This is a genomic window from Mycobacterium lehmannii, assembly GCF_002245535.1.
Classification (GTDB): Bacteria; Actinomycetota; Actinomycetes; order Mycobacteriales; family Mycobacteriaceae; genus Mycobacterium; species Mycobacterium lehmannii.
Genome location: NZ_NKCN01000008.1, coordinates 57,672 through 114,268 on the forward strand (window position 1 = coordinate 57,672; position 56,597 = coordinate 114,268).

At 65.5% G+C, this 56,597-nt stretch carries 59 protein-coding genes and 1 pseudogene (2 of these 60 cut by a window edge); 18 read left to right on the top strand and 42 right to left on the bottom strand.

The window, feature by feature from the left end:
* The 4 genes in view from CEX87_RS11195 to CEX87_RS11210 are tightly spaced (at most 45 nt apart) and all read right to left on the bottom strand, a layout consistent with a single transcriptional unit that may run on beyond the window.
* Positions 1-737, bottom strand: partial view of a succinate dehydrogenase/fumarate reductase iron-sulfur subunit gene (locus CEX87_RS11195; protein WP_064399959.1) — the 5' portion only. It extends 16 nt beyond the left edge of the window; 737 of the gene's 753 nt are visible here — the first part of the coding sequence; its start codon is at positions 735-737; its stop codon lies beyond the left edge, outside the window.
* Positions 734-2,650: a fumarate reductase/succinate dehydrogenase flavoprotein subunit gene (locus tag CEX87_RS11200; RefSeq protein ID WP_064399958.1), complete on the bottom strand. Its 1,917-nt coding sequence runs from the start codon at positions 2,648-2,650 to the stop codon at positions 734-736. Before CEX87_RS11200 ends, CEX87_RS11195 begins: the two co-directional genes overlap by 4 nt.
* A gap of 33 nt (positions 2,651-2,683) precedes the next feature.
* A complete protein-coding gene (locus CEX87_RS11205; RefSeq protein WP_064399957.1) occupies positions 2,684-3,523 on the bottom strand; it encodes a hypothetical protein in 840 nt (279 codons plus the stop codon).
* Positions 3,524-3,568: 45 nt separating this feature from the next.
* Complete coding sequence (locus CEX87_RS11210; RefSeq protein ID WP_064399956.1) at positions 3,569-3,862, bottom strand: hypothetical protein; 294 nt, start codon at positions 3,860-3,862, stop codon at positions 3,569-3,571.
* 112 nt (positions 3,863-3,974) lie between these two features.
* Between CEX87_RS11210 and CEX87_RS11215 the strand changes: the two genes are divergently transcribed.
* Together CEX87_RS11215 and CEX87_RS11220 are read left to right on the top strand one after the other, a co-directional pair.
* The gene (locus CEX87_RS11215; RefSeq protein WP_064399955.1) at positions 3,975-4,733 is read left to right on the top strand and encodes an isocitrate lyase/PEP mutase family protein; all 759 of its coding nucleotides are present in this window, start codon (positions 3,975-3,977) and stop codon (positions 4,731-4,733) included.
* 10 nt (positions 4,734-4,743) lie between these two features.
* The gene (locus tag CEX87_RS11220; protein WP_064399954.1) at positions 4,744-5,037 is read left to right on the top strand and encodes a hypothetical protein; all 294 of its coding nucleotides are present in this window, start codon (positions 4,744-4,746) and stop codon (positions 5,035-5,037) included.
* A 51-nt stretch (positions 5,038-5,088) separates the two neighbouring features.
* Here the strand turns inward: CEX87_RS11220 and CEX87_RS11225 are convergent, their stop codons facing one another.
* Complete coding sequence (locus CEX87_RS11225; RefSeq protein WP_064399953.1) at positions 5,089-5,523, bottom strand: Hsp20/alpha crystallin family protein; 435 nt, start codon at positions 5,521-5,523, stop codon at positions 5,089-5,091.
* 209 nt (positions 5,524-5,732) lie between these two features.
* Here CEX87_RS11225 and nirB point away from each other — a divergent pair, with 209 nt between their 5' ends.
* Together nirB and nirD are read left to right on the top strand one after the other, a co-directional pair.
* Positions 5,733-8,288, top strand: coding sequence for a nitrite reductase large subunit NirB (gene nirB / locus CEX87_RS11230; RefSeq protein ID WP_064417474.1), 2,556 nt, complete (start codon positions 5,733-5,735; stop codon positions 8,286-8,288).
* A complete protein-coding gene (gene nirD, locus CEX87_RS11235) occupies positions 8,285-8,632 on the top strand; it encodes a nitrite reductase small subunit NirD (protein ID WP_064399951.1) in 348 nt (115 codons plus the stop codon). The genes nirB and nirD overlap by 4 nt, the downstream gene beginning before the upstream one ends.
* Positions 8,633-8,717: 85 nt before the next feature.
* On the opposite strand, the gene CEX87_RS11240 is transcribed toward nirD, so the two are convergent.
* The 11 genes and pseudogenes from CEX87_RS11240 to lysE form a co-directional block, all read right to left on the bottom strand.
* A complete protein-coding gene (locus tag CEX87_RS11240) occupies positions 8,718-9,398 on the bottom strand; it encodes a sirohydrochlorin chelatase (protein ID WP_064424731.1) in 681 nt (226 codons plus the stop codon).
* Complete coding sequence (locus CEX87_RS11245) at positions 9,395-10,543, bottom strand: uroporphyrinogen-III synthase (RefSeq protein WP_064399949.1); 1,149 nt, start codon at positions 10,541-10,543, stop codon at positions 9,395-9,397. Before CEX87_RS11245 ends, CEX87_RS11240 begins: the two co-directional genes overlap by 4 nt.
* A 186-nt stretch (positions 10,544-10,729) precedes the next feature.
* Positions 10,730-11,299, bottom strand: a complete 570-nt coding sequence (locus CEX87_RS11250) for a GNAT family N-acetyltransferase (RefSeq protein ID WP_094287143.1) — start codon at positions 11,297-11,299, stop codon at positions 10,730-10,732.
* A gap of 26 nt (positions 11,300-11,325) precedes the next feature.
* Positions 11,326-12,213 (bottom strand): 5-oxoprolinase/urea amidolyase family protein, encoded by an 888-nt coding sequence (locus CEX87_RS11255; RefSeq protein ID WP_064399948.1) that lies wholly within the window; start codon positions 12,211-12,213, stop codon positions 11,326-11,328.
* Positions 12,210-12,890 (bottom strand): 5-oxoprolinase subunit B family protein, encoded by a 681-nt coding sequence (locus tag CEX87_RS11260; RefSeq protein ID WP_198957205.1) that lies wholly within the window; start codon positions 12,888-12,890, stop codon positions 12,210-12,212. The genes CEX87_RS11255 and CEX87_RS11260 overlap by 4 nt, the downstream gene beginning before the upstream one ends.
* A gap of 75 nt (positions 12,891-12,965) precedes the next feature.
* Complete coding sequence (locus tag CEX87_RS11265; RefSeq protein ID WP_066847998.1) at positions 12,966-13,649, bottom strand: queuosine precursor transporter; 684 nt, start codon at positions 13,647-13,649, stop codon at positions 12,966-12,968.
* 12 nt (positions 13,650-13,661) lie between these two features.
* A complete protein-coding gene (locus CEX87_RS11270; protein ID WP_094287145.1) occupies positions 13,662-14,579 on the bottom strand; it encodes an ABC transporter substrate-binding protein in 918 nt (305 codons plus the stop codon).
* 13 nt (positions 14,580-14,592) lie between these two features.
* A pseudogene (locus CEX87_RS11275) lies at positions 14,593-14,841 on the bottom strand (putative sulfate exporter family transporter); the annotation flags it as partial.
* A gap of 41 nt (positions 14,842-14,882) precedes the next feature.
* The gene (locus CEX87_RS11280) at positions 14,883-15,176 is read right to left on the bottom strand and encodes an EF-Tu/IF-2/RF-3 family GTPase (protein WP_094287147.1); all 294 of its coding nucleotides are present in this window, start codon (positions 15,174-15,176) and stop codon (positions 14,883-14,885) included.
* On the bottom strand, positions 15,176-15,985 hold the full coding sequence (locus CEX87_RS11285; protein ID WP_064417477.1) for an SDR family oxidoreductase: 810 nt from the start codon (positions 15,983-15,985) through the stop codon (positions 15,176-15,178). Before CEX87_RS11285 ends, CEX87_RS11280 begins: the two co-directional genes overlap by 1 nt.
* Before the next feature lie 47 nt (positions 15,986-16,032).
* Positions 16,033-16,632, bottom strand: a complete 600-nt coding sequence (gene lysE, locus CEX87_RS11290; protein ID WP_064417478.1) for an L-lysine exporter — start codon at positions 16,630-16,632, stop codon at positions 16,033-16,035.
* Between the two features lie 70 nt (positions 16,633-16,702).
* Between lysE and CEX87_RS11295 the strand changes: the two genes are divergently transcribed.
* Positions 16,703-17,587 (top strand): LysR family transcriptional regulator ArgP, encoded by an 885-nt coding sequence (locus CEX87_RS11295; RefSeq protein ID WP_416171903.1) that lies wholly within the window; start codon positions 16,703-16,705, stop codon positions 17,585-17,587.
* Here CEX87_RS11295 and CEX87_RS11300 read toward each other — a convergent pair.
* The 8 genes from CEX87_RS11300 to CEX87_RS11335 all read right to left on the bottom strand — a co-directional run bounded on the left by CEX87_RS11300 (position 17,544) and on the right by CEX87_RS11335 (position 25,800).
* A complete protein-coding gene (locus CEX87_RS11300; RefSeq protein ID WP_094287151.1) occupies positions 17,544-18,362 on the bottom strand; it encodes an MOSC domain-containing protein in 819 nt (272 codons plus the stop codon). The two genes, CEX87_RS11295 and CEX87_RS11300, sit on opposite strands and share 44 nt — an antisense overlap.
* Before the next feature lie 5 nt (positions 18,363-18,367).
* Positions 18,368-18,724, bottom strand: coding sequence for an STAS domain-containing protein (locus CEX87_RS11305; protein WP_094287153.1), 357 nt, complete (start codon positions 18,722-18,724; stop codon positions 18,368-18,370).
* Positions 18,721-19,806, bottom strand: coding sequence for a cobalamin B12-binding domain-containing protein (locus tag CEX87_RS11310; protein WP_066810829.1), 1,086 nt, complete (start codon positions 19,804-19,806; stop codon positions 18,721-18,723). The genes CEX87_RS11305 and CEX87_RS11310 overlap by 4 nt, the downstream gene beginning before the upstream one ends.
* A complete protein-coding gene (locus CEX87_RS11315; RefSeq protein WP_094287155.1) occupies positions 19,803-21,461 on the bottom strand; it encodes a PP2C family protein-serine/threonine phosphatase in 1,659 nt (552 codons plus the stop codon). Before CEX87_RS11315 ends, CEX87_RS11310 begins: the two co-directional genes overlap by 4 nt.
* Before the next feature lie 152 nt (positions 21,462-21,613).
* Positions 21,614-22,774, bottom strand: a complete 1,161-nt coding sequence (locus tag CEX87_RS11320) for an NDMA-dependent alcohol dehydrogenase (RefSeq protein WP_066810827.1) — start codon at positions 22,772-22,774, stop codon at positions 21,614-21,616.
* Complete coding sequence (locus tag CEX87_RS11325) at positions 22,775-24,229, bottom strand: aldehyde dehydrogenase family protein (protein ID WP_066811381.1); 1,455 nt, start codon at positions 24,227-24,229, stop codon at positions 22,775-22,777.
* Positions 24,230-24,257: 28 nt separating this feature from the next.
* Positions 24,258-25,046, bottom strand: coding sequence for an SDR family oxidoreductase (locus tag CEX87_RS11330; protein WP_066810826.1), 789 nt, complete (start codon positions 25,044-25,046; stop codon positions 24,258-24,260).
* Positions 25,047-25,167: 121 nt separating this feature from the next.
* Positions 25,168-25,800, bottom strand: coding sequence for a TetR/AcrR family transcriptional regulator (locus tag CEX87_RS11335; RefSeq protein WP_064417482.1), 633 nt, complete (start codon positions 25,798-25,800; stop codon positions 25,168-25,170).
* A 39-nt stretch (positions 25,801-25,839) separates the two neighbouring features.
* Between CEX87_RS11335 and CEX87_RS11340 the strand changes: the two genes are divergently transcribed.
* On the top strand, positions 25,840-26,985 hold the full coding sequence (locus CEX87_RS11340) for an ABC transporter substrate-binding protein (protein WP_064399933.1): 1,146 nt from the start codon (positions 25,840-25,842) through the stop codon (positions 26,983-26,985).
* Positions 26,986-27,023: 38 nt separating this feature from the next.
* Here the strand turns inward: CEX87_RS11340 and CEX87_RS11345 are convergent, their stop codons facing one another.
* On the bottom strand, positions 27,024-28,112 hold the full coding sequence (locus tag CEX87_RS11345) for an NAD(P)H-dependent amine dehydrogenase family protein (protein WP_094287157.1): 1,089 nt from the start codon (positions 28,110-28,112) through the stop codon (positions 27,024-27,026).
* Positions 28,113-28,237: 125 nt separating this feature from the next.
* Here CEX87_RS11345 and CEX87_RS11350 point away from each other — a divergent pair, with 125 nt between their 5' ends.
* Both CEX87_RS11350 and CEX87_RS11355 read left to right on the top strand, forming a co-directional pair.
* A complete protein-coding gene (locus CEX87_RS11350) occupies positions 28,238-29,476 on the top strand; it encodes a cytochrome P450 (RefSeq protein WP_064399931.1) in 1,239 nt (412 codons plus the stop codon).
* An 11-nt stretch (positions 29,477-29,487) separates the two neighbouring features.
* Positions 29,488-30,540: an NAD(P)H-dependent amine dehydrogenase family protein gene (locus CEX87_RS11355; protein WP_064399930.1), complete on the top strand. Its 1,053-nt coding sequence runs from the start codon at positions 29,488-29,490 to the stop codon at positions 30,538-30,540.
* Here CEX87_RS11355 and CEX87_RS11360 read toward each other — a convergent pair.
* Positions 30,537-31,565 (bottom strand): NAD(P)H-dependent amine dehydrogenase family protein, encoded by a 1,029-nt coding sequence (locus tag CEX87_RS11360; RefSeq protein WP_064400039.1) that lies wholly within the window; start codon positions 31,563-31,565, stop codon positions 30,537-30,539. The genes CEX87_RS11355 and CEX87_RS11360 overlap by 4 nt on opposite strands.
* Positions 31,566-31,725: 160 nt before the next feature.
* Between CEX87_RS11360 and CEX87_RS11365 the strand changes: the two genes are divergently transcribed.
* The gene (locus CEX87_RS11365; protein ID WP_064417486.1) at positions 31,726-32,568 is read left to right on the top strand and encodes an SDR family oxidoreductase; all 843 of its coding nucleotides are present in this window, start codon (positions 31,726-31,728) and stop codon (positions 32,566-32,568) included.
* 25 nt (positions 32,569-32,593) lie between these two features.
* Here the strand turns inward: CEX87_RS11365 and CEX87_RS11370 are convergent, their stop codons facing one another.
* The 4 genes from CEX87_RS11370 to CEX87_RS11385 are packed head-to-tail and all read right to left on the bottom strand — an operon-like array spanning position 32,594 to position 35,001.
* Complete coding sequence (locus CEX87_RS11370) at positions 32,594-33,397, bottom strand: SDR family NAD(P)-dependent oxidoreductase (RefSeq protein ID WP_064417487.1); 804 nt, start codon at positions 33,395-33,397, stop codon at positions 32,594-32,596.
* Positions 33,398-33,410: 13 nt separating this feature from the next.
* Positions 33,411-34,169, bottom strand: coding sequence for an SDR family oxidoreductase (locus CEX87_RS11375; RefSeq protein ID WP_094287159.1), 759 nt, complete (start codon positions 34,167-34,169; stop codon positions 33,411-33,413).
* The gene (locus CEX87_RS11380; protein WP_082693544.1) at positions 34,166-34,360 is read right to left on the bottom strand and encodes a (2Fe-2S)-binding protein; all 195 of its coding nucleotides are present in this window, start codon (positions 34,358-34,360) and stop codon (positions 34,166-34,168) included. The genes CEX87_RS11375 and CEX87_RS11380 overlap by 4 nt, the downstream gene beginning before the upstream one ends.
* Positions 34,360-35,001, bottom strand: coding sequence for a hypothetical protein (locus tag CEX87_RS11385; RefSeq protein ID WP_094287161.1), 642 nt, complete (start codon positions 34,999-35,001; stop codon positions 34,360-34,362). Before CEX87_RS11385 ends, CEX87_RS11380 begins: the two co-directional genes overlap by 1 nt.
* 153 nt (positions 35,002-35,154) lie before the next feature.
* Between CEX87_RS11385 and CEX87_RS11390 the strand changes: the two genes are divergently transcribed.
* From CEX87_RS11390 to CEX87_RS11400, 3 genes are all read left to right on the top strand, one after another.
* Entirely contained in the window at positions 35,155-36,384 is a 1,230-nt protein-coding gene (locus CEX87_RS11390) for a cytochrome P450 (protein WP_094287163.1), read from the top strand.
* Between the two features lies 1 nt (position 36,385).
* Positions 36,386-37,450: a spirocyclase AveC family protein gene (locus CEX87_RS11395; protein ID WP_198957206.1), complete on the top strand. Its 1,065-nt coding sequence runs from the start codon at positions 36,386-36,388 to the stop codon at positions 37,448-37,450.
* A 249-nt stretch (positions 37,451-37,699) separates the two neighbouring features.
* Positions 37,700-38,617: a dihydrodipicolinate reductase gene (locus CEX87_RS11400; RefSeq protein WP_094287273.1), complete on the top strand. Its 918-nt coding sequence runs from the start codon at positions 37,700-37,702 to the stop codon at positions 38,615-38,617.
* On the opposite strand, the gene CEX87_RS11405 is transcribed toward CEX87_RS11400, so the two are convergent.
* Positions 38,614-39,426: a mycofactocin-coupled SDR family oxidoreductase gene (locus CEX87_RS11405; RefSeq protein WP_094287165.1), complete on the bottom strand. Its 813-nt coding sequence runs from the start codon at positions 39,424-39,426 to the stop codon at positions 38,614-38,616. The genes CEX87_RS11400 and CEX87_RS11405 overlap by 4 nt on opposite strands.
* Positions 39,427-39,515: 89 nt before the next feature.
* Here CEX87_RS11405 and CEX87_RS11410 point away from each other — a divergent pair, with 89 nt between their 5' ends.
* A complete protein-coding gene (locus tag CEX87_RS11410; protein WP_094287167.1) occupies positions 39,516-40,298 on the top strand; it encodes an SDR family NAD(P)-dependent oxidoreductase in 783 nt (260 codons plus the stop codon).
* Here the strand turns inward: CEX87_RS11410 and CEX87_RS11415 are convergent.
* Entirely contained in the window at positions 40,295-41,374 is a 1,080-nt protein-coding gene (locus CEX87_RS11415) for an NAD(P)H-dependent amine dehydrogenase family protein (RefSeq protein ID WP_416171904.1), read from the bottom strand. The genes CEX87_RS11410 and CEX87_RS11415 overlap by 4 nt on opposite strands.
* Before the next feature lie 145 nt (positions 41,375-41,519).
* Positions 41,520-43,130 carry a class I adenylate-forming enzyme family protein gene (locus tag CEX87_RS11420; protein WP_094287169.1) on the bottom strand — a complete coding sequence of 537 codons (1,611 nt, stop codon included), beginning with the start codon at positions 43,128-43,130 and terminating at the stop codon, positions 41,520-41,522.
* 138 nt (positions 43,131-43,268) lie between these two features.
* On the opposite strand from CEX87_RS11420, the gene CEX87_RS11425 reads away from it, so the two are divergent.
* From CEX87_RS11425 to CEX87_RS11435, 3 genes are all read left to right on the top strand, one after another.
* Complete coding sequence (locus CEX87_RS11425) at positions 43,269-43,799, top strand: nuclear transport factor 2 family protein (RefSeq protein WP_094287277.1); 531 nt, start codon at positions 43,269-43,271, stop codon at positions 43,797-43,799.
* A 72-nt stretch (positions 43,800-43,871) separates the two neighbouring features.
* Positions 43,872-45,092 carry a CaiB/BaiF CoA transferase family protein gene (locus CEX87_RS11430; RefSeq protein ID WP_094287171.1) on the top strand — a complete coding sequence of 407 codons (1,221 nt, stop codon included), beginning with the start codon at positions 43,872-43,874 and terminating at the stop codon, positions 45,090-45,092.
* Positions 45,089-46,318, top strand: coding sequence for a cytochrome P450 (locus CEX87_RS11435; RefSeq protein ID WP_094287173.1), 1,230 nt, complete (start codon positions 45,089-45,091; stop codon positions 46,316-46,318). Before CEX87_RS11430 ends, CEX87_RS11435 begins: the two co-directional genes overlap by 4 nt.
* Before the next feature lie 9 nt (positions 46,319-46,327).
* Here CEX87_RS11435 and CEX87_RS11440 read toward each other — a convergent pair whose 3' ends face one another.
* The 9 genes from CEX87_RS11440 to CEX87_RS11480 form a co-directional block, all read right to left on the bottom strand.
* Positions 46,328-46,894, bottom strand: a complete 567-nt coding sequence (locus CEX87_RS11440; protein WP_142301087.1) for a hypothetical protein — start codon at positions 46,892-46,894, stop codon at positions 46,328-46,330.
* Positions 46,895-46,996: 102 nt separating this feature from the next.
* Positions 46,997-47,599, bottom strand: coding sequence for a TetR/AcrR family transcriptional regulator (locus CEX87_RS11445; RefSeq protein ID WP_094287279.1), 603 nt, complete (start codon positions 47,597-47,599; stop codon positions 46,997-46,999).
* A 29-nt stretch (positions 47,600-47,628) separates the two neighbouring features.
* On the bottom strand, positions 47,629-48,798 hold the full coding sequence (locus CEX87_RS11450; RefSeq protein WP_094287177.1) for a lipid-transfer protein: 1,170 nt from the start codon (positions 48,796-48,798) through the stop codon (positions 47,629-47,631).
* Entirely contained in the window at positions 48,795-49,244 is a 450-nt protein-coding gene (locus tag CEX87_RS11455; protein WP_094287179.1) for a MaoC family dehydratase, read from the bottom strand. The genes CEX87_RS11450 and CEX87_RS11455 overlap by 4 nt, the downstream gene beginning before the upstream one ends.
* Entirely contained in the window at positions 49,241-50,353 is a 1,113-nt protein-coding gene (locus CEX87_RS11460) for an acyl-CoA dehydrogenase family protein (RefSeq protein WP_094287181.1), read from the bottom strand. Before CEX87_RS11460 ends, CEX87_RS11455 begins: the two co-directional genes overlap by 4 nt.
* Before the next feature lie 17 nt (positions 50,354-50,370).
* Positions 50,371-50,784 (bottom strand): Zn-ribbon domain-containing OB-fold protein, encoded by a 414-nt coding sequence (locus CEX87_RS11465; RefSeq protein WP_064399912.1) that lies wholly within the window; start codon positions 50,782-50,784, stop codon positions 50,371-50,373.
* A gap of 3 nt (positions 50,785-50,787) precedes the next feature.
* Positions 50,788-51,345, bottom strand: coding sequence for an FAS1-like dehydratase domain-containing protein (locus tag CEX87_RS11470; RefSeq protein ID WP_094287183.1), 558 nt, complete (start codon positions 51,343-51,345; stop codon positions 50,788-50,790).
* 15 nt (positions 51,346-51,360) lie between these two features.
* Entirely contained in the window at positions 51,361-52,542 is a 1,182-nt protein-coding gene (locus CEX87_RS11475; RefSeq protein ID WP_094287185.1) for an acyl-CoA dehydrogenase family protein, read from the bottom strand.
* Positions 52,542-53,714 (bottom strand): cytochrome P450, encoded by a 1,173-nt coding sequence (locus CEX87_RS11480; protein WP_064417581.1) that lies wholly within the window; start codon positions 53,712-53,714, stop codon positions 52,542-52,544. Before CEX87_RS11480 ends, CEX87_RS11475 begins: the two co-directional genes overlap by 1 nt.
* Before the next feature lie 278 nt (positions 53,715-53,992).
* Here CEX87_RS11480 and CEX87_RS11485 point away from each other — a divergent pair, with 278 nt between their 5' ends.
* Positions 53,993-55,450 (top strand): aldehyde dehydrogenase family protein, encoded by a 1,458-nt coding sequence (locus CEX87_RS11485; protein ID WP_094287187.1) that lies wholly within the window; start codon positions 53,993-53,995, stop codon positions 55,448-55,450.
* Positions 55,451-55,538: 88 nt separating this feature from the next.
* Positions 55,539-56,597 carry the 5' end (the start) of a CaiB/BaiF CoA transferase family protein gene (locus CEX87_RS11490; protein WP_094287189.1) on the top strand. It continues 1,329 nt past the right edge of the window, so 1,059 of the gene's 2,388 nt are visible here — the first part of the coding sequence; its start codon is at positions 55,539-55,541; its stop codon lies off the right edge, out of view.

Sequence of the window (56,597 nt, forward strand, 5' to 3'; positions counted from 1 at the left end):
AGCTTGTCGCCGAGCCACACCACCGGGTCGTACTTGCGGTCGGCGGCCCTCTCCTTCATCGGGATCAGCGCATTGTCGGTGATCTTGATGTGTTCGGGGCAGACCTCGGTGCAGCACTTGGTGATGTTGCAATAGCCCAGACCATGCACTTCCTGCGCGTCCTCGGCGCGCCGCTCGTGCACGTCGAGCGGATGCATGTCGAGTTCGGCCTGGCGCATCAGGTACCGCGGGCCGGCGAACGCCTCCTTGTTCTCCTCGTGATCGCGGATCACGTGGCAGACGTTCTGGCACAGGAAGCACTCGATGCACTTGCGGAACTCCTGTGACCGATTGACGTCCTCCTGCGCCATTCGGTATTCGCCGGGCTGCAGGTCCTTCGGCGGCGTGAACGCCGGGATCTCCCTGGCCTTCTCATAGTTGAACGACACGTCGGTCACCAGATCACGGATCACCGGAAAGGTGCGCAGGGGAGTCACGGTGATGACCTCGTTCTCGGCAAAGGTCGACATCCGCGTCATGCACAGCAGGCGGGGCCTGCCGTTGATCTCCGCCGAGCAGGATCCGCACTTGCCTGCCTTGCAGTTCCAGCGCACGGCCAGGTCGCCGGTCTGGGTCTGCTGCAACCGGTGGATGATGTCGAGCACCACCTCACCCTCGTTGACCTCAACCGAGTAGTCCTGCAGCGCGCCGGCGTTGTCGTCGCCACGCCACACTCGCATCTTTGCCTGGTAGCTCATGCGTCTCTCCTAGACGAGTGGTTGGCGAGCTCTTCGGAGGTGAAGTACTTCTCCAACTCTTCGATGTCGATCAGCTCCAGCAGGTCGTCGCGCATCGGCACCTGGTCCTGCTTGGTGATGTCGATGTCGGGAACCACGGTCTCACCTTCGGCCCGGCACACCAGCAGCGTCTTGCGCCACTCGGATTCCATCGACGGATAGTCGTCGCGGGTGTGCCCGCCGCGGCTTTCGGTGCGCTCCAGTGCGGCCTTGGCGATGCACTCGCTGACCAGGATCATGTTGCGCAGGTCGATGGCTAGGTGCCAACCCGGGTTGAAATGTCGGCCACCCTCGACTCGGACCCGCTTGTACCGCTCGCGCAGCTCCTTGAGCTTGTCGATGGCCTCGGTGATCTCGTCGGATTTACGGATGATGCCGACCAGGCTGTTCATCGTGTCCTGCAGGTCCAGCTGCAGGGTGTACGGATTCTCGGCGTTGTCGCCGTTGGACGGGCCCTCGAACGGATGCAGCGCCAACTTGGTCGATTCCTCGACCGCCGCGTCGGACACCGTCGGGCGCTCACCGAGCGCGCGCACGTAGTCGGCCGCGCCCATGCCGGCCCGCCTGCCGAACACCAGCAGGTCCGACAGCGAGTTGCCACCCAGCCGGTTCGAGCCGTGCATGCCGCCCGAGCACTCACCCGCGGCGAACAGTCCCGGCGTCTTGGCCGCGCCCGTGTCCGGGTCGACCTCGATGCCGCCCATGACGTAGTGGCACGTCGGCCCGACCTCCATGGGCTCCTTAGTGATGTCGACCTCGGCCAGTTCCATGAACTGGTGGTACATCGACGGCAACCGCCGCTTGATCTCCTCGGCAGGCAGCCGCGAGGCGATGTCGAGGTAGACGCCGCCGTGCGGGGTGCCGCGGTCGGCCTTCACCTCGGAGTTGATCGCACGGGCCACCTCGTCGCGGGGCAGCAGGTCAGGGGTGCGCCGCGCGGAGTCGTTGTCCTTGAGCCACTGGTCGGCTTCCTCCATGCTCTCGGCGTACTGACCTTTGAACACCGCCGGGATGTAGTCGAACATGAAGCGCTTGCCCTCGGAGTTCTTCAGCACTCCGCCGTCGCCGCGCACACCCTCGGTGACGAGGATGCCCTTGACGCTGGGCGGCCAGACCATGCCGGTGGGGTGGAACTGGACGAACTCCATGTTGATCAGCGTCGCACCCGCCCGCAGCGCCAGCGCGTGGCCGTCGCCGGTGTACTCCCAGGAGTTCGACGTCACCTTGTAGGACTTGCCGATTCCACCGGTCGCCAACACCACGGCCGGCGTCTCGAACAGGACGAAGTTGCCGCCTTCGCGGTAGTAGCCGAACGCGCCCGCGATCCGATCGCCGTCCTTGATGAGGTCGGTGACGGTGCACTCGTGGAAGACGCGGATGCGGGCCTCGTAGTCGCCGAACTCCTCCTTGTCCTCCTGCTGCAGGGAGACGATTTTCTGCTGCAGGGTCCGGATGATCTCCAGGCCGGTCCGGTCACCGACGTGCGCCAGCCGCGGATAGGTGTGCCCACCGAAGTTGCGCTGGCTGATCTTTCCGTCCTTGGTGCGGTCGAAGAGCGCGCCGTAGGTCTCCAGCTCCCACACCCGGTCCGGGGCTTCCTTGGCGTGCAACTCGGCCATGCGCCAGTTGTTGAGGAACTTCCCGCCGCGCATGGTGTCCTTGAAGTGGACCTGCCAGTTGTCCTTCGGGTTCGCGTTGCCCATCGCCGCGGCGCAGCCGCCCTCGGCCATCACCGTATGGGCCTTGCCGAACAACGACTTCGTGATCACCGCGACCTTCAGGCCGCGTTCGCGCGCCTCGATGACCGCGCGTAAACCCGCACCGCCGGCGCCGATCACGACGACGTCGTAGGAGTGCCGTTCCAGTTCCGCCATTAAGAAAACCTCACTACCGATTGAATTAGGCGCTCAGCCAATGAATCTCAGGTCAGAGATGGCACCACTGGCCACCAACATGATGTAGAAGTCGGTCAGCATCAGCGTGCCGAGTGTGATCCACGCATACTGCTTGTGACGCACGTTGAGCCTGCTGATCTGGGTCCACATCCAGTACCGCACAGGATGTTTGGAGAAGTGCTTGAGGCGGCCGCCGGCGACGTGACGGCAGGAGTGGCACGACACCGTGTACGTCCACAGCAGGATCACATTGCCGACGAGAATCACGTTGCCCAAGCCGAATCCGAAGCCCGAGGGCGAGTGGAACGCCGCGATCGCGTCGTAGGTGTTGATCAGCGAGATGAGCACGGCGATGTAGAAGAAGTAGCGGTGGGTGTTCTGGATGATCAGCGGCAGCCGCGTCTCGCCCGTGTAGTGCGCCCGAGGTTCCGGCACCGCACAAGCCGTCGGCGACTGCCACACCGACCGGTAGTAGGCGCCGCGGTAGTAGTAGCAGGTCAAGCGGAACAGCAGCAGGAACGGCAGCGACACCGCCGCGTACGGCAGCCACCACACATCGGGCAGGAACTGGCCGAAGTGGCTGGACTCCGGGATACACCCGGACTGCTCGGCGGCGTTCCACTTCGCCAGACACGGCGAGTAGAACGGCGTCAGGTAGTGGTAGTCGGCGACGTAGTACCACTTCTGCATGAACGCCCGCACCGTGGCGTAGATCAGGAAGGCCGCGAAGCCCAGGTTCACGATCAGCGGTGACTGCCACCACCGGTCGGTGCGCAGCGTGCGTTGCGGAATCTCGGCACGGCTCGGCGAAAAGACGCCGGTCGCCTTGCGGTCGGCGGTGGGTGCGCTCACTGTTGCCTTTCGGTGTTGAGTTGTCCCGGTGCCCGGGGGTCCGCGTCAGCGGACGCCGCCGAGCCCTTCGTCATCGACGCCGCGCCAGAACTCGGTGTCGTACTGGGTGTCCGGGATCGGGATGCGGTCTCCGGCGTGGTGGTGCACCACGCCTCGGGCCAGCTCCAGCTCTTCGGCGTCAATGTCGAGACGGTCGATGTCGTTGAGGATGCGTTCGGCGTCGTTGACGATCCGACGCGTCGCGGGGGTGTCCCCGTACCTCGACGCCAACGATGTCACGCACCGCCGCAGGCTTCCGATTAGCTCGTGCAGCTCGGCAAGTTCGGTAGTGCTGGACAATTGACCTCCTTGGGCTGAAGGGTGTCAGGCATCACAGTACGACACCCGATGCTAGCTCCATCATGCAGTGCACCGTGAGACAGATCACGTCAAACTAAAAGGAGACGGCCCGATGCCCGACCAAGTCCTCAAAGAACGGGCCGACGCCCTGCTGGCCTTGCACATACCGGGGAACCCGGTGATCCTGCCGACCGTCTGGGACGTCTGGTCGGCCCGGCTGGCGGTCGACGAAGGATTTGCTGCGCTCACCGTCGGAAGCCATCCGCTGGCCGATTCCGTCGGTAAAGCGGACCAGGAGGGCATGTCGTTCGACGACGTGATCGCCCGCGTCAAGCAGATCACCGCGGCCGTCGACGTGCCGGTCTCGGTCGACCTCGAGTCCGGCTATGCCCAGTCGCCCGCGCGGCTCATCGACGGCCTGCTGGAGGCGGGCGGTGTCGGGTTCAACATCGAAGACACCGTGCACAGCGAGGACGGCCGGTTGCGCTCGGCCACCGAGCACGCCGAGCTCGTCGGCGCGCTGCGTGAGGCGGCGGACGCGACCGGCGTGCACGTGGTGATCAACGCGCGTACGGACCTGTTCCTGCGCCAGGACGGCGACGAGTCCGACCGTGTGGATCGTGCGATCGCGCGGTTGACCGAAGCCGCCGCGGCAGGGGCCGACGTGCTTTACCCCGTCGGCCGTCACGATCCGGACACGTTGCGGCGCTTGACATCCGAGTTACCTCTGCCGGTGAACGCGATCGGGCTGCCCGATCAGGACGACCCCGCGTCGTTCGGGCCGCTCGGTGTGGCGCGCGTCAGCTTCGGTCCGTTCCTGCAGCGCGCGCTGTCGGCACAGGCCAAGGAACTGTTGCAGCGCTGGGTCTAGGACGAAAGACATGGCTGACGACGACCTGAACTGGCAGGACGACCAGTCACTGATCATGGCTGCAGGCGTGGTCGCGGCGGTCCTGGTGGCGATCCTGATCTACGCGGTGGTCCGCACCTCGGACGCGGCCAGGGTGCCCGCTTCGGTGCCGCCGCCGGCGGCGACGTCGATTCCGCTGTCGTACACCACCACGACGACGACCACCCCCAGCTACACGATGCCGAGCGTGGAGACGACCGAGATCAGGGCCCCGGAGCCACCGCCGACCACCACCGGCGCGGCCCCCACGACAACCGAGCGTTGAGACGACGAAGCCGGTGGAACCGAAGTTCCACCGGCTGCCGTATCGAGGTGCTTACTTGTTTTCGATCGCGATGCGCTGCGTCTGACGGCCCTTGTGGGCGCCGGGGATCCGCACCGTCAGCACACCAGTGTCGTACTCGGCCTTGATGTCCTGGCCGGTGACGTGCTCGGGGAGCTTGAACGATCGACGGAACGACCCGTAACGCACTTCGCGCAGCGTGCGACCGTCCTTATCTTCGGACCGCTCGTCGCGACGTTCGCCGTGGATCACGAGGTAGCCCCTGTCGACCTCGACGTTCACATCCTTTTCGACGTCTAGGCCCGGAAGCTCGACGCGGACGAGCGCGTCGTCGCCCTCCCTGACGATTTCCGCGGCGGGGGTGAACGCCCCCGCGGCCCAGCTTTCAGCCGTCGCGGGGCCGAAGAAGTCGCGTACCCACCGGTCCAGATCCCACGTGGGACGAGTGCGTAATGCCAATGTGCTCATGTCTGCCTCCTCGCTGTCGAACCGGTACTGTGCCGGTTTCTCAGCTAGTAAAACTTGAGTCACCTACGCTCATATTCCTTTAGGTCGTTCGCCGCGAGCGAACCCGCAGCATCGGGCTCACAGCGGCCGCGGGTCGATGTGAGCACACCGTGATCGCTGCTTCACACGAGGCGACATTGCGGCAATATCGGCTGCTTAGCGTCGGCGGCATGCGGTCAACAAGGAACGTGGTCGTGGTCGGCCACGGCATGGTCGGGCACCGATTCGTCGAGGCGTTGCGGTCCCGTGACGCCGACGGCCAGTGGCGGGTGACGATCCTCGCCGAGGAAGCCGATGCCGCCTACGACCGGGTCGGGCTCACCGGGTACACCGAACACTGGGACCGCAGCCGGTTGGCGCTCGCGGGCAACGACTACCCGGATGACGAGCTGGTCGAGCTGCGGCTGGGCACGCGGGTCACCGGGATCGACCGGACGGACAAGGCGGTGCTGACCGCCGAGGGTTCCCGGATTCCATACGACGCCTTGGTGTTGGCGACCGGTTCGTATGCGTTCGTACCGCCGGTGCCGGGCCGCGACCTGCCGGCCTGCCACGTCTATCGGACCCTCGACGACCTCGACGCGATCCGGGCAGGCGCCGAAACGGCACTCGCGTCCAAGGCGCCCGTCGGTGTGGTGATCGGCGGTGGTCTGCTCGGCCTCGAAGCGGCGAATGCGCTGCGCGCGTTCGGGTTGAAGACCCACGTCGTCGAGATGGCGCCCCACCTGATGGCCGCGCAGCTCGACGAGGCAGGCGGCGCGCTGCTGAGCAGGATGGTCAAGAGCCTGGGCATCGAGGTGCACACCGGCGTGGGCACCGAGACCATCGCGCCGGCACAGCGCAACCGGCCGCTGCGCAAATCCGACCAAGACGACTCAGTGCGGTTGTCCCTCAACGACGGAAGCCATATCGACACCGGCCTGATCGTGTTCGCCGCCGGTGTGCGCCCGCGCGACGAACTCGCCCGCGAAGCGGGCCTGGAGATTGCCCAGCGCGGCGGTGTGCTGACCGACCTATCCTGCGTCACAAGCGATCCCGACATCTACGCCATCGGCGAGGTGGCCGCGATCGAGGGCCGCTGCTATGGGCTGGTCGGCCCCGGCTATACGAGCGCGGAGGTGGTGGCCGATCGCCTGCTTGGTGGCGCCGCCGAGTTCCCGGAAGCCGACATGTCGACCAAGCTCAAGCTGCTCGGCGTCGACGTGGCCAGCTTCGGCGATGCCCAGGGCCACACGCCCAACTGCTTGAACGTCGTGGTCAATGACCCGGTCAAGCAGACCTACGCGAAGCTGGTGCTCTCCGATGACGCCAAGACCCTGTTGGGCGGAATCCTCGTCGGCGACGCGTCGGCCTACGGTGTGCTGCGTCCGATGGTAGCCAGCGAACTGCCCGGTGACCCGCTGTCGCTGATCGCACCCGCCTCCGACGGCGACGCACCGGGTTTGGGTGTCGGCGCGCTGCCCGACATCGCGCAGATCTGCTCCTGCAACAACGTCACCAAGGGTGACCTGAAGGAGGCCATCAGCGGCGGATGCGCCGACGTGCCCGGCCTGAAGAAGTGCACGCTCGCGGGCACCTCCTGCGGTTCGTGCGTGCCGCTGCTCAAGCAGCTGCTGGAGGCCGAGGGCGTTGAACAGTCCAAGGCGCTGTGCGAACACTTCTCGCAGTCGCGCGCCGAGTTGTTCGAGATCATTAGCGCCACCGAGATCCGCACGTTCTCCGGTTTGATCGAGCGGTTCGGCACCGGAAAGGGTTGCGACATCTGCAAACCGGTGGTGGCCTCGATTCTCGCCTCGACGAGCAGCGAGCACATCCTCGACGGGGAGCAGGCCTCGCTGCAGGACTCCAACGACCACTTCCTGGCCAACATACAGAAAAACGGCAGCTACTCGGTGGTGCCACGGTCACCGGGCGGCGAGATCACACCGGAGCAACTGATCCTGATCGGCGAGATCGCCAGGGACTTCGGCCTGTACACCAAGATCACCGGCGGGCAGCGCATCGACATGTTCGGCGCCCGCGTCGACCAGCTTCCCGAGATCTGGCGCCGGCTCGTCGACGGCGGCATGGAATCCGGGCACGCCTACGGCAAGTCGTTGCGCACCGTCAAGAGCTGCGTCGGCAGCACATGGTGCCGCTACGGTCAACAGGACTCCGTCGACATGGCCGTCGAAATCGAGAAGCGCTACCGCGGGCTTCGCGCACCACACAAGATCAAGATGGCGGTGTCGGGATGCGCGCGCGAATGCGCGGAGGCGCAGAGCAAAGACGTCGGCGTCATCGCCACCGAACAAGGCTGGAATCTTTACGTCTGCGGCAACGGCGGCATGTCGCCCCGGCACGCGCAGCTGCTGGCCGGCGACCTCGACGACGAGACGTTGATCCGGTACATCGACCGGTTCCTGATGTTCTACATCCGCACCGCCGACCGGTTGCAGCGCACTGCGCCGTGGCTGGAGGCGATGGACGGAGGACTGGACCATCTCCGCGATGTCGTCTGCAACGACTCCCTGGGCTTGGCCGCCGAATTCGAGGATGCGATGGCCCGCCACGTGGAGGGCTACGCCTGCGAATGGAAAGGCGTGCTCGACGACCCGAACAAGCTGTCGCGCTTCGTGTCTTTCGTCAACGCCCCCGACGTCGCTGACCCCACAGTCGAGTTCACCGAGCGGTCCGGCCGCAAGGTGCCCGTCCCCATCGGAATGCCGAAGGTGCCCCAAAGATGACAACTCTCAACGACATCCAGGTCTGGACAACAGCCTGCCGCTACGACTTCCTGATCCCGAACCGCGGCGTGGGCGTGCTACTCGCCGACGGCAGCCAGGCGGCGCTGTTCCGTCTGGACGACGGGTCGCTGCATGCGGTCGGCAATATCGATCCGTTCTCGGGCGCTGCGGTGATGTCACGCGGCCTCGTCGGCGATCGCGGCGGCCGGCCGACAGTGCAGTCCCCGATCAAGAAGCAGGCCTTCGCGCTCGATGACGGCGTGTGCCTCGACGATCCCGAGTTCTCGCTGCCGGTCTACCCGACGCGCGTCACCGCCGACGGCCACGTCGAGGTCCGCGGCTGACCCCTACCCGTCTTTGCGCGAAATTGCATTCCAGCAGCGAAAGTTCGAGTGAACACCTGCTGGAATGCCATTTCGCGGCGGTGAGTCAGGCTGCCAGCGGAACGCGGGCGCGGCGGAACCGGTTGGCGATCAACCGCACCATCGCGGGATGGGTGCCCAGCGGGTCGGCCACCGCGTCGGCACCGCTGTCGCGCAGCCGGTCCTGAAAAAGTCCCTCGGCCAACAGGTACGAGGCCACGACCACCCGCCTCGCGCCGTTGCGACGTAGCCGCGCCACCGCGTCGGCGACGCGCGGCTCACCGGTGGCGGCGTACGCCAGTTCGACCCGCTCACCGATCACCGCCGACAACAGCGCCGACGTCTGTCGCAGATCCGACAACGCACCGGGGTCGGACGTGCCCGCTGCGGCGAGGACCACCGAATCGCCCGCACGCCAGCCACATTCGATTAAGCGATCCATGAGCACACGCGCCAACGCGGGGCTGGGTCCAAGTGCCTCGGCAACGGTCACGCCGGGATGTCCACTGGCCGCGACGTGTGCGGGGATGTCGACATTGACGTGATACCCGCGCGCCAGAAATGCCGGCACGAGGATGGTCCGATCGGACAACGTCTGCAACACCTCACTCGGTGTCGGGCCGAGGACGTCGACGAACGCGACGTGGACCGGGGTGCCGAGCGCGGTCGACACCCGGTCGGCGAGGCTCCCGATCAACGCGACACCGCTCTGTTTACGCGTGCCGTGCGCTACCAGTAGATAGCTCATGGCGTGTACGCCAGGTTGTCCTCGACGGCCAGGCGGTAGCCGCGCTTGACGACGGTCGACACGATGTTCTTGTCGCCCAACGCCGTTCGCAGCCGCAAGACGGCCGTTTCAACGGCGTGGGTGTCGGTGCCGGTGCCGGGAAGGGCCCGCAGCAGGTCGGCGCGCGACACCACCGCTCCCGGCCGGTGGGCGAGTGCGCGAATCGTCGCCATGCCCGCCGGTGACACCGGCTTGACGACACCGTCGACCAGGACGCACGTGCCGCGGATCTCGAGCAGGTGCCCGGCCACTCGAATGGTGCGCGAACACAACAGCGGCAGCTCATCGGTGATGTGACGGGCCAACGCCCCCAACCGCATTCGCTCCGGAGCCGACGTCGGTATACCCAACCGAACCAGCGGCCGGGCGGTCACGGGGCCGACGCACATGGCGTGCACGTCTCGGCGGAAGGCAGCGATCACCTGGTTCTCCAGGCCCATCTCCTTGGCCCGCAGCAGCACCGAGGCGACGGCGGGCGCCGACGTGAAGCTGACCGCGTCGAACTTTTCGTCGGCGATACCGGCCACCAGTTGGTCGAAGTCACCGTTGTGTGGCGCCGGATGCCACCGGTACACCCGGATCGGCACGACCTCGGCACCCGCGGCACACAACTCGTCGAGGAACTCGGGAAACGGGTCCCAGTCATCGGTGGCTCCGTGCAACTGCACCGCGATCCGCTGCCCGGCGATACCGCCCTCAACGAGGTAGTGCAGCAATTCGCGTGACGACTCCGAGTCGGGGGACCACTCCTCAGGCAGCCCGGCGGCGCGCAGCGCACCGGTCGCCTTGGGGCCGCGCGACACGACGCGGGCCTTCGCGAGCGCGCCGGTCAGGTCGTTGGCCAGCCCCCAGCCGTCGGCCGCGGCGACCCAGCCGCGGAACCCGATGCCGGTGGTGGCGATCACGATGTCGGGCGGGACGTCGATCAGGCCTTCGGTGTGGGCGCGCAGCTCGTCGTCGTCGGGCAACGGCACCATCTGGATCGCCGCCGCGCTGGTCACCGTCGCACCGCGGCGGCGCAGGAGCGCGCTCAGCTCGTCGGCGCGCCGAGCGGAGGTCACGGCTACCCGGAATCCGGTCAGCGGCGCCCAGTCCGGCTCAGTCATGGAACCTGTGTAGGCAGCGCATGTTTCCAAGCGATTACTTGGCCATTTCCGAGGCGTGTCGGCACCGCCCGCAGCCTGCAGAACGTCATGAAAGCCGACGTTAACGAGGCGTTATTGCGTCAACATGCCGTGCGGTGACCCCGCCGTGAAATTCCCCTCACCCCACACCCGGTGCGGATGTGAGTCTCACCAGACGTCGCCGTCGCGCCAGTCGCAGGTGATCTCGGCGCTGGTGTCGAGTTCCACATTGACCGGCAGCACGAACAGCGCGTTGTCGTCGTCGGGAGTGCGGGTCAACCCGGCCGGCGCCAACACCGACGTCGGCCCCTGCCACGGCAGCCAACCGCGGGCCGTGTAGATCGGCCTGCCGGCCTCCGTCGCGCTGAGGGCCCCAAGTTGATACGCCCCGCGGATCACCTGCTCTGCGGCGTCCATCACCGCGCGGGCCAGGCCTTGCCCGCGCCAGTCCTCACTCACCGCGACCGCTTCGACGTAACCGCACCGCAGCGCGGTTTTGCGGTACAGCAGCCGCCGTTGGACCACTGCCGCATGCGCGATCAGCGCTCCGTGGTCGAAGATCATCGCGTGCATGCCGCCCAGCGAGTGCTCCCAGTCGACGTCGGTGAACGAGCCTTCGAAGGCGTCGATCACCATGCGCTTGGCGTCCGCGCGCGTCTCCGGGTCGAGGTCGGAGGTATGGATCAGCCGTGCGCTGTGGATGCGCACGACGGGAGCATACGGATCCTGAACATGCACACTGCTTTTCTACCAGCGCGGTGTGACTAACGGTCCCCGAACGGTCGGCGCGGCCGCGACCAATGCATCCGCACCGTTTGCCCGGGCCGCACCTGAGCGACCTTGTCGATGTCCTCGTCGGCGACCACACCGATCACCGGGTACCCACCCGTGACCGGGTGATCCGGCCCGAGGATGACGGGAAAACCGTTCGGCGGCACCTGAATTGCGCCCCTTGTGGCGCCCTCGCTCGACAGTTGCCGGTCCGGCCAGCGATACTCGAGCGGCCCGCCGACCAACCGCATGCCCACGCGGTCGCTCTTGTTGGTCGCCTGCCAGTTCGTGCGAATCAATACATCCGGATCGACGAACCAGTCGTCGCGCGGGCCGGGCACCACAGTCAACTCGAGCACGTCGTCCTCAATGGCCGCGACGGGAGCCTGGTCGAGTTCGGGGAAGTCCTCGGTGTGCTCGCCGACGGGCAGCACATCGCCTGTCCGCAGCGGCTGCGGACCGATCGCCGACATCACGTCATACGACCGCGAGCCCAGTACCGGTTCGACGTCGATGCCGCCGCGCACCGCCAGATATGTCCGAAGGCCGGCACGCGGCGCACCGAGCGAGATCACCTCACCGTCGCGGGCGTAGTGGATGCTGTTGGTGCCGAACAACGCTCCGTCGACGGTCGGATCGGTGTCGGCGCCGGTGACCGCGATCGCGATATCGTCACCGTGCACCCGCGCCGCCAGCCCGCCGAACGTCACCTCGATGGTGGCCCGATCGCCGGGGTTGGCCACCAGCCGGTTGGCCAGTGTGTGCGAGCTGCGGTCGGCGGCGCCGGAGCGGCCCACGCCCATATGCGCCAAGCCGGGCCGGCCCAGGTCCTCGACCAGAGCTAACGGTCCGGAGCGCAGGATCTCCAGCGTCGTCGTCATGACTCGACCGCCCGGAACTGGACCCACATGCCCGATGTCAGCAGCGCCGGGCTGTCTCGGTTGATGTCCCACAGCACCGCCGAGGTGCGGCCGATCAGCTGCCAGCCGCCGGGCGACTCGCGCGGATAGATACCGCTGAACTCGCCCGCCAGACCCACGGCGCCGGCAGGCACCTTGGTCCTCGGCTCGGATCGCCGCGGCACCTCGAGCCTGCGGTCACCGCCGACGAGATAGGCGAAGCCCGGTGCGAACCCGCCGAACGCGACCCGCCACATGCTGCCGGTGTGTGCGGCGACGACGTCGTCAGGGGTCAGCCCCGTCAGTCGGGCCACCTCGTCGAGATCGGGTCCGTCGTAGACGACGTCGATGGTGAGGTCGGCGCGGCCGCCGGCGGGTGGTATCAGCTCGGCCTCCGGATCGGCGTCGATGCGCAACCCGCCGAGACGCTGTCGCGTCGGCGCCTGATATCTGGGCTCGGCGAGCTTGACCAACACGGTTCGCGCGGCGGGGACGATGTCGAGGACGCCGGGCAGGTCGGCCCGTCGGATCGCCTCGCTCCACGCCAACACCTCGGCGGTGGTGTCGAACTCGAGCAACAGCGCCCGATCCCCGTAGTCGCGGATCGGCATCGCGCCGGCGCCCGGCACGTCACGTTCCATTTCGGCTGTCACGGTCATACCTGCGAAATTACCCGCGAGTAGCTTGCAATACGCCTGCTCTATGAGCCTTGCCAGAGGAGTTTTAGCGATGCCTCAAGCGGCGGGCCGATACGTCGGCTCGCGGCGCTTGATGAAGGCGATCACCCGGTACGTCACGGGCAGCACGACCACTTCCACCGCGGTCTTGTAGACCCATCCCAGAGCGGCGTACACCACGAACGAGCGCATATCGCCGAATCCGATGATCGGTGCGGCGATGGCACAGAACACCAACGTGTCCGCGAACTGGCCGACGACTGTCGAGCCAAGCAATCTGGCCCACAGGTGCTTCTCTTTGGTGCGTGCCTTGATACGCACCACCACCCAGGCGTTGACCAACTGTCCCACGAGGAAGCCGGCCAGCCCAGCGGCCGCCAACCCGGTGATGGACGCGACGGTGCTGGCGAGCGCCTCCTGGTTGGTGTAGTCGGGCGCAGCAGGGAGGTGCACGGTCGCCCACAACACGAGTACCGCCAACGCCTGCATGCAAAAGCCGATGATCACCGCGCGCCGGGCGGCTTTGAACCCGTATACCTCGCTCAACACATCACCGATGACGTAGGTGAGCGGGAAGACGAGGAATCCACCGTCGGTGAGCAACGGCCCGAACGCGACGCCTTTAGTAGCGGCGATATTGGATATCAGGACCAAGCCGGTGAAGACCGCGACCAGCGTCGGGTAATAGGCCGATCCCGTGGTCGCGAACCCGCGGTGCTCGGCCTCAATGTCGGCGGTCACCGCGCAATCTTCTCAGGCGAGGGCTTGGGCGATGCGCGCCGGCAGTTGGTCGGCCACCAGCGGGTAGGACAGCGGTGAGGCGAAGGCGATCGCGCCCGCGAGTTCCTTGCCCGTGAAGACGTTCGCCGTGCCGCGCTCGGCGACCCTCGGCTCGGCCAGCAGCGCGGACTGTTCCTCGTCGGACTCGGTGGCCCAGATCAGCACGTCGGCACCGAGTCCGTCGGTGACGCTCAAGCCCATCGCGGTGAGGAACTCAATGCGCCACGCGGGCGCCAGGGCCTGCGGTTCTCCGTTGTCCAGCCGGCCCTGCAACAGCGCCACGGTGTTGCCCGCGAAACCGGGATTGCTTTCGGCGACCGCGATGAACCTGTCGCCGACGGTGACGAGCAGCGCCTGCATCTCGTCGTGTTTGAACACCGCCTGCCCGATGGTGGTGGCTTGTTGTTTCCACGGCTCGAAGAACGCCTCGGCACCAGCCTGCGCGACGGTCGGCGCGATCTCCGACAGCCTCGAGTAGGTGTCCGAATCGAGTCCGGCGTTGGTGGCGACGATGAGGTCGGGGTTCAGCCCTGCGATCTGGTCGACCTGAATGCCCTCGGCGAGGCTGAGCACGGCTGGTTGTGCAGAGCCGAGTTTGGCTCGCGCCCAGGGCCATACCGCGAACGGTTCGCCTCCGAACCAGTCGGTCACCGCGACCGGTACGACGCCGAGCGCGAGCAGGTCGTCCTGCTCGGTCAACCCGGCGCTGACCACCCGCGCGGGCGGACCGGGGATCTTGGTCTCGCCGAAGACGTGCTTGACGGTGACCGAGCCGTCCTTGGCCACGGTGCCGGGTTTGTCCGAACCGCATCCGGCCGTGAATCCGGCGGTGACGAGCGCCGCGCCGGCGGTCATCGTCAGGAAGCCTCGTCGATTCAGCCCCGTGGCCACCCGGCGAGCGTAGCTAACCGACCTGGAAGTTCCCGAACAACACGACGGCCAGACCCAGTGCCACGACGATGTTCACCACGGTCGCCGAGGCGAACAACGCCACGGGTCGCCAACCAGCCTCCCGCAGCCCCCTTAGGGAGAACTCCAGGCCGATCGCGACGAACGCGAAGATCAAGAACCACGTCCGCAGGTCGTTGACCGTGCTGATCGCCGACTTGTCTCCGCCCCACGACAGATACAGCGTGCCGATGATCGACGCGGCGCCACGCGCGGGCATCCGTTGCGATCAGCGCGAATCGAACCTCAGCAGATGACGGTGGTCGACTCGATGGGTGCGGCCTCGCCCGACGAGGTGAGCACATCGCCGCGGTTGATCTGCGTCCGCTCGATGTCCTTGAACAGCACGCCGACGGTCTCGCCGGCGCTCACCTCGGCGCGCCGCTTGCGGAACTGTTCGATGGCGGTGACGGTGATGCCGGGCCCGCCGTTGATGTGCACGGTGTCATCGACATGCAGGGTGCCCGACTCGACCCGGCCTGTCGCCACCACACCGCGGTTGCGGATCGCGAAGACGTCCTCGACCGTCATCCGGAACATCAGGAATGCGACAGCTTCTTGTTCGCGTAACGGGTCAGCCAGCCCGGCGAGAACCGGGAGGCGATCGTCATCACCTTGGTCTGCTTGCCGACGGGGAAGTGCACCTGGTGGATGGCCCGCCGCAGCCGCGACGGTTCGATGGCCTCGAGGATCGCGTCGGCGATGTCCTGTGCCGTGAGCCGGATGCCGAGCGAGTCCGTCGTGCCGGTTCTGACGTCCTGGGTCATCGCGGTCTGCACATACAGCGGCCACATCGCGATGACCCGGATGCCGTATCGGTTCCACTCGATGTCGAGCGCCTCGGTGATCCCGCGGACGAAGAACTTGGTGGCGCTGTAATTGGCCAGCTCGGCCTGACCGTAGATCGCCGACGCGGAAGACAGGTTCACGACAACCGAGCCCGGGGTTTTTCGCAGGTAGGGAAACGCCGCATACAGACCGTTGACCACGCCCTTGGCGTTGATGTCGATCTCCTTGTGGTGACCCGCGATATCCATCTCCTCGAAACGACCGGCGCGCAGGATCCCCGCGTTGTTGATCATCACGTCGAGCCGGTCACCAGCGGCCTCTGCGAACTCCCGCACTCGCGCGGCCATCTCGTCGGGGTCGGTGACGTCGAGATGGCCGGTGTGCACGACACCGCCCAGCTGCTCGATGTCGTCGGCCAGCGATTTCAGCCCGATCTCGTCGATGTCGTAGCCACCGACGACGTATCCGTTGCGGGCGAACGTCAGCGCAGTGGCGCGCCCGATTCCGGCGGCGGCCCCGGTGATGAAAACGGATTTACCTGAGGCGGAGGGTTTCGTCATCACCTCTTCATACCCGCTTCCTCGACGGCGACATCACCGCGATTGTGTCAGGCGAAGGCCAACGACAGGCCGAGTCCGATCATCGAGGCCGCGATCACTCCGTCGAGCACACGCCACGTCATCGGCGTGGCGAACAGCCCGGCCAACCGCCGCGCGCCCAGACCCAGGCTGAAGAACCAGACCGCGCTGGCGGTGACCGCCCCGACGCCGAACAGCCAGCGTCCGTCGCGGTGTTCGTTGGCCAGCGCGCCGAGAAGCACCACGGTGTCGAGATAGACGTGCGGGTTCAACCAGGTCAGTGCCAGGCAGGTGACGAGCACCCCGAGCAGGCGGGACGGTCCTTCCTCGGAGGGGGTCAGCGCGGAGGGCCGCAGGGCGCGTCTCGCCGCGAGGATGCCGTAGCCGACGAGGAACGCCGCGCCGGAGAATCTGGCCACCTCGAGTGCGCCCGGGTGTGCGCGGATCAGCACCCCGAACCCGGCGATGCCCGCGGCGATCAACACGACGTCGGACACCGTGCATACCGCAGCGACCGCCAGCACGTGCTCGCGGCGGATCCCCTGGCGGAGCACGAACGCGTTCTGTGCACCGATCGCGGCGATCAACGCCAACGAGGCCGAGAAACCCATCACCAGCGAAGAGGTCATGGCTTGACGGTAGGGCTGAGCCTTGCATCAATACAGCTAATGATTCTCCTGCTGCATTAGCATCATTAATGTGACGGTTGACGCTCAGCAGTTGGCGGCCTTCGCGGCGGTGATCGAACACGGCTCCTTCGACGCGGCGGCCGCGCAATTGCACGTCACTCCGTCGGCGGTCAGTCAGCGCATCAAGGCGCTCGAACAGCGGGTCGGGCAGGTGCTAGTGGTCCGCGAAAAGCCCTGCAGCGCAACAACGGCAGGCGTACCGCTGTTGCGGTTGGCGGCGCAGACCGCGTTGTTGGAGGCCGAGGCGCTGGCCGAAATGGCCGGTGGACGTGGCGGCGCTCCGCGAATCGCCATGGCGGTCAACGCCGATTCGATGGCCACCTGGTTCACCGAGGTGTTCGCCGCCTTGGGCGATGTGCTGTTCGACATCCGCATCGAAGACCAGGACCACTCGGCGCGGCTGCTGCGAGAGGGCGTGGTGATGGGCGCGGTGACGACCGAGCGCACGCCGGTCTCGGGATGCCGCGTGCAGCCTCTGGGGGTTATGCGTTATCTACCGGTGGCCAGTCCCGGGTATCGCGACCGGTATCTGCTCGACGGCTTCACTGCCGCAGCGGCCGCCCACGCGCCGTCCCTGGCATGGAACCGCGACGATGCTCTACAGGACATGTTGGTGCGCAAGGTGTTTCGTCGCGACCTATCCCGCCCCCAGCATTTTGTGCCGACGGCGGAGGGCTTCGGAGCCGCGGTCGAAGCCGGATTGGGGTGGGGGATGTTCCCCGAGGCACTGGCCCGGCCCCGCTTGGACGACAGATCATTCGTGCGGATCACCGAGGCGCATCTCGATGTCCCGCTGTTCTGGCAGTGCTGGAAACTGGATAGTCCGATCGTCGACCGAGTCACGGACGCGGTCACCGCTGCGGCGGGCGTACTCGCGCCTTATCGCCGGTACTGACGGTGCCGACGGTGACAACCTCGGCGTAGACCCCTGCACACGGCGCCTTACCGAAGCCCGGCACCTCGACGCGATTGTGGTCCAGCAGGTACCGCACGGCATCCGGAAGGCGTTCGGTCGCACCATGTCGCAGGGTCGGAACGGCGCAGCGTGGGGTGGGCAGGGTGACGCGTAGCGTGGCCTCACCGAGCTCGATTTGGGCTCCCACCCATTCGTTCTCGACGAAGGGCTCGGACCCGACGTCGATGACGACGTTGGGCCGGTACCGCAGCGCCTCAGCGATGCCCACGCCGATCGCGTCCAGAGTGGCGATGGTGATCAGATGCACCGGCGAGTGGTCGACGAACGCGCCGCCGGGTGCACCCTGCCCGAGTTCGAGCAGCACCGGATCGAACTCGGCGTCGATGCCGTGTGCGAGCACCTCCAGCGGATCGGACCGCTCGAGAACTACGCCGGCAGCCCGCTCGTCGGCGACATGCACTGTGCGCCCGAGCAGTTCGGACAGCGGCTCGGCCGCCTCGATGACCGGCATACTTCGTCCGTCGGGCAGGGTAACCGTGACGCTACCGTCCTCGCCGGTCGTCGACGCGCACTGCAACAGGGTGCTCCATCGCCGCGGGTGCTTGGCGGTGGCGACTCGTCCGGTCTCCTCGTCGATGAGGGCGTACCGGCGGTCGCCGTCGACGCCCATCGGCCCGATCCGGACCCGGTCGCGTACTTCTCCGAGCATCGATTTCACCGGGTAGCGGTGCAGCGCGGAAACCCGTCCGGCCATGTCGCTCAACCGATCTCGATTTCGTCGGAGCGCTGGGGAGCGGTGGTTTCACCCGACGTGAGATGTTCGAGCAGGCCGGTGATCTCCAGGACGCGGTCGAGCTGTCGTGGCCGGTTGTCGAGGTGCAGCTTGAGACCTGAGCGTGTCACCTCTCGGTGAATCACCAGCAGCGCCGACAGTCCGGTGGAGTCGAGGAACTCCAACTGGGCGAAGTCGAGGTGCAGGTCTGTCACGCGGGCGTCGGTGGAGAGCAGCTCGGAGACGGCGTCCACGACGGGTGCGGTGTGTCCGTAAGCGAGGTCGCCCGCGACGTGGATGCGTGCCGAGGGAATCGCGACGTCGGACTTCAAAGTGAGCGTCATGCGATCGGTGTGGTGTCGGGGACCAGGGCAATGCGCGCAGCGGCCAGGTGGCGCTGAGCTCGGGGAAAGTCTTGCAGCTGAGCGGAAAGCAACTCTAGTGCGGGAATCAGCGAGGCCGCCGGTACGTCACGGGAACTGAGCACCTCGGCCGTCCACACGATGAACCCGGTGAACAACTCGTGGTCGTCGATGTAGAGGGCGGTCGCGAGGAAGTCGACGATGTGGGCGATGTCCTCGGTGGTGTGTTCGCGCTGCGCCTCGCTGTAGTCCCGCATCGCGGGGAAGCGGTTCTCCAACTCGGCGACGGTCGACTTGACCAGTTGCGGTTTGGCGGTGCTGATCATCGAGTACTCCTGGTCGGCCAGGTGCGGTAGCTGCTCCGCCGCCTGCCGGTTCGGGGTGAGGCGTAGTCGACCGATGTCGGCGCGCAGGCACTGCGCGGCTGCCCGGGCATCCGGTGCCCACGCGTCGGCACCGAGAAGCCGTGCGTAACGGCCGTCGGGGCCGAACGCGGCGCCGCCGACGAGCACCGAGACGCCCGCGGCCTGGCACGCCGTGATCGCGGCGTGCGCGGTGGGTAGGCGAGTCGGGATCGAGCACGATAGCGCGACCGCGTCGGGCGCGTGCTGATGCAGATGCGCGACCAGGTGCGGCGTCGGCACCTGGGCGCCGAGGAAGTCCACCCGCCAGCCGCGCAGGCGCAGAACTTCCGCGAGCAGCCGGGCGGGTAGCGCGTGCCATTCCCCGTCCACGCAGGCCACGGTGACCCGCCCGGCCTCGTCAGTGGATTCGCCGGAGGGGTGCTGCGACAGTGCCGCGATGACGCGATCGTTGATTGCGGTGGCCGCGTGCTCCTGCGCGACGGTGATCCGGTTGGCCGCCCATTCGGCGCCGACCCTGCGTTGAACGGGCGCGATCACCTCGAGCAGGGCATCCTCGGGCGTCATTCCCGCGTCCACCGCTGCGAAGACGGCCGCAACCGCGGTCTGCTCGTCACCGCCGAGCGCCGCTTGCCACAGTCGCTCGCGCACCGTTGCGGGATCGGCGGCGGCTGTTCCCGCGCCGATGTTCGATCCGCTCACGCTATATACCTGCCTGCAGTGTGGCCGTCGACCGCACTGAGATGTGTCCGGCGCGGCGCCGTGATGGCTACGACGGCCATGTCGTCGTGTTCCCGATCGGTTACCCACTGCGAGGCGAGCATCATCATCCGCTCGACGACCGCTTCGGCGGGCAGCGCCGCGCATTGCGCCAACGCGCCGATCAGGCGTTCTTCGCCGAAGGCCTCCTGGCCGAGTGGGCCGCCGCGGGCTTCGGACAGGCCGTCGGTGTAGAGGAGGCACGTCTCGCCGGGGGCCAGCGAGACCTCGGTCGAGCGCGCTTTGAACTGCGGCAGCGCGCCGACCAACATGCCACGGGTGTCCGTCTGCTCCACTGTTCCGTCGTTTCGCACGATCAGCGGGGGTGGGTGCCCGGCACAGGTCAGCCGCAACTTCAACTGACCGTCGCGGTGCGCAACGGAGGCGAGCACCACCGTGGCGAAGCGGCTGTTGTCGGGGGTCAGCAGCGCGCTGTTGAGCAGCTTGAGAACCGCTTCGTGCTGGTCGGCCAGGGGCGCGAGCGCCTGCAGCGTGTTGCGGATCTTGCCGCTGAGTACCGCGGCCTCCAGGCCCTTGCCGCAGACGTCACCGAGAACAACAAGGGTTTCGCCGTCGGCGTCCACGGCGGGATGGACGTCGTAGAAGTCGCCACCGACCAACTCATGGTCTGCTGACGCACGGTAACCGCCGGCGAGCTCGAAATCCCCGTTCGGTCTCAACGGAGGGGGTAGCAGATCGCGCATCAGGGTGCGGGTGATCGCCGACTGTTCGGCATACAACCGCGCCGCGGAGAGCGCCGCACCCGCACGTGAGGCGAACAGCCGGGCGAACCGTTCCTCGTTCTCGCTGAATGCCGTGTGCGAGCCGCGGCGCAACAACACGAGCGCGCCGGCCGGAACGCCGTGGCCGGGCAGCGGCGTGATCAGGACCGACCCGACCTGCCCGACGAAGTGCGATGGAATCAACCAGTCGGGCACCGACGCGGGGTCGATCCAGCGCGACGGGACCGGCGGGAACCGGCGAAGCGCCTCGCTGAGGCCCGACACCTCGGCGGGGTCGGCTTCCACGCTGCGGTGTTCTGCGGCACCGTCGGCTCCGCTGCAGACGACAGGCATCCGCTCACCCCTGACGGGTGCGACGACCACCGCGGCGTCCGCCAGATGACGCTCCGCCATCTGCGCCGTCGCCTCCATGCAGCGCTCGAAGTTCAGCGATGCCATCAGCACCGCAGAGACGTCGTCGAGAAGCGCAGCGCGCCCGCGTTCCCTTGCCAGCTCCTCCTGCGCATCCCGCAGCGTCCGGTGGGTGTCTTCGACCAGCCACCACGCGACCTCACCGCCGGGCAGCGCCGAGGGACGTGCCTCGAAATTGCGCCCTGTGAGCTCCCCCCTGGTCGACGCCTGCGCGGCGTCGACCACCTGGTCTCGCAGAAATCGGACATGCGCGCACGTCAACCACGGCGGCGCAGTGTCAACGAATCTGGCCCCGACCTCGGCGTCTGGCAAGAGGGAGCGCGCGGAGTCGCTCAGCCCGCGTATGACACCCGCGCGGTCGACCATGACCACGGGGTGAGGAACAGAGTGCCAGCCGGCTGCTCCACCCGGCGCCTCGGTTCTCACGCTTCTGTCGCTGGTCATCGGTCACCGTGGAAAGCCACGTCGGAACTGGAAAGCATCACACCCCTGCAGGCAGGCAGACTTACTGCGAGGCGTGGGCTCAGCCCCTGAATGAAACCGACTCTACCCTGCACCGCTGCGAGTCGTTCCGAAACGCCGTCGCGGCTGCGTACTTAAAAGGCGATGACCCCGCGGATGTTGCTGCCGGCGCGCAGGTCCTTCATCGCCTCGTTGATGTCGTCGAGCTTGTACTTCTGGGTGATCAACTCGTCGAGCTTGATGGCGCCCGCCTCATACATCGACAGCAGCCTCGGCATGGCTTCGCGGGGATTCATCTCGCCGTAGAGGACCCCTTTGAGGGTCTTACACGAACTCACCATGTCGGGCAGGCTCAGCGGGACCATCATGTCGCTGACCTTCGCCATGCCGGTCAGCACGCAGGTGCCGCCCTTGCGCAGCAGCATCAGCGCCACCATCACCAGGTCGGCTGGCACCACTCCCGGCGTCAGTACGACGCGGTCTGCCATGACGCCCCAGGTGATCTCCTTGACCAGTTCCAGGGCCGCGCCAGCGTCGACGGCGGTGTGCGTGGCGCCGAAGGTGGGAGCGATCTCCCGTTTGAACTCGTTCGGGTCGACGGCGACGATGTGCTTGGCGCCGGCGACCTTCGCACCCTGCACGGCGTTCATACCGATACCGCCCACACCCACCACCACGACGGTGTCGCCGGGTTCGGTTCCTGCCGCCACCGAACCGGAACCGAACCCTGTTGTGACACCGCAGGATACGAGGGAAGCCGCTTCCAACGGCACCCAGTCGTTGATCTTGACTAGTGAGCGCTCGGACGCGATCACGAATTCGGAGAACGTGCCGACCTGCATCATCGCCATCAGGTCTTCGTCGCCGACGTGGCGCCTGCACGTGCCGTCGGTGGTCATGGCCTTGCTGTAGATGTCGGCGCCGACGTCGCACAGATAGGTGTGTCCGGTCACGCACCAGCGGCAGCTTCCACAGGCAGGGAAGAACGAAACAGCAACGTGGTCACCGGGTTTGAGCGTCCTCACCTCGGGGCCGACGTCTTCGACGACGCCGGCTCCCTCGTGCCCGCCGAGCATCGGGAACCACTCGGGCACCGGCACACCGGAGGCCCGCATCAGTTCTTCCATCTCTGGACTGGGCACGCTGTCGCCGGTGTAGAAGTGCTCGTCGGAATGGCAGATCCCGGCGTAGGCCATCCTGACCAGCACCTCGCCGGCGCGGGGTGGGTCCAGTTCGATGTCGGTGACTTCCCAATCGATGCCCACTCCGCGGAGCACGGCGGCTCGAGATTTCATCTACGACTCCTTTGGCCAGCCGACAGTCTTGGTTTCGGTAAAGATTTCGAGACCTTCGATGCCGCACTGCCGTCCGACACCGGATTGCTTGTAGCCGCCGAAGGGGGCGTCTGCGCCATACCAGAGGCCGCCGTTGATTCCGAGGGTCCCGGTGCGGATCCGGCTCGCGACCGACTTGGCTCGGTCCAGGTCGTTGGCGAACACCACGCCCGACAAGCCGTAGATGGAATCGTTGGCGATGCGGACCGCATCGTCGTCGTCGTCGAATCCGATGACCGACAGCACCGGGCCGAAGATCTCCTCCTGGGCGATCGTCATCCGGTTGTCGACGTCGGCGAAAACCGTTGGCTCGACGAAGAACCCCTTCTCGAGGTGCGAAGGGACGTTGCCGCCGGTGACGACCCTTGCCCCTTCCTGCTTACCCTTCTCGATATAGCCCATCACCCGGTCCTGCTGGCGCTTGGAAACCTGAGGGCCTTGCAGCACGGAGGGGTCGGTGGGGTCACCGTACTTGTTCTTCTCCATGGCGACCTTGACGATCTCGACCGCCTCGGCGTAGCGACTGCGGGGCACCAGCAACCGGGTCGGCATGGCGCAGCCTTGTCCGGCATGCATGGATATGAACGCGCTGCCGCCCACCGATGCACTGAGGTCGCCGTCGTCGTCGAGCACCAGATACACCGACTTGCCGCCGAGTTCGAGGAATGTCGGTTTGACGGTGTCGGCGGCGGCCTTCATGATGCGCCGGCCGGTCGCCGTCGACCCGGTGAAGGCCACCATGTCGACGAGGGGAGAGGTCGAGAGCACCTCGCCGACCAGATGATCCGACGAGGTGACAATGTTGATCACCCCAGGCGGAATGTCGGTCTGCTCGGCGATGATCCGGCCGATGCGGGTGGCGTTCCAGGGTGTATCGGGAGCGGGCTTGAGCACCATCGTGTTGCCCATGGCGAGAATCGGCCCGATCTTGTTGAGGATGATTTCGAACGGAAAGTTCCACGGCGTGACGACGCCGACGACTCCGACAGGTTCCTTCCACACTTCACGGGCAGCGAGGGTCCCCATGCCGAACGCATCCTTATCGGGAAGTGTTCGCTTCCAGGGGAACTGGCTGATCATATCGGCCGGCCAGCCCAGGGCTTCCTTGAGCGGCACGTCGAGCTGCGGTCCGAACGTGCTCAGCAGCGGGCAGCCGGCCTCCGCGATGAGCTCGCTGCGGATCTCCTCGCGTTCGGCCTCGAGCGCCGCCTGCAGTTGACGCAGTCCGGCAGCACGGGCCTGTCCGTCTCGCGACCAGTCGGTGTGGTCGAACGCGTGGCGGGCGGCCGCCACCGCCCGTTCCATGTCGGCGCGGGTGCCGTCGGCGGTGCCGCCGAGAACCTCCTCGGTCGCGGGGTTGATGTTGTCGAACTGCCGGCCTGTTTCTGATTCGACGAGCTTGCCGTCGATGAGCATGCGCGATTCGTGTGTCACCGAGTGTCCTTCACCACTGTCGAAGTTCGGCCACCGCGCCCGACGGTCTGGGAGCCAATGTCAGGTATGGGATGAAACTGCTGTTTCCGCAACGAAGTACGTTGTGCACGACGTCGACGAGGTGATCGGCCTCGACGAGACCGCCCTGCATGTAACCGTTGTCCATCCAGAACCGGATGGCGTTCTCGAGCGCCTGCGGATCCCAGGTTTTGTTGAACTCGGTCTGGGAATCCCCTTCACCGCCGAAGCAGTCGCCGACCGCCAGGCGGGTGAAGCCGATGTTAGGGTGTTCGATCCGCCAGGCCTCGACCAATTTGTCCAACGCTGCCTTCGATACCGCGTAGGCACCCAGCAGGGGCCATGGGGCGGAGTAAGAAGCGCTGAGCGACGAGAGGTAGACCGCCGAACCCGCGTTAGTGGCGAGATGAGGTGCAGCCGCCGCGGTGATGAGTGAGGCGCCGGTGACGTTGGTGGCGAAGAGATTTGCCCATTGCTCGGCCGTCACCTCGGTCAGTGGGGCGAGAACACCGACGCCGGTCGTGTAGACCAGCGCGTCGAGACCCCCGAATTCTTCGACGACGGCTGTCATGGCGCGTCGACAGGCATCCGCGTCCGTGACGTCACACGCGACGGCCACCGCACCGCTGCCCGCCTCCTCGGCGGCGTTCTCGAGGCGGTCACGACGACGCGCGAGGAACGCGACCCGGGCACCCTCCCTCGCGAGCCCGACACCGATGCAGCGGCCGAGACCCGCGGACGCTCCGACTACGGCGATTCGCAGTGGTGGCGCGTCTGACATCAGATCTCCTTGAGACGAGGGCGAAGCAACATTATCAGTCCGGTAGAAGAACAATAATCAAAAATGGAAACGCTCATTTTCATACGGTAGGCCATCATCCCGGGTCGCGAATCAACCACTACTACCGCCTGACCACCTTGCGCGGCTCCGTAGCGAAGCTGAGCAGAAGCCGGTCGAGAATGCGTGCCGCCCGACCGCGCGCGCGGCCGGGGCTTTTCGCGTGTGCCACCAGGAGCGCGCCCTCCTCGAGCGATGCGACGAGCATGTGCGTGAGCTCGGTAACGGGCAGATCGTCGATGCTGCCTTCGGCGATGGCATTGCGCACCATCTCGTTGATCAACGCGATGCTGTTGTCCTCCTGGATCGCGCGAAGTGTCCGCCAGCCCAAGACGACAGGCCCGTCGACCAGCATGATGCGCTGCACCTCGGGTTCGAGTGCAGACTCGAGAAAGCCGTGAAGACCTGCGCAGAGCCGCTCCCACGAGTCCGCGCCGCGCGGCGGGGAGGACAGCGAACGCAATGTGAGGTCTCGCTCGACATCCTCGAACACCGCGCGGAAGAGCGCGGCCTTGTCCTTGAAATGGTGATAGAAGGCGCCGCGGGTGCCGACGCCAGAAGTCGTGACCAAGTCGCCGATGCTGGTGTTGAAGTATCCCTTCTCCACGAACAGGACGCGACCGGCGTCGACGAGGTCACGACGGGTTTGATCTCCGCGAGCGCGTCGTTCGGATTCGGTGCCACCACGCTTGGCCATAGGGTCATCCTAGCGACATTCATTGTGTATGTTGCGGGGATGGCAGAGGAAAAGGCCCGCGCATACGGTTCAGTGGCCCCGCTGAAAGTCGGTCTGCTCAACGACTATCCGACCAGGTCCAGCACCGAGGACGATACGCTGGACACGTTGCGGCTGGTGTTCGAGGAAGCGGGCTCCGCCGGGCTTGTCGATCGGCCGATCGAAGTGGTGCGGCGCGACGTCATCGGCCTGCCCAATGGCACCTACCATGCCGTCGAACGCGGTTACGACGAGCTGGTCGCCGAGGGCTGCCTGGTCATCTTCGGCCCGTACGTCTCCGATAACGCGGTGCCGCTGTCCGCGCACGCCGACCGCGTGGCCAAGGTTCCGAATCTCATCCTGTCGGGATCGGAGGAGGCGCTGGGGGAGTGGACGTTCGCGCTCAACAACGGGTCGATGCCCGAAGAGCCGGTCATGCTTGCCGCGGTGATGCTCGGCGACGCAAGGTCGCGCATCGCCATCGCTTATGAGGCCTCTCTCATCGGCAAGGAGTATCTGGCGTTCGCCGAGAAGGCTTATTCCGCAGCGGGATTGAAGGTCGTCGCCACGGCGGCCATCCCTCAGGTCGAAGCGGACAAGGAGGCGGTGGTCGCCCAACTGCGGGCGGCCGGTCCCGATGCGCTGGTGCACGTCGGTTTCGGCCACGGGTTGTGGGGCTTCTCGGACGCCTTGGAGAGTGCCGGCTGGGATCCGCCGCGCTACACCACGACGGCGTTCGAGATGGCGCACATCAACGCCGAGTGGATGCATCACCTGCGCGGCTGGATCGGTCTTGACAGCTACGACGAGCGCAACCGCGTCGGACAGGCCTTCCTCGACCGGTTCGAGGCGCGCTACGGACGCCGACCGGCGCACTCGATGCCGGGCCTGTGTCACGACGTCGCGACCGTGATCGCCCGCGGCTTGGCGGCTGCGAGGCCGCTGACCGGCGAAGGTGTCAAGCACGGAATCGAGCAGGTGAAGCTCGTGCCGTCGGCGAGCGGAGCCCCGGGGACCTTCCTCCGATTCGGCCGTTACATCAGGCAGGGTTGGCTGGGCTCCGATTACCTGATCGCGCGCCGAGTGCTACCGGACGGAAGCGGACACGTATTCCACACGGCGCCGAGCGACACCATCGCACGCGCGGTGAGCGCCTGCCGAGACTGAGCTGGGCGCGACGGAGGCGCGAATGTGTCTCCAGAAGCTCAGTTTCGGCGCTGGCTGCCCAGCTGGATCGCACCGAACACCGGTGCCGTGACGATCCCCGGCGGCTGGGCCCTCACGTAAGGGATCGCCCGGACTGCGCCCATTGCGATCATCAGATGCCCCGGTTGCGCGTGCCGCCCGTTGGGCACCTTGCCGTCCCAGCCGACGTCGAGCGCGAGCTCGAAACTCGGTTCGCCCTTGATGACGGCGCGGATCAGCGGCGCCTTCTCTCCCGGGGCAAGCGGCGTGAGCCCCCACTGGGGCAGATCCCGCGTGAGGACCCATTCCTCGTGGATGGCCAGCAGTGGGCGGCCTGACCAGTGTCCGACCCATGAGAACCGTTGGCCGACGACCGTTCCCGCCTCGATAGTGCCAGCCGTCACCTCGAAGTCGTGCGGAAGCGTGGTGGCATCAACGGAGACCTCGACGTGCGACAGCGTGACGCCGAGAACGTCGGCGGTGGCGTTGAGCGCCTGACGATACGCCATGTCGAGCTTCTTGATGATCGGCGAGTCGACGCTGACGTCCTCGGGTGCTCGGCCCATACCCATCAGGTCGACGAGCATGGGTCGGCTGTCGACCGCCGAGACATCGGTCGCTTCGTAGAGGTCGATTCGATCGATTGACTTGCTCAGCCCCGTCACGGTCGCCACCAGGCGTTCGAACATGATTCCCGGGTTCTCTCCCGCGGCGTGGAAGCGGGACTGTCCCGTCCGGGATGCTTCGACGAAAGCGGCCTCGGTCTCGGCGCCGTAGGTCGGCAGGTGGTTGTAGGACGTCGTCGTGATGACGTCGGTACCCGCCGCAAGCAGTCGGCAGATGTCATCGGCGTTGGTGTCAACGGCATGGGCCTTGCTGGCGGCATGGATGACGACGTCGGCACCGAGTCCGAAGATCTCGTCCTTGTCCGTGGTAGCGAGGACGCCGGTGGTCGCCGGAAGGCCGCACAGCGACCCGGCGTCCTGTCCAGCCTTCGCCGGGTCGTACACCAGCACGCCGGCCAATTGAAAATCAGGGTTCTCAATGAGTTCGGCGAGCGCAGCGCGACCGACGGCGCCCGTGGCCCATTGGACGACTCGAGTTACCAATCGATCGCTCCTGGTGTGTTTTTCGCTGAGGCTTTGGCTTGACTCCGGCCAAACGTACATGATGGAGGTCGGCAACCACCAGGGTGTATGTTGATAGCGGCCGATCCGCAGTGAGGAGTCGTCGCATGTTCGAGCCGGCGAGCGTCGAAGATCTCGAGCAGAGTATTCGAGACGCTCAAGACAAATTCAACGCAGGCATGGGCGCCGACGGTGACGCCACGCCGTACCCCTTCCTCAAGGAGCTGCGGGCACAGGCGCCGGTGCATGCCGGGTGGCCCGAGATGGGGATGATCGGCAATTCGGAAGACGGCCCGCCGACCTTCACGGCGTACACGTTCGACACCGTCAAGGCGATCTTCACCGACAACATCACCTTCAGCACCCGGTGTTACGAGGACGTGGTACGGCCACTTCAGGGCCCCACCATCCTCGAGATGCAGGATCCCGAACACGCGATTTACCGCAAGCTGCACGAGTTCGCCTTCGCTCGCTCATCGATGAAGCGTTGGGATACCGAACTCGTCGGCCCGCTGGTGGACCAGACCATCGCGAAGATCAAGGCCGCCAAGCGGGCCGACCTGGTCGACGCGGTGTTCATGCCAATTCCGGTACGTGTGATCGCTGCCCTGTTGGGTTTGCCCGATTCCGATGTGCTGCATTTCCACCGACTCGCGATCGACCTGCTGGGCTTCCGCGCCGACATGGACCGCGCGATGCGGGCGTCGGCGAAGATGAAGGAGTACTTCGTCGGGATTCTGGCCGAGAAGCGGAAAGCGCCCAGGGATGACATGGTGTCGATCCTCGCGGGTGCGGAGATCAACGGCGTCAAGATGTCCGACGAACAGATCTACGGTTTCATGCGCAACCTACTGCCCGCGGGCGCCGAGACCACGTCACGCTCGACTGCCAGCCTGGCCTACGCATTGCTCACCCATCCTGATCAGCTCGACGCGGTGCGCGCCGACCGCAGCCTGCTGCCGCAGGCGATCGAGGAAGGCATCCGCTGGGAAACCCCGCTGCTCAATTTCATGCGCGAGGTCACCTGCGACACCGAGATCGGCGGGGTTCACGTACCCGCGGGCGCGACGATGATGCTCAGTCTCGGCAGCGCGAACCACGACGAAACGCGGTGGGACGAACCGGAGGAGTTCGACATTTTCCGGGAACGCAAGCCGCACATCGGGTTCGCGCACGGGGCCCATGTCTGCCTGGGCATGCATCTGGCTCGGCTCGAGACCACGAAGATCTTCAACGCCTTGTTCGACGAATTGCCCGGACTCCGGCTCGATCCCGACGCGCCTGCGCCGTACATCACCGGGACGATGTTCCGCTCGCCCTCTCGCCTCGACGTCGTGTGGAATTGAGGGGCACCCGTATGACGCGAGTAATTCAGTGGGCGACCGGTGTGACGGGAATGATGGCGCTTCGCCACATCATCGGCCGGCCGGATCTCTCTGTCGTCGGTGTTCGGGTCTACGATCCGGCGAAAGCCGGTGTCGACGCGGGCACGCTGTGCGGTGCCGGTGAGGCCGGAGTGGTCACCAGCGACGACCGCGACGCCATCATCGCCACCGATGCCGACGTCGTGCTCTATATGGGCAAGGTCGAGACCGACACCCCGGGCTGCTTCGCCGATGTCTGTGACCTGCTCGCTTCGGGTAAGAATGTTGTCGCCACGGGAAGCAGGTTCGTCCATCCGCGCTCACTGCACGAATCGCTGGCCGACGACATCGAAAATGCCTGTGAAACGGGCCGATCATCATTCCTCGGGGTGGGCCTGTACCCGGGCTTCTTCGGCGAGTCGATCGCGCCCCTCCTGTCGCGGCTCACCCAGCAGACGAACCGGATCACAGTCCGCGAAGTGCTCAACTACTCCACCTACGCCAGTCACGACCTGGTCTTCAATGCCATGGGTTTCGGGCACGCACCCGACGACACCACCCCGCTGCTCGCGAACGCCGAGTATGCGGCGAGCGCATGGATCGGCAGCGCGACGGTGCTCGCTCAGGCGCTCGGACTGCGAATCCGCGCGGTCGAGGGCTTCCGTGAGGTCGTGACGACGCCGCGCGCGTTGACCGTCGCCGCGGGCGAGATCCCCTCGGGCACCGTCGGTGCCATGCGGTTCGGCGTGGTCGTCGACTGCGGCGAGACCACGATATCGGTCGAGCATCTCACCCGCATGGCTGACGATCTGGCCCCGCACTGGCCGAACGAGATTGGATACGATCTGGCCTTCGAAGGTGAGCCGAGCATGCGAATACACCTCGAAATCGGGTCTCCCGGTGAAGACCACGCCGAACAGGGCTGCCTGGCCACCGCGATGCACGCGATCAACGCCATACCCACGGTCGTCGCGGCTGAGCCGGGGCTTTATGACCTGTCGGGCATCGCGCCGTTTGTCGCGCACTGGACCAACCGCAGCGACTAGCTTTCGCGCCTGTTTCCAAATCCTGTGTAGCTACGGATGAGTGGCAGGTCCGCCATCGTCGCGAAACCCGCCGGGGCCGCGCAGACCGCCGGGATGGCATTGACGACCTGCATCGCCACCGTGATGAGGCCGGCGCGGACGTGCTCCTCGATGGATGCCTCGCGCGAGAAGCTGGCCAGCGGAAAGAAGTGCGTGCGCATGGACGGGTCGCCCTCGATGGTCAGTGTCCAGCCGTCGAGCGGTTGCGGCCAGTGGTCGGGATACTCGCCGCCGACGGTCCAGAGCGTTTCGAATTCGATCAGCGGTTCACCGTTCCGATGGCCGATGAAATTCCACCGCTGGCCGGCCGTGCTGCCCTGCCGCACCACGTGGTCGAAGATCTTGAGGTCCTTGCTCGCAGGCACCGTCTCCAGGGTCACCGAGACGTCGTCGATGTCCGCGTTCAAGCTGTCGGAGATGAACCAGGTCTGCTCGACGAACAGCTTCGTCAGGAAGCTCAGGTAACCGTTGGCCGTGGGCGTCACCTCATCAACCGGTCGACCGAACCACATTCCATCGAACGTGATTCCAGTGCTCTCCCACAGCGTCCAATCAGCTCTCTCCTGGAGGGTCAAGCGCTCGATCGTGCGGCTCATGCCCGACAGCGCCAGCGGGAGCACACCAGACAGGTTGCCTGGGTTGAGGCCACTGCCGTGGATAGTGCTGTTGCCCTTCTCGCACGCCGTCAGGACCTTGTCCCGGTCGGCCTCGGGAATGCGGCGAGGGTGGAACAGAAACGACGGCGTTGCCACGTTCTTCCCGCTCTCGAGCAGCGCACACACATCGTCGAGGTCGGTGAAAGACGGTGCGTACAAGACGAGGTCGGCGTCCAGTGCGAGGATTGCGGCGACATCCGTGGTGGCGGTGACGCCGATGGGAGCTCTGTTGACGAGCGTCCCTATGTCGACCCCGTTCTTGGCGTCGGAATACACGCGGGCCCCGACCAACTCGAGGTCGGGTCGGTGATCGAAGATGGTGGTGATCATCTCGGAGCCGACCCCGCCGGTGGCCCACTGAATGATGCGCAATGGGCGCCCGCCGGCGGTCACAGGGCGGCCCCCTTCGAAACCGTCACGGTGCGACAGTACACCGGTGATAACGTAGGTTCTCACAATCGGTAAATGAAATTCTCGACGGGAGCGTGCCATGGACGATGTGCTGAGGTACCGGGGCAAGTCGGTGGTCGTAACAGGTGCGGCGTCGGGCATGGGCCAGGCGACCGCGCAAATCCTCGTCGATCTCGGTGCGACGGTCACCGCCCTGGACATCAAGCCGACCACCGTTCCCGTCGCCCGCGCGCTACAGATCGATCTACGCGACGCAAGGAGCATCGAAGAGGTCGCGGCTTCCATCGACGGCCCCGTCGACGGGCTCTTCAGCTGTGCCGGGCTGCCCGGTCCGCCTTTCAGCGAATGGGACACGATTCTGGTCAACTTCGTCGGGGCGCGTCACCTCGCCGAGCAGCTCGTGCCGAAGATGCCCGAGGGGTCGGCCATCAGCGTGATTTCGTCGTCGGCCGCGATCGGCTGGCAGGACCACATCAAGGTCATCACCGGGCTGCTCGAGACCAGGGGGTTCGAGGCCGCCATCGAATGGCTGACCGCCAACGAGAAGTTGTGGTCGTGGAGCGGCTACGCCTACTCGAAATACATCATCGATGCGTGGGTGGGCTGGTGGTATCCCGAACTCGGCCGCCGCGGTATCCGTATCAACTGCATCAACCCGGGCCCCACCGAGACGGCGATGATGCCGGCCTTCCAGGATCTGATGGGCAAGGAGACCGTCGATCAGGCGGTCGGACCGATCGGACGGTATTCGACTGCCGAGGAACAAGCCTGGCCGCTGGTCTGTCTCGGCAGCCCGCGGTTCAGTTATGTCGGCGGTGAGGTGCTGTGGACCGACGGCGGTTGGAATGGCGCCATGACGATGGGCCGGCACCAGGCGCAGTGGGCCGACACGGCCGCCGCAGAGATGTCGAAGAACAGCTGATCGTCCTACAAAGGCGCTCGCATGTTCAGATGAAGTCCGAGCCGCCGTCGACATTGACCGTGGCACCAGTGACATAGCCGTTGCGGCGCGATGCCAGATAAGTTGCTGCCGAGGCGATTTCCTCCGGTAGCCCAGCCCGGCCGAGATCACAGGGGTGCCCGTAGGTCCGCTCCACCCACGTCATCACATCGTGCGGATCGGCGGAGTCCAGTCCGTCGTCGGCCAGCACATCTCGAAGGATCTCGGTGAAACTGGCGGTCACGATGGTTCCCGGGCATACGCAGTTGACGAGAATGCCCTTGGGTCCAAGGCTTTTCGAGAGATTCTTCGTGAAGCTCGACAAGGCGGCCTTCGCTGCGGTGTAGGCGACGAGTCGGGGACTCTGACGTTGGATCGAATGCGCAGACAGCGTGACGATGCGGGCCCATTCGGCGGCGCGCAGCATCGGGAGTGCCGCACGCACCGACCGGACCGCGGCCATCGTGCCCATATCGAAAGCGGCGTGCCAGTCGTCGTCATCGAGTTCTTCGAAGGCGCCCGCGTCCGGTCCCACCGTGTGCACGAGCACGTTGAGCCGACGCCAGGTGTTGTTGACGGTGGCGAATCCCGCCGCGATCGATGTGGCGTCGGCCATGTCGACGCTCAATGCGAGCACCTCGGGCGCCCCGGCATCGCGAATCCGTTCGGTCGCCGCGTCCAAGCCTTGACGTCCGCGCGCCATGATCGCCACCGACGCGCCTTCGGCGCCGAGCGTTTCGGCGATCGCCAGTCCCATCCCCTTGCTGCCGCCGGTGACGACCGCGGTCGCCCCTTCGAAGCCCAAATCCATTGACGGATCCCTTCTATCGGCCTGTGCTCAGGCGGGGGGCCAGATGCACTATGTCGCTCACGACCGTGGGGTTGGCGCGGGACATGGCGATCAACGACAGCATGGCGTTGGCCACGTCGTTGACGGCGGACATCTTCGCCGGGATTTGACCCTCCTGTGCCCAGGCCCGGTAGAGGTCGGCCAGTAGGTCGCGGTCTGCCCCGCGGAGGATCTCGGTGCCGTCCGTCGGGCCGACGCTGACACGGATGACGGCCAGTTCCGGATGCTCGGCCCGCCATGAGCGCAGGATTTCGTCCAGGGCGGCCTTGCTGGCGTGGTAGGCCGCGACGCCGGCGCGTGGCCTGCCGACGTCGTGGCTCGACGCGACGAGTACAACCGCGTCGTCGGCGAGGTGGGGGAGCGCCGCACGCAGCGCATGCGATGCGCCTACCGCGTTGACGGCGTAGGCGTGTAACCACGTCGTGACGTCGGTCTCCTCGATCAACGCGAATGGCACTACGGCGCTGGTGAATACCACCGCGTCGAGGTGGCCGAACGTCGTGGCCACCTCGTCGATGACCCGCTCGATGGCGCGTGGATCGGAGACGTCGAGCTCGTGGGCGGAACCGTCGAGCTCTTCGGCCAGTTCGGACAGGAGCTCGACCCGTCTGGCCGCGAGCGCGACACGGGCGCCCCTGGTGTGAGCCGCGCGCGCGAGTGCGTGGCCGATACCCGAGGATGCGCCGATCACGAGCATCCGCGCGCCCTCGATGTTGGAATGTCGATCGCTCATGCCGTGCTTCTCCTACCGGATTCCGATTCCGCTTCCGCGGATTTGATGATCGAGCGGATCGTTCGTCGACACCTGCCGCAGTCCGATCCGGCACCGCACGCGTCGGATACCTGCCGCGACGTCTTGGCGCCTGAGGCGACGGCATCGGAGACCGCCTCGATCGTTATGCCGAGACACAGGCAGACATACATCAGTGCAGATCCGTCCCGGCCGTCTCGGCCAGTCGCATCGCGTGGACGAACCGCCCGACGAAGACGGGCGGATACGCGCCGACGCCGGCGGATGTCAGCCATTCCGAGGCGATGTCGGAATTCGCGACCCACTGCAACGCGGTACGGGCCGTCGCAAGCTGATGGAGAAAGAGCACTTCGCGTGGGGTGTCGAAGGCGCGGTACACGAGTGTCCGGCGAATTCCTGAGCGGGCGAAGTCGGCGAGTGATTCGCGCACGCGAGCCATGAAGACCTCGACGTCCTGGATCCGGGTGACGGCGGCAACCACCACCTCGGTACCCGGCGCGGGTGGTTCGCCGAGGTCGAAGCGCTCGACGACTTCGCCTGCGAAGACGGCGGGAAGATCTTCGATGCCGACCGCGTCGAACCATTCGAAGAAATACGGCGAACGGAGGAGGTCGAGCAGCGGCCGTTCGGTTCGGATACCGATGACGACCAGGACCTTCCCAGGATCGACCACCGACTCGTACACGAACGCGTATCGGGCACCGAGATCGCGAAGGCTTTCCTCGTGCTGCGCGAGTACCGGTCCCACGCGCTCGGATTCGGCGATGCGGAACTCGACGGCGAAGATGAAGCTGCGAACGGCGGCTGGACCCATTCCCGCCTCCTTCGATTCCGTTTTACGTAGGTGCACCCGACCTTTCTGCGATGCGAGAATTCATATTCTCACATGCGAGTTGGTCGCGGAAGACGGCCGTGACATTGGTGAGCATGGGTACGCATCTGGAGGGCGGGGCGCGAGAAATCCGCCATGACGGCTTTCGATAACGCCTATTCTCGTGGTGTGACCTACAGGGTGAAGGTTGAGCCGTACTACGACCCGTTCGACTTCGACATCGACGACGACCCTTACCCCGTGTGGAAGAGGCTGCGCGACGAAGCACCGCTCTACCGGAACGACAAGTACGGCTTCTACGCGCTGAGCAGGTATTCCGACGTCGCCCGCGAGCTGACCAACTGGGAGGATTACCGCTCGGGCAAGGGCACCACCATCGACATCATTCTCAACGGGGTCGAGGTACCGCCGGGCATCATCCTGTTCGAGGACCCCCCGATCCACGACTTCCACCGTCGCCTGTTGTCGGGTGTGTTCACGCCACGGCGCATGGCTGCCATCGAACCGCTGGCGCGAGAGTTCTGCCGGCGCGCATTGGAACCACTCGAGAACGCCGAGACATTCGACTTCATCGCCGACCTCGGAGCGTGGATGCCGATGCGGACCATCGGATACCTCTTGGGTATACCGGAGGACAAGCAGATCGCCATCCGTCAGAACACCGACCGGCTTCTCGAACTCAAAGACGGCGAACTCGCCGATGTGGCCGACGACATGCTGACGCGACAAGGTTCGATGCTGGAGGAGTTCATCGATTGGCGTTACGACCACCCATCTGACGACCTGATGACCGAACTGGTCAACGCCGAGATCGAGGAACGTGACGGTAACCGCAGGCGATTGACCCGCGAAGAGGTGTTGACCTATACCGGCACCCTCGTCGGGGCGGGAAACGAAACGACAACGCGGCTGATCGGCTTTGCCGGACAACTGCTGTCGGATCATCCGGACCAACGCCGCGAACTGGCGGCTGATTTCAGTCTCATCCCCGCGGCTATCGAAGAAGTGCTGCGCTACGAGGCACCGTCGCCTGTACAGGCACGATATGTCGCTCGTGATGTTGAACACCATGGCCAGACCCTCGCCAAAGGGTCGGTGATGCTGCTGATCAACGGTTCGGCGAATCGGGACGAGCGGCAGTACCCGGACGCGGACCGGTTCGACATCCACCGGCAGGCCACTCATTTGTCATTCGGCCGCGGAATCCACTTCTGCCTTGGCGCCGCGCTCGCGCGGATGCAAGCGCGCGTCGCGCTCGAAGAGGTTTTGAACCGATGGCCGGACTGGGAAGTCGATTACGCGGTGGCCAAACGCGCACACACCACCAGCGTCAGAGGGTGGGCCACGCTTCCGGCGGCGGTGTGAGGTGACCAATACCGTTGACCGCACGCCGAACTCCGCTCACGGAGAACCGGCCGAGGCACATTACTTCCCGTGGCCTGCCAGGATCGGGTGGTCGCTGTTCTTCATCGCCTACCTCACCTTCGCCATCGTGACGATCGCGAACATTCGGACAGGTCTGCACGGGGACCCGAAGAAAGCGAACCCGAATCCCGGCCCCGATCCGTATCCGCCGTTTCTCGGCTTCGACAACTGGCCGCTGGCGGTCTCGATCAGCTCGATCCCGTTGGCGATCGGACTGATCACCGTCCTGACGTGGTTGTCGTGGCGGCAACGGAAGGTGCACTGGGCTGTCATCATTGCTTTCGCCGGCCTGATCACCGGGGCGCTGGATCCATTGGCGAACTGGGCGACGTTCGCGATATTCGATCCGCGTATGTTGCACTTCCCGCTGTCCTGGCCGTACGTGAACATCTCACCGAATCTTGAACCGGCGCTGGCGTTCCTGGGGGGCTACGCCGCTTACTACCTGCTGAACGGTCTGGGCTTCTTGAAGCTACACGACAGCCTCTTGGATCCGCTGATGCGTCGCGCCGGCTGGTTGGCGCCGCGCAGGCTACTGCGGGTGTTCATCGGTGCAACGATCATCGCCATCCCGATCAACGGGTTCATCCAGTTCACCTGGATGAGAGCCGGAATCTTCTACTACACAGAGGCAGTCGGACCGGTGCTGCAGATCGGCCACATCCACTTTCCACTGATCATGGCGGTGTACGACGCCCCGATCTTCGCCATGGTCGCCGTGATGTGTGTGCGGGACGAGAGTGGCGAGCTGGTGTTGATCAACCGACTCGCGCGCTGGTTGCCAGCGAGGCGGGGGCGCCCAAAGGTGACCCTGACTCGGCAGTTGTTGATATCTATGACGGTGGGCCTGGTGTCGTTCGCTGTGCCGCTGGCCGTGTTGTCCGGGCTGCGAGAGGCAGGTCTGTCGCGGCCCTCCTTCGATCAAAACCCCTTTCCGGATGTAAACCTTTACGACCCATACGGTCATCTCGAGGAAGCCGGCAAGCCCGGACCGTTTTACCACTGACATGGTCAGTCCCAGGTCAGTCCCACGATGACGAGAACTGTTGCCCCCCGGGGTGAGGAAGGAAGAACCGTGACCGACTTCTCCGGTCGTCGCTATCGAGTTGTCCACGTCGGCACCGGGTTGACCGGCAGGGAGGCCTTGCGCGCGGTCATCGAGGACCCGTCGCTCGATCTCGTCGGGGTGAAGGTGTCGACACCGGACAAGGCCGGGATGGACGCGGGCGAACTGTGTGGTGCGCCGTCGGTCGGAGTGCGTGCGACCGATGACCTCTCGGCCGTTCTCGCGCTGAAACCTGACTGCGTGACTTATTGCGCGACCGCCGTTCGACGCGAAGAAGAGGCGATTTCCGACATCGCCACGTACCTCAGCGCCGGGGTCAATGTGGTCACGTTCTCGCTGATCCCGATGATCTATCCCCGAGCAGCTCCCGCGCCAATGCGGGAAACCCTGGAAAAGGCGGCCGCTCAGGGTAATTCAACGTTCTATGCCACCGGCAGCGAGCCGGGGTTCATCAGCCTGAACATCCCCACGGCGCTGCTGACCGGAGCGGGTCGAGTCGACTCGTATCGGATGGACGAATACGCGGTCGACCTCGACAAGGCATACCCGATATGGGACGTCCTACATGAGTCGATGGGATTCGGTATGCCCGACGGCCATGTGCCGGTTCGAATCGCGTCGGGGAAGGTCGACAAGGACTGGAGCACGGTGGTGACCTACATCGCCGACATCCTCGGATTCGAACTCGATGGGATAGAGCTGGATTGGGAGACGCTGCTCGCACCGACCGACCTTGCGACCGCGCTCGGTGTCATCCCGGAGGGGACGATCTGTGCGCACCGGTGGCAGCTCGCCGGGATCGTCAGGGGCCGCCCTGCCGTCGCGGTTCAATACTTCGCGACGGTCAGCAGCACGCCGTGGCCCGATCGTTGGCCCAAGCCGGCGCGCGAAGGCCAAGGTGGAATGGTGTTCCGCGTCAACGGCAATCCGAACATGAACCTCGAACTGCACCTCGAGCAGTCGGAGGACGACCGAGTGAATCCCGGTGTCGCGGCCACGGCGCTCGCGGCGGTGAACGTTATTCCGAGCGTGGTCGAAGCCCCGCCTGGCGTGATCGCCAGCCCCCTGTCTGGGCCGGCGGTCGTCACCCGGCAGTCCAGCGCTTAGCTGCCCGTCACGCCGACGTCCACCGGAATGGCGGCGGCCGTGACAAATCTCGCCTCGTCAGATGCCAACCACGCGACCGCACTGGCGATGTCCTCGGACGTGGTGATCGCGTCCGGCAGGAGTTGCTTTGTGAATCCGGGACGCAGCGCCGGATTCGACTGCGCCGCCTTGGCCATCGCCTCGATCATCCGACCGCTTCCCATCGGCGTCGCCACCGAGCCGGGGTGCAAGCTGTTGACTCGGATGTGGTACTTGCCGAGTTCGGCCGCGAACGAACGGGCTAGCGCCGTGACCGCGTGCTTACTGGCCGTGTAGGCGATCATGAACGGCTCTACCGTGAGGCCGGCCGCCGAGCTGACGAGGACGATCGAGCCACCTCGCCCAGCGGCGATGATGTGCTTGGCCCCCGCCATCACCGTGTTCCAGGTACCGACGATGTTGATGTCGATGGTGTCCTGAAAGTCACGTGGCGACATGTGATCCCACGCGGCCGGCACACAGATTCCCGCGTTGGCAACGATGACATCGAGTCGCCCGAGCCCGGCGACCGCGTTGTCGACAGCGGTACAGAGACCGTCGTGGTCTCGGGTGTCGACGACCGCCGTCACGGCCCGCCGGCCACTGGTTTTCACCCTCTCCGCCGTCTCGGCCAGATCCTCGGGCGTGGCGGAATCGTAGGGGACACTCGGTGGTAGCGGGCCGGCGATGTCAACGAGAATGACGTCGGCGCCATCGGTGCTGAGCCTTTCGGCATGAGCGCGTCCCTGTCCGCGGGCCGCCCCGGTGATGAGCGCGACCTTGTCGGTCATGTCTGGCACACGCGAACGCTACCGCACCTGAGAATTTGGATTAACGGTTTTGGAGAGCGTCCGTTGCGTAAGTGATAGCTTCTCCGATCATGGGTGTGCTCGACGGTCAGACGGCGTTCGTTCTCGGTGCATCGGCGGGGATCGCCCAGGCCTCCTCCAGACTGCTGGCGATCGACGGAGCGACGTTGTACCTGCTGGGGCGATCCATGAAGCGGCTGGAGGCGACGCGTGACCGGATCCATGAGGCCGCGCCGGACGCGGAGATTGTGCTGCACAAGGGGGATCCCGAAGACGAAGACACCGTGAGATCGGCGGCACAGTCCGCCCACGATGTCCACGGTCGGTTGAACATCGTCATCGGCACGGTGGCCAGTGGCGGCACGGGGCCGCTCGTCCAACAGGACCTCGAAACCTTCACGAATTTCGTGATGGGCAACCTGCGTTCGAACTTTCTGGCGTTGCGCTATTCGGCGCCGCTGATGACGGACGGCGGCTCAATCGTGTTCATCTCGTCGACATCCGCCAAGATTCCGATGGAGGGGCTGGGGCACTACTCGGCGGGCAAGGCCGCGCTCGAGATGTTCATTCGTGTCGCGGCCTCAGAACTGGGCCCGCGCGGCATCCGAGTCAACGCGGTACGTCCGGGTCTGACAGAAGCGGCCACCACTCAGGGCTACATCCACCTCGAGGAGTTGACGAGCAGCTTCCTGGAACGGGTACCGCTGGGCAGGCTGGGTGTCTCCGATGACATCGCTCCCGGCGTGCGCTACCTGGCTGGACCGGAATCCGACTGGATGACGGGGCAGAGCTTCGCGATCGACGGAGGCAATGAGGTGCGCGGCGCACCCCGCGGACCGATGTTCACGGTCTAACCGAAGTCCAGCGCGTTGCGGGGAGCCGTGATCGGCAGATCCAGCGACGTGGCGATTCCCGGCGCCGCGTCGACGACGTAGGGGATGGCATTGACGACCCGCATGGCCGTCGCCTCCATCGCATTGGCGTTGGCCGACTCTGGTGTGTCCTCGGTGCCGAGGCTCAGGTCGCACCGGATGTGGGGTTTGCCGTCGATGATGAGCCGGTAGGTGCCGTTGGGCGCCGAGGCCCACTCGGGTGCCAGGTCGGGCGCCATCCGATTGATGTGCTCGATCGTGATCACGGGGTGGCCGTCGACGATGCCGGTGGTCTCGGCCCGCACCGCGCCGCAGGTTCCCGCGGGAATGGTTCCACACGCGACATGTAGATCTCGCGGGGTGAGCACCCGCTCGTAGGACTCGGTGACCTTCTCGAGCTCGACGCCGAGAGCCTTGGCTACCAGTCCGATCGGCGGTCCCCAAGCGAACTGTTGGGCACCGTCGAGTTCGAGGAGCGGCGTGAAATCGAGCGGTTTGCCGAAGCCCATCGCATCGATCATGAGGTCCCGGTTGGGGTATGCCGAGTAGTCGAAGATCTCCTGCGCCCGGATGGATCGGATGGTGTTCGACAGCGTGCTCAGCAGCACCGCGAGCTGGTCGCCGGCGAAACCGGGTTCGATACCCGACGTGTAGATCGTGGCTCCTCCGGACAACGCGGCGGCCCGGACCTGATCGGCCAGCTGCGGGATCCATCTGTCGGGGAACATCATTCCCGGGGTGTTGGTGGTCACCACGTTGAGCCCGGCATTGAGCAGACGGACGTAGTCGCGCACCGCTGCGGCATCCATCTCCGGGCTGGCCGCGCCGTAGACCACGCAATCGGGCCTGGCGGCGATGATGTCGTCGAGATCACCAGTGGTGATCACCCCGATCGGGCCCAACCCGACGATCTCGCCGGCGTCGCGTCCGACCTTCTCGGTGCTGTGTACCCACACCCCGACCAGGTCCAGGTGCGGCCGTCGGACGATCGCACGGATCGACAGGCTGCTGATCCAGCCGGTGGATATAACGGCGACCCGTAATGGTTCGTCAGTCAACGGCCGCACTCCTTCTGTATCCCAGAGCGGGGATCGGGGAGGTGGCCCGGTTCCGATGCCACGTCGCGAATGTACCCGAGCGAGAATGTAAGTTTCCGGAAATGAGAAACGATCTTCGCGAAGAGCTGCCGTGACGCTGTGACGCTCACCTCTCTGACAAGAGACCACTGAGCTGCTTGGCGAGGTCCGACTTCTTGACCTTGCCCGTGGCAGTGAACGGCAGCGCCTCTTTGTCGGTGACCCAAATGAACTTCGGGACCTTGTATGCCGACAGGCGGCTGCGGACATCTGCCCGCAGAGCCTCGGCATCCAGCTGCGCGTCGCCGTGCGGAACCACCGCCGCGGCCACGATCGTTCCGTTGTGGCCGTCCTCGGCACCGACGACATATGCCTCGAGAACGCCGTCGCAATCGGATAGGGCCGATTCCACCTCTCCCGGTGTGACGTTGGTTCCGCCACTGGTTTTGATCAGGTCGCCCAACCGCCCGGTGAACGTGATCCAGCCGTCGTCGTACTGGACTCCACAGTCGCCCGTTCGGTAGTAGCCGTCGGGAGTGAACACGTCCTCCCGCTCCCGCTTGTACAGCCGCTGCATGAGCGAGTAGCCACGCACCCAGATCTCGCCATCGCTGCCCGGGGGAACAGGGTCTCCCGTCTCTGGGTCGACGAGAACATGCGACAACCCCTCGATCGAATAGCCACCCGTCACCGAGCGATCGGCCGGCTGCGGTGGATAAGGGTCGACGCCGATGTGGTTGCCGCACAGTTCGGTCATCCCCAGCGCATTGGGTCCCTTGGGCCGGCGTTCGGGGGGCACCATGGCGGGCATGCTGGTGCGCTGCACCGAGCGCAGGTCGCGCCGCGCGAAATCCGGGTGCTCGGCCAGCGACTTGCCTTGCTGCGGCCAACCGAGCGTGATGGTCGCGCGATGACGCTCGATCAACTCCAGCGCGTCAGCGGCGTCGAACGCCGGTTGGGTCACCAGCGTCGCACCGTGGTGGATCACCGCATGGATGCCGGTGATCAAACCACCAACCCAGAAGAACGGCATCGCCGTGAACATCACCGTGGTGTTTGTGACGCCGTAGTCGAAGGTCAGGTTGTACGTATGGCGCACCAACGTGCCGTGCGTGTGCACAGGGCCTTTCGGGTCTCCGGTGCTGCCCGAGGTGTAGATGATCATCGCGTCGTCGGCCGGCGTCACGCACGCCTCGACCTCGGCCAAAAAGTCCGCATCGTATCTCCCGCCGGTGCCGACCGGTAACGTCGTCGCCCACGGCCGGTCGCAGCGTCCCCACACCGCGATCGTGCGCAGAAACGGCGCGTTCGACACGGCCAGCCTGCCAGGACTGCCCTGGCCGGCGAGGCCGGGTAGCGCCTCCTCGAGGCGGTCGAGGAAGCTGTGGCCACGGAAGCTCGACTGCGCGAGGATCGCGCGCAGATCGGCGTGCCGGGCGGTCCATGCCAGCTCAGACGCCTTGTAGAACGTGTTCAGCGGCACCGCAACCGCGCCGATACGCGTGATCGCGAACCAGGCGACCGCCCAGTCGACGCTGTTGGGCATCAGGATGCCGACATGGTCGCCCTTCCCGAAGCCCTCGTCGAGCAGCGCCGTCGCCAACCGCGCGGACTGCTGGTCCAGGTCGGAGTAGGTCAGCGTCTGACCATCCGAGACGAGAAACGGCTTGTCTCCGAACCGCGCCGCAGACGACCTGACAAGGGCGGGAATCGTTGGCGTGAGTGTCGGAAAGGGCACGAGGTGAAGTCCTTAGCAATCCTGCGCTCGAACGGGCTGGCCTCAACAGGATAGCCATCCTCACCGGAGAAACGAGAATATCGGTTCTCGCGCGATGTCCCTGGCCATTAGACTCCGGCCATGTCGATGTCCGACCGGGTGGATCGACTCGAGTCCAGCATCGAGATCACCCAATTGCCCAGCCGCTACGCCATGGCTCTCGATGCGCGAGATCTCGATGCCCTGGTGGCGTTGTTTGTGGACGACGTCCACGCCGGGTCGCACGGCACCGGTAGAGCGGCGCTCAGGCAGTGGTACGACGAGGTGCTTCGCAGGTTCTATCGCAGCATCCACCTGATCTGCGGGCATGCATTCGATTTCGCCGATCCTGACCATGCAACGGGGTCGACCTACTGTCGGGCCGAGCATGAGGACGGCGACGGGTGGTATGTCATCACGATGCGTTACGACGACGTCTACGAGCGTCGCGATGGTGTCTGGTACTTCGTCAAACGACGCGAGCATCCCTGGTACTCCGTCGACGTGACCGAGCGGCCCGGGCCGGAATTCATCCGGTGGCCCACCGATGTACCGCTGCGCGCTCAGATGCCACACCGCATGCCAACCTGGCGGGCATTCTGGGACAGCGGTGATCTGACGCTTCCCGAGCGCCTGTCCCGGCGGCCGTAGCGCTCATGGAGGCCTCACGATAGTGTGATTCTCAAATCTGAAAATGCCCGTTAACGCTTGTAGGAGGACGACATTTCCGTCGATAACGTGCTCAGCGGAGTTCGGGTGCTCGAGGTCGCCGCATGGACATTCGTGCCGTCGGCAGGTGCGGTGCTCGCCGAGTGGGGTGCCGAAGTCATCAAGGTCGAGCCGCGTGACGGCGGTGATCCACAGCGTGGGCTCGTCACCATGGGGATCGTCGACGAAGGTGGTGGCGCGGTCAACTACATGATCGAGATCCCGAATCGCGGCAAGAAATCGATCGGTGTAGATCTGAGCACGCCGGGTGGTCGGGAGGTGGTGCACGCACTGGCGAAGACCTGCGATGTGTTTCTGACCAGCTATCTGCCGGATCGCCGCCGGAAGTTCGGCATCGACGTCGACGACATCCGGGGAGTCAATCCGAGCATCGTGTACGTGCGGGGATCGGGTCACGGCCCCAAGGGCCCGGACGCCGACAAGCCGGGTTACGACGGTGTCTCCTACTGGGCGCGCGGTGGCATCGCCACCGTCCTGACCGAGGACGCCGATGAGCTCGTACGCTCACGTCCTGCTTTCGGCGATCTCCTCGGCGGAATGACGATCGCCGGCGGTATCGCCGCGGCGCTCTACAAGAAGGCGACGACCGGCGAGGGATCGGTGGTGGACGTATCCCTACTCGGGCTTGCAGCCTGGAATCTCAGCCCGGACGTGGCGGTGAGCCAAATTCACGGCGGCAGCGCGATTCCCAAGTTCGGACACGCGGATGCCCCCAACCCGCTGGTGGGGACGTACCGCACCAAGGACGGCCGTTACGTCCAGCTGATGATGCTGCAACTTGACAAGTTCTACGCCGAAGCGATGCGCGTGATCGGGCTTCCGGAACTGATCGATGACCCGCGATTCGCCGACCCCGCATCAAGGTTCGAGAACCGGGTCAGCCTCATCGCCCTGCTCGACAAGGCGTTCGCCGAGCGCACGCTTGCGCAATGGCGGGAGACTCTGGCAGTGCTCTCGGGCGCGTGGGGCATTGTGCAGACCCCAGGTGAACTCTGCGACGATCCCGCCGTCACAGCCAACGGATATGTGGCCCATACCCAGACGGTAAACGGCGTGCCGTTCGCGCTCCCCACCAATCCCGTTCAGTTCAACGAGCGGTCGGTTACTCCCGGTGGCGCGCCCGAGCACGGTCAGCACACCGAGGAAATCCTCATGGACGCCGGAATTGAGTGGGACACCATCGAAGAACTCAAGGATTCCGGAGCGATCCTGTGAATGCGCCCTCGAGCGAGGTCGATGGACGGCCCGTCGAATTCGACCCGTTCTCGCAAGACTTCTTCGACGGCGCGTACGACACCTACCGCCGCCTGCGCGACGAGGCGCCGGTCTATTACAGCAAGAAGTGGGACTTCTGGGCGCTGACGCGGTACGACGACGTGGCACCCGCCACGAAGGACCACGAGACCTTCTCGTCGGCCAAGGGCGCCACTCTCGACATGGTCAAGGCTCACGACGACGCCATCCCGGTGCCGAAGGTGATCATCTCGATGGATCCACCGGAGCATCAAAAGATGCGGCGACTGGTCAGCAACGTCTTCACCCCCCGTGCGATCGCCGCGCTGGAAGACATGGTCCGCGCGAAGGTTTACGAACGCATCGAAGCGCTTGATCCGGAGCAGTTCGACGTCGTCGCTGACTTCTCGGCGCTGTTTCCGAACGAGGTCATCACGACCATGCTCGGCGTGCCGAAGGAAGACCGCGACCAGATCCGCCGGTGGCTGGATCTCCTTCTCGAACGTCGTCCCGGTGAGATCGCCGTTCCCAGAGAGGGCTACGAAGCCTCGATGAACACCGGGCTCTACTATTACGACCTCGTACAGCAGCGTCGGGCAACACCACAGGACGACATGATCAGCCGTCTCATCGAGACGGAGATCGAGCGCGACGGAGTGGTCGAAAAGCTCACCGACGTCGACATCACGGGATTCGCCACGATGCTCGGCGGCGCCGGCGCGGAAACGGTCACCAAGCTGGTGGGAAACGCGATGGTCGCATTCGCCGACTTTCCCGATCAGTGGCGGAAACTTCGCACAGACCGCAGCAGGATTCCCGCGGCGGTCGAGGAACTACTGCGATACGAAGCGCCATCGCAATACCAGGTTCGCACGGCGACACGCGATATCGACTATTACGGCACCACGATCCCGAAAGATGCAGCCGTGTTGCTCGTGACGGGATCTGCCCTGCGCGACGAGCGGATGTTCACCGATCCGGACCGAGTGAACATCGACCGCGAACGCAAGATGGGCTTCAACCTCGCCTTCGGTTACGGCATACACAGCTGTCTGGGAGCGGCATTGGCGCGCATGGAAAGCCGCATCGCGTTCGAGGCGCTGCTCGACCTGCTGCCCGAGTATGAGGTCGACCGCGACGGTCTCCGGCGGGTGGCGATGTCAAACGTGTGCGGTTACTCGAATGTCCCTGTGCGCAGGACGCGCTGAGGCGGTCCATCAGTCCGAAAGCGCCGGTTCGACTGCGGTGAGACGGTCGAGTCGACCGCTGAACGCTTCGTTGTTCGACAAAGGTGCGTCTGTACCCACCGCTTTGAGCGCATGGTGCTTGAAGGCGTACGCGGCGGAGCTGAGGCGGTGTTTGATTTCGGCCGCGGAAGCGGGTGCGGCAGGCCAGGTTCCGCCCCATGCCGCCACGTCGGCACCGTACCGCCGCGTGGCATCAGCGATGAAGCGGCGCACTCCGCGATGCTGGTGGTACATCGCCGCGGCAAACACGACTGCGTCCGGGCGATGCGATTCGATATCGAAGGTGGGCGGCAGGGCATGGCCTGTGGCACCGAGGATTTGCAGTGCCTGTGCATGGGCTTGCGTCTCGAGGTAGATCGCTACGCGCCAGCCCGCGCGTAGGGCGTCGACGACGAGTCCGCCTGCCGCCGATACCGCGTCCGCCGTATCCGGCGCGAGGACGACGAGCCTGTAGGGCGCTGCGTGATCCCGGTCCGGCGGGTGCCCCGTCCGTTTCGACGTCGGCATCGGCGTTGCTGTCGCCACGGTTGGTTTCACTCGGACCCTCCTCGTGCGCGCTGCCAGAAGGCAACATATCACTTATGAGAATGCGCATTCTCAGTAGATCGCATCTGTTTGGCTTGTCATGAGCAAATCCTGCTAGCGCCGGCGTCGACCGCTGTCGACAAATCCGTTCACGGCGTATGCGCGCACGAATTCGGCCACGGCATCGTCGCTGCGCATGTCGATCACCGCTGACGGAGTCGTGAACAGTGAGAACAACATTCGGGCGAACCACTCACATGCAGATGGCACATCAAGGTCCGAACGAACCTCGCCGGTCAGCTTGGCTGCGGTCACATAAGGGGTCAGAAAATCGGCGCATTCCTTCAGGAGTGTGGCGGCGTTCTTGGTCATCATGAGGCTAACTTCCGCGGCGTCGAAGTACACCTCGGGTTCGACCACCCGACGCGCCTGGGCGACGAAGACTGCGGCGCGCACCAACCGCCCCTCCAGCGTGCTGCCCCCGTGCCGGTCGATGGCCTTGGCCATATTGCGGTAGAACCGTTGCGACGCCGCCTCGGCGCACGCTTCGACGATCGTCTCCTTGTCCCGGAAGTACTCGTAGAAGGTGCTGCGCGACACGTCGGCGGTGCGGGCGATGTCGACGATGGTCGTCTTGGCCAGCCCGCGCGTGCGGAAGCAGGAGAAGGCGGCCGAGATGATGACATCCCGGGTGTCGACCTCCACCGATTGGGTCACGTCCGACGCCACCGCACGACATTAACCGCTCAGCGGTCCGGTGCCAGAATGAGGCCGCTGGTCGGTACACCGGTGCCCGAGGTCACCAACACATGTTCGACATCGTCGACCTGATTGTAGGAGGTGCCGCGGACCTGACGGACGCCCTCGGTGATGCCGTTCATCCCGTGGATATAAGCCTCGCCCAGCAGGCCGCCGTTGGTGTTGATGGGCATCCTGCCGCCCAGCGAAAGCTCGTCGACGGACACGAAGTCCTTGGCTTCACCGCGTCCGCAGAACCCGAGCTCCTCGAGCTGCGTGAACACGAACGGGGTGAAGTGGTCGTAGAGGAACGCGGTCGAGATGTCGTCGGGCTTCAATCCGGAGTTGCGCCAGAGCTTGTCGCCGACCACGCCCATCTCAGGGAGGCCGGTGATGTCGTCACGGTAGTAACTCGTCATCACCTCGCCGTCGTATGCGGCGCCCTGGGCCGCGGCCGTGATCACGGCTGGCGGCTTGGCGAGATCGCGTGCCCGCTCGACACTTGTCACGACCATCGCCACCCCGCCATCGCTCTCCTGACAGCAGTCGAGCAGACGCAACACCGGCTCGATGATCCAGCGCGACTCCTGGTGCTGGCCGAGGGTGATCGGTTTCTCGTAGAACCAGGCGTCGGGGTTCTTGGCCGCATGCTTTCGGTCGATGACGGAGATCTTGCCGAAGTCGGCGTTGGTGACGTCATACGTCGTCATGTACCGATGCGCGTGTAGGGCTACCCAGGCCGCCGGCGTCATGAATCCGAACGGGGCATACGGTGCCATCCACAGCGGGGTGACGCCAGGTTGGCGTCCGGCGCCGCCGAACCGAAACCCGGAGCGCTCGTTGAAAGCCCGGTAACAGACCACGACCTCGGCCGCACCCGTCGCGACCGCCATCGCGGCCTGCATCACGGTGCCCGCCGCGGCGCCCCCTCCGTGCGGTACGCGGGTGAAGAAGGTGAGGTTCTCGATTCCGACGTTGCGGGCGACCTCGATCTCTTCGTTCTCGTCGACGGTGAAGGTCACCATGCCGTCGATGTCCTTGGAGCTCAGGCCGGCATCCTCGACGGCCGCCTTGACCGCTTCGCAGGCCAGTTGCATTTCGGTCCGGCCGGATTCCTTGGAGAACTCGGTCTGGCCGATGCCGACGAGCGCAGCCCGGCCGCCGATGCCGTCTGTCACGAGACACCCTCGAGGAGGCTCAGCACCGCCGTGCCCTTGACGTGATCGCCCAGGCTATTGGTGCCCTTGAAGGTGACCTCGATAAGCCCCTCGCCGTCCGCCGAGGACTTGTCGGTGACGCTGCCCTCGAACCGCAGCGGATCGTTCGGATAGGCGGGCACGCCGAGCCGGATGGACAGCTTCTTGACCATGGCTTCGGGCCCTGCCCAGTCATGCAAGAACTTCACACACAGCCCGTTGGTCGTCAGGATGTTGAGGAAGATGTCTTTGGAACCTTGGGAATTGGCGAAGTCACGGTCGTGGTGCACCGGCATGTAGTCGCGCGATGCGATGGCGCCGGCGACGATCAGCGTGGTGGTGACGGGAACGTCCAGCGGCGTCACCTGGTCGCCGACGGTGACGTCGTTCCACGCGAGCGTGGTGGTGCGATTCAGGGTAGAGGTCATCGGTTTGGTCCTTCCGCGTATGCGTTGCCGAGCCGGGCCAGCTGCTGTGACGCCGATCCGAGCGCGAGTTCAATCTGCTTGGCCCACAGGAAATAGCGGGACAGGGGGTAGGTGACGTCGATCCCCATGCCGCCGTGTACCTGCTGAGCGGACGCGGCGACCCGTGCGCCTGCCTCGGCGGCCCAGAACTTGGCGATGGCCGCTTCGCGCTCGGCGGGCCTGCCTTCGGCGATCAGCCAGGCCGCGTGCCACGCGGTCCAGCGGATCGCTTCGGTGTCGATGAACGCGTCGGCCAGACGTTGTTGAACGGCCTGGAACGACCCGATCGGGCGACCGAACTGCTCACGCTCGCTGGTGTAGGACGCGGCCAGCTTCAGCGCACGGTCGGCGACCCCGACCTGCATCGCGCACAGACCCACCAGCGCCCTGCTGTACAACGCGCGGACGATGTCGGCATCGGCATTTTCAGTCAGCCGCGACCCGATGGCATCGGTCAACTCGATGTCGGCGCACGGCTCGCCGTTGGTCGTGGAAACAGGAACCACATCCAAGCCGCTGCCGTCGGTCTCGATGACGAACAAGCCGGGTCCGTCGTCCGCCGTGGCCGATACGACGATGGCAGAAGCGATCTGCGCCGCGGGCACCAACTCTTTGACGCCGGTGAGCCGCCAGCCCTGCCCGTCAGTTCGTGCGATGGTTCGCGGTACGGCCGGATCCGAGCTACCCGGTTCGGCCAGCGCCGCGGTCAACAGGGTACTGCCGTCGACCATCCCCGGCAGCCAGCGTCGCTGAAGTTCCGAATCACCGTGCCGGGCAATGGTATCGGCGCCGAGGACGAGCGTCGCGTACACCGGGACCGGCGCGACGCTGTACCCGACCTCGCTGAGCAGCACACCCAACTCGAGGAAACCACCGCCGGTACCGCCGACGGATTCGGGCAGCGCGATTCCGAGCAAGTCCGCCGACGCCAACTCGGCCCACAGTGCAGCGTCGTGCCGCACCTCGCCCGCTTCGAGCTCGGTCAAATGCTCCGGTGTGGCGCGGTGCTCGAAGAGCTGCCGGGCGACCTTGGCGACGGTCTCCTGCTCCTCGGTGAAGGTGAAATCCATGTGTGGCTTCCTCTAGTTCAGCGCGCCGGCCGAAATTGGTGCAGGACCAGCTCTTCCCCGCTGGGCAGTGCCTCGAAGGTCTCGTAGAAGACCTCGACGGGCATTCCGATCTCGATCGCATCTGGCTCTATGTCACACAGGTTCGACACGATGCGAACGCCTTCGTCGAGTTCGATCAGCGCGACGACGTAGGGATACTCGAGGAAGGGCAGCGGCGGGTACTTCGGCATCACGAAGCTGTAGACCGTGCCCCGTCCGCTGGACACGACGTAGTCCCAGTTGAGTGACTGGCAGCTACCGCACATCGGTCGCGGCGGAACGCGGAAGGTCTTGCAGTCGGTACAGCGCTGGATGCGGAGCTCCTGCTCCTTGAGCCCTGACCAGAAGAACTCCGTGTCCGGACTGATGCTGGGAGCGAGTCTGCTGGCCATCGATCACTCGCCGCCCGTCTTGAACCGCAGGGTGCGAAACCATTGGCGGCCGACGACTTCGCCGTTCTGATCGCGGTATGTGGTCACCCATGTGACGAAGAACCCGTTGCCCATGGCCGTCTTCTTCTCATCGGAGATCGAGTCGAAGACCGTCTCGGAGGAGATCTCATCGCCGACTCGCGGATAGCGCTCGATCTCGAATTCGGAGTTCGTCGCGATGATGCCGGTGTAGCCGGCGTCGGCGAGGAACTGCAGGGGATTCTCGCCCTTCATCTCGATCGGCACTCCGCCGCGTTCGTGGATGCCCGCCAGCTTCGGTGGTGGCATCGTCCAGGTCTGCAACATCACCGGCGGTGACACGATGTCGCCGTAGCGGGAGTTCTTCGCGAACTCGGGGTCCAGGTAGGCCGGGTTCATGTCGCCCAGCGCGTACGCCCAGTGCCGGATCATCGCGGCGTTCACCGGATCCGGCGCGCGTACCGGCTTGCCGACACCGTCGGTGGGCTTTCCGATGAGCGCGTCGAGGCGCTCGCGCAGTTCGTCTTTCGCTGTGTCGGTCACTGGAGGATTCCTTTCTCAGGACGCTCGCATATCGCGGGGTGCGCGTGGCATTCCGAGACCCGCCATGGCGATGATGTCTCGTTGCAGTTCGTTTGCGCCGCCACCGAAGGTGTTGATGACGGCGAGGCGGTAAGCGCTTTCCAGTTCACCCTTCAGAGGCGCGTCGGAGCCCTTCCGGGTGCCGGCCTGCCCGACGACGTCGAGAAGCTCTCGGGCCACCTGCTGAGTGAGTTCAGTTCCGAAAACCTTTGCCGCAGAGGCTTCTCCCATACCGAGTGCTCCGGAGCTCATGTTGCTGTTGACCCGCAGGTTCAGCAATCGGTAGGCCGCGACCTGCGCTTCGACACGCGCGAGGGCCTGTTGAACCCACGGCTGGTCGATGACGCGTCCGTCGTCGAGTGGCGTGGTCCTGGCCCATTCCACCGTTTTGGCGAACAACGGTTCCAGCGCGCCGAGGTTGCCGAGCGCAGCGCGCTCCAGGTTCAGCTGGTTGGTCACCAGCTTCCAGCCCTGATTCTCGCCGAACACGATCGCGCTCTCGGGTACCCGCACATCGTCGTAGAACGTGTAGTAGGTCGACACACCCGGCATGGTGTGCAGGGGTTTCCACGAGAACCCCGGAGAGTCGGTGGGCACGATGAACACGGTGATGCCCTTGTGTTTCTTGGCTTCTGGATCCGTTCGCGCCGCCAGCCAGATGTAGTCGGCGAACTCCGCTCCACTGGTGAACATCTTCGAGCCGTTGATGACGAACTCATTGCCGTCACGCACCGCGGTCGTTCGCAACGAGGCGAGATCGCTTCCCGCCCCCGGCTCGGAGTAGCCGATCGCGAAGTCAACGGTGCCCTTGAGTATCGCGGGAAGGAACTTCTGCTTCTGTTCCTCGGTGCCGTATTGAATGAGGGTGGGGCCGACGGTGTTGAGCGTGATCATCGGCAACGGCGCATGTACGCGGCGCGCCTCTTCGCTGAAGATGTACTGCTCCAGCGCGGTCAGCCCGCGTCCGCCATACTCCACGGGCCAAGCGACACCGAGCAGACCGGCCTCGCCGAGCGCGCGCCTGCACTCGGTCATCGCCGCGCCGCCCTCCATCAGGCCGGAGACCGCCGCACGCCGCTCGGGGGTCATCACCGCCTCGAGGCGCTCCCGGAACTCAGCGCGAAGTCGTTCCTGTTCGGGGGTATAGTCGAAATCCATCACACGCTCGCTTTCAGGCGCACCGGCATGCGTTTGACGCCCGGCACCATCGTGGCGCGCAGGCGGGTCACGTCCCCGGTGAGCTCAATGCTCGGATAGGCACCGAAGAGCACCTCGAACATGATCCTGGCTTCGAGCCTTGCCAGTTGAGCGCCGAGACACGCATGCTCCCCGGCGCCGAAGGCGATGTGCGGGTTCGGGTTCCGGGTGATGTCGAACCCCTCGCTCGTGGGGCCGAAGACCTCCTCATCGCGGTTGGCCGCACCGTACAGCATCACCACCGTGTCGCCGGCCTGAATCTTCTGCCCGCGGATCTCCACGTCGGCGGTGGCTCTTCGCGCCATGTGCGTCACCGGACTGGTGAAGCGAAGCATCTCCTCGACCGCGCAGGTCAGCAGCGTCGGATCCGAACGAAGCAGTGCGAACTGATCGGGATGATTCAGCAGCGCCGCCGTACCGAGCGCAATCAGGTTGCGGGTGGTCTCGTTGCCTGCCACCAGAAGAAGAAATGAGAAGTTGAGCAGGTCGGCATCGCTAAGGCGTTCCCCGTCGACTTCGGCGGCGGCCAGGATGCTCAGCAGATCGTCCTGTCCGGTTACCTCGCCTGAGCGCCGGGCCTCGATCAGTTTGGTGAAGTATTCGTACAGCTCACCGAGCGCCACGAGGTGGTCCAGCTCGATGTCGGGGTCGGCGGTGCCGACAGCGGCATCGGACCAGGTTCGGAACTTCTCCCAGTCTTCCGGTTTGGCACCGAGCATTTCGGCGATCATCCGGGTGGGTAGTGGAGCCGCGATCTCTTCGGCGAACTCGTACTCGCGGGAGGGGTCGATGCCGTTGACTATGCCGTCGACGATGCTGCGGATCGTGGGCTCCAGCAACGACACTTGGCGCCGGGTGAACCCCGCGTTGATGAGCTTGCGCAGCTGCCGGTGTCGCGGCGGATCGGTGAAGATCAGGTTGCCCTCTTGGACGGGCTCGGGCTGGCTGGGATCCGGAATCGTGATGCCACGCGTAGACGAGAACAACATCGGATGCCCGGAGACGAAGCGCACGTCTTCGTATTTGGTCAGCGCCCAGAAGTTCGTGACGTCGTTCCACACCACCGGAGTCGTTTCGCGCAATTCCCGGTAGGCCGGGTACGGGTCGCCGGCGTAGAAGTCCGGAGAGTGCAGAGGGTGAGCGGAGGTGGGTCGGGGCGTCGATTCCGTGGGCACGCAGGCTCTCCTCAACACATCGGGCATCGGACATATTAAACGCAAATGTCCGGTTGAACTGTGTCTACAGCACACGAGATCACCGTGTCAATGTGCGTCACCGCAGGACAATCGCCTCGGACGTTGACTGGGCGGGCCCCGCCGGTGTACACACAAGGCGTAGATGTCGGGTATTTCGATACCCCGGGTAACGACTCGACGGCCCGCAGCCGTAAGCAGGAAGGTCCAGTGATCTGATGGCCGCATCCACCCTCGTCGACGACTATGACCTCTACATCAACGGCAGTTGGGTGAAACCGGAAAGCGGCCGATATGCAGTCGTCGATCCGGCCACGGAGGCTGTCATCGCGTCGGCGCCGGACGCCAGGGTGGCGCAGGTCGAGCAGGCGATCGCCGCCGCGCGAACCGCATTCGACACCGGGCCGTGGGCGACGGCGACACCGCACGAGCGGTCCCGGTGCCTGCAGCAATTGAGTGACGCGCTGCTCGCCCACGGCGACGAGATCTACGCGCTCGCCCAAACCGAGTGGGGCTGCACAGCAGACGAACGTCTGATCCACGTTGACGGCCCCGCATTTATGGCGGGGCACTCCGCGGAACTCGCGCTCGAGCCGGCCGAGGCGCCGATGGACGCATGGGGAGCGGCGGGCACAACACTGCTGCGGTACGAACCTCTCGGCGTGGTGGCGATCATAACTCCGTGGAACTTCCCCCACACCCTCAACGTGATGAAAGTGGGTGCGGCGCTGGCCGCGGGCAACACCGTCGTGTTGAAACCGTCACCGCTGACGCCGCTCGCCGGCTTGGCTCTGGCACGGATCATCCACGACGAGACCGACATCCCGCCCGGCGTCGTCAACGTCGTCACTCCCACCGGCATCGATGCGAGCAAGGCGCTGACCCTGGACCCGCGCGTGGACATGGTGAGCTTCACCGGCAGCTCCGCGGTCGGCCGCGAGGTGATGTCGGGCGCGGCGAGCACGATGAAACGGATCCTGCTCGAATGCGGCGGCAAGTCGGCCTCCGTTCTGCTCGACGATGTCGAGGTCACCGACGAGCTCCTGGAACGGCTGTTGTTCGAAGGGTGCACGCTCCACGCGGGGCAGGCGTGCATCCTCAACAGCCGGCTCGTGGTGCCCGCCGCACTGCACGACGAGGTCGTCACCCGGCTCGCCGATCTGGCGCGTGCCGTGACAGTCGGCAATCCCGCCGACGACGGGGTCGACATGGGGCCACTGATCAGCAGGGAGCACCTCGAGCGCGTGGAGGGCTTCGTCCGACGGGCCGAGTCCGATGGCGCGAAGGTGGTGACGGGCGGCGGCCGTCCTGAAAACCACTCGGGTGGCTTCTATTTCGAGCCGACGATACTGACAGACACCAGCCCGGATTCGTACATCGCGCAGGAGGAGGTGTTCGGGCCGGTGCTGACCGTTCTGCGCTATGACGGTGACGACGAGGCGGTGGCCGTGGCGAACAACTCGGCGTACGGGCTCGGCGGTGCGGTGTGGGGCGCCGATATCGAACGCGCCGTCGGCATCGCACGACGCATCAGGACGGGCCAGGTCTCGATCAACGGCACGATCCCCGGCGACGCTCCGTTCGGCGGTTTCAAACAGAGCGGCATTGGTCGTGAGGGCGGGGTCATGGGATTGCGTGCGTATATGGAGCCCAAGGCGATCGGGGTTCCGGCGTGAGCCCCAAAGGCGACGACGCGCGAGCATCGCAGCGAGTATTGCAGGAACGAGGAACGCAGCGAGGAGCGCAGCGGGGAGGAGTCGAGGCGTGAGCGGAGCCCTGGCCGGACTGCGTGTCGTCGAACTGGGCAGCGACATCGCGGCGCCGTACTGCACCAAGCTCCTGACCGACCTGGGTGCCGACGTGTGCAAGATCGAGCCGCCGACGGGTGATCCACTGCGCGCCTGGGGGCCGTTTTGTGAGGGTTCGCAGGAGCACGGCGGGTGGTTTGAGTACCTCAACGCCGGAAAGCACGGTTTGACACTGGATTTCAGTACAGCCGCTGGTATCGAACAAGCCCACGAGCTGATCGCCAAGGCCGACCTCCTGGTCGAGGATCTGGCCGCTGGGTCAGCCGAGCGTTTCGACTGGGGGCTAGATCGCGATTCGTTGCAACGGATCAACCCCGGCCTCGCCGTCGTGAGGATCTCGGACTATGGGCAGGACGGTCCCCGGCGTGACCGGCCGTCGACATCACTGACCCTGCAAGCGGCGTCGGGGTGGGTGAATGTCAGGGAGTTTGGGCGACCGCCCGTGCAGGCCGGAGCGCGCATACCCGAATACATTGCGGCAGGCTACGCGGCACTCGCGGCGCTGACCGCTCTACGCATCGCGGGAGCCGGACCGGGTCGGCTCGTGGAAGCCGACGTTTCGGCGTTCGAGTCGTTGTTGTGCACGCTGCCCTATCCGATGCTGATGGCCGAGCGGCTGAAAAGCATGGGGCTGCCGACCAACTCGAAGGCCGCACCGATGTTGGGCATCGTCCGCGCGGCTGACGGCTGGATCGGCATCAACTGTCTGACCGGACAGCACTGGCTGGACGTCTGCGCGATGATGGGTCTCCCCGAATTCGGCGAACACCAGCTCGCGATCATGTTGGGCGGGCCCGAGCGCGATGAATTCTTCGCGAAGGCGCAGCCCTGGCTGGACTCGATCTCGGTTGGCGATCTGGTCGAGCTGAGTCAGGCCATGCGGATTCCGGCCGCCCCCATCAACGACGGCTCGTCGATCCAGGACTGCCCGCAGTACCGCGACCGCGGCTTCTTCGTCGACGGTGGGCCGGAGGATGCGCGGTTTCGACGGCCAGGGGCGCCGTTTCGGTTGTCG

Bases quoted from the DNA above. Each gene is read 5' to 3' on its own strand.
- CEX87_RS11200 (WP_064399958.1), bottom strand. From the start codon at position 2,650: ATGGCGGAACTGGAACGGCACTCCTACGACGTCGTCGTGATCGGCGCC.
- CEX87_RS11215 (WP_064399955.1), top strand. From the start codon at position 3,975: ATGCCCGACCAAGTCCTCAAAGAACGGGCCGACGCCCTGCTGGCCTTG.
- CEX87_RS11220 (WP_064399954.1), top strand. From the start codon at position 4,744: ATGGCTGACGACGACCTGAACTGGCAGGACGACCAGTCACTGATCATG.
- CEX87_RS11225 (WP_064399953.1), bottom strand. From the start codon at position 5,523: ATGAGCACATTGGCATTACGCACTCGTCCCACGTGGGATCTGGACCGG.
- nirB (WP_064417474.1), top strand. From the start codon at position 5,733: ATGCGGTCAACAAGGAACGTGGTCGTGGTCGGCCACGGCATGGTCGGG.
- nirD (WP_064399951.1), top strand. From the start codon at position 8,285: ATGACAACTCTCAACGACATCCAGGTCTGGACAACAGCCTGCCGCTAC.
- CEX87_RS11240 (WP_064424731.1), bottom strand. From the start codon at position 9,398: ATGAGCTATCTACTGGTAGCGCACGGCACGCGTAAACAGAGCGGTGTC.
- CEX87_RS11245 (WP_064399949.1), bottom strand. From the start codon at position 10,543: ATGACTGAGCCGGACTGGGCGCCGCTGACCGGATTCCGGGTAGCCGTG.
- CEX87_RS11255 (WP_064399948.1), bottom strand. From the start codon at position 12,213: ATGACGACGACGCTGGAGATCCTGCGCTCCGGACCGTTAGCTCTGGTC.
- CEX87_RS11260 (WP_198957205.1), bottom strand. From the start codon at position 12,890: ATGACCGTGACAGCCGAAATGGAACGTGACGTGCCGGGCGCCGGCGCG.
- CEX87_RS11280 (WP_094287147.1), bottom strand. From the start codon at position 15,176: ATGTTCCGGATGACGGTCGAGGACGTCTTCGCGATCCGCAACCGCGGT.
- CEX87_RS11285 (WP_064417477.1), bottom strand. From the start codon at position 15,985: ATGACGAAACCCTCCGCCTCAGGTAAATCCGTTTTCATCACCGGGGCC.
- lysE (WP_064417478.1), bottom strand. From the start codon at position 16,632: ATGACCTCTTCGCTGGTGATGGGTTTCTCGGCCTCGTTGGCGTTGATC.
- CEX87_RS11300 (WP_094287151.1), bottom strand. From the start codon at position 18,362: ATGGCCGGACGGGTTTCCGCGCTGCACCGCTACCCGGTGAAATCGATG.
- CEX87_RS11305 (WP_094287153.1), bottom strand. From the start codon at position 18,724: ATGACGCTCACTTTGAAGTCCGACGTCGCGATTCCCTCGGCACGCATC.
- CEX87_RS11315 (WP_094287155.1), bottom strand. From the start codon at position 21,461: ATGACCAGCGACAGAAGCGTGAGAACCGAGGCGCCGGGTGGAGCAGCC.
- CEX87_RS11320 (WP_066810827.1), bottom strand. From the start codon at position 22,774: ATGAAATCTCGAGCCGCCGTGCTCCGCGGAGTGGGCATCGATTGGGAA.
- CEX87_RS11325 (WP_066811381.1), bottom strand. From the start codon at position 24,229: ATGCTCATCGACGGCAAGCTCGTCGAATCAGAAACAGGCCGGCAGTTC.
- CEX87_RS11330 (WP_066810826.1), bottom strand. From the start codon at position 25,046: ATGTCAGACGCGCCACCACTGCGAATCGCCGTAGTCGGAGCGTCCGCG.
- CEX87_RS11335 (WP_064417482.1), bottom strand. From the start codon at position 25,800: ATGGCCAAGCGTGGTGGCACCGAATCCGAACGACGCGCTCGCGGAGAT.
- CEX87_RS11340 (WP_064399933.1), top strand. From the start codon at position 25,840: ATGGCAGAGGAAAAGGCCCGCGCATACGGTTCAGTGGCCCCGCTGAAA.
- CEX87_RS11350 (WP_064399931.1), top strand. From the start codon at position 28,238: ATGTTCGAGCCGGCGAGCGTCGAAGATCTCGAGCAGAGTATTCGAGAC.
- CEX87_RS11355 (WP_064399930.1), top strand. From the start codon at position 29,488: ATGACGCGAGTAATTCAGTGGGCGACCGGTGTGACGGGAATGATGGCG.
- CEX87_RS11360 (WP_064400039.1), bottom strand. From the start codon at position 31,565: ATGATCACCACCATCTTCGATCACCGACCCGACCTCGAGTTGGTCGGG.
- CEX87_RS11365 (WP_064417486.1), top strand. From the start codon at position 31,726: ATGGACGATGTGCTGAGGTACCGGGGCAAGTCGGTGGTCGTAACAGGT.
- CEX87_RS11370 (WP_064417487.1), bottom strand. From the start codon at position 33,397: ATGGATTTGGGCTTCGAAGGGGCGACCGCGGTCGTCACCGGCGGCAGC.
- CEX87_RS11375 (WP_094287159.1), bottom strand. From the start codon at position 34,169: ATGAGCGATCGACATTCCAACATCGAGGGCGCGCGGATGCTCGTGATC.
- CEX87_RS11380 (WP_082693544.1), bottom strand. From the start codon at position 34,360: ATGTATGTCTGCCTGTGTCTCGGCATAACGATCGAGGCGGTCTCCGAT.
- CEX87_RS11385 (WP_094287161.1), bottom strand. From the start codon at position 35,001: ATGGGTCCAGCCGCCGTTCGCAGCTTCATCTTCGCCGTCGAGTTCCGC.
- CEX87_RS11390 (WP_094287163.1), top strand. From the start codon at position 35,155: ATGACGGCTTTCGATAACGCCTATTCTCGTGGTGTGACCTACAGGGTG.
- CEX87_RS11405 (WP_094287165.1), bottom strand. From the start codon at position 39,426: ATGACCGACAAGGTCGCGCTCATCACCGGGGCGGCCCGCGGACAGGGA.
- CEX87_RS11410 (WP_094287167.1), top strand. From the start codon at position 39,516: ATGGGTGTGCTCGACGGTCAGACGGCGTTCGTTCTCGGTGCATCGGCG.
- CEX87_RS11455 (WP_094287179.1), bottom strand. From the start codon at position 49,244: ATGACCTCTACCCTGAATCGCACCACCACGCTCGCGTGGAACGACGTC.
- CEX87_RS11460 (WP_094287181.1), bottom strand. From the start codon at position 50,353: ATGGATTTCACCTTCACCGAGGAGCAGGAGACCGTCGCCAAGGTCGCC.
- CEX87_RS11465 (WP_064399912.1), bottom strand. From the start codon at position 50,784: ATGGCCAGCAGACTCGCTCCCAGCATCAGTCCGGACACGGAGTTCTTC.
- CEX87_RS11475 (WP_094287185.1), bottom strand. From the start codon at position 52,542: ATGGATTTCGACTATACCCCCGAACAGGAACGACTTCGCGCTGAGTTC.
- CEX87_RS11485 (WP_094287187.1), top strand. From the start codon at position 53,993: ATGGCCGCATCCACCCTCGTCGACGACTATGACCTCTACATCAACGGC.